51 protein-coding genes and 1 pseudogene (1 of these 52 running past the window's edge) are annotated in these 57,671 nt (G+C 37.0%); 30 read left to right on the top strand and 22 right to left on the bottom strand.

The window, feature by feature from the left end:
* The 6 genes from BUB91_RS13415 to BUB91_RS13390 form a co-directional block, all read right to left on the bottom strand.
* Positions 1-38, bottom strand: partial view of a methyltransferase domain-containing protein gene (locus tag BUB91_RS13415; protein ID WP_083557948.1) — the beginning only. It extends 664 nt beyond the left edge of the window; only the first 38 of its 702 coding nucleotides appear in the window; it begins with the start codon at positions 36-38; its stop codon lies beyond the left edge, outside the window.
* Positions 35-1,156 carry an NAD(P)/FAD-dependent oxidoreductase gene (locus tag BUB91_RS13410; protein ID WP_073099805.1) on the bottom strand — a complete coding sequence of 374 codons (1,122 nt, stop codon included), beginning with the start codon at positions 1,154-1,156 and terminating at the stop codon, positions 35-37. Before BUB91_RS13410 ends, BUB91_RS13415 begins: the two co-directional genes overlap by 4 nt.
* A gap of 102 nt (positions 1,157-1,258) precedes the next feature.
* Entirely contained in the window at positions 1,259-1,963 is a 705-nt protein-coding gene (locus tag BUB91_RS13405; protein WP_073099804.1) for a YiaD family glycine zipper/OmpA-like lipoprotein, read from the bottom strand.
* Between the two features lie 86 nt (positions 1,964-2,049).
* Positions 2,050-2,532: a lipocalin family protein gene (locus tag BUB91_RS13400; protein ID WP_073099803.1), complete on the bottom strand. Its 483-nt coding sequence runs from the start codon at positions 2,530-2,532 to the stop codon at positions 2,050-2,052.
* A 20-nt stretch (positions 2,533-2,552) separates the two neighbouring features.
* Entirely contained in the window at positions 2,553-2,711 is a 159-nt protein-coding gene (locus tag BUB91_RS13395) for a DUF1328 family protein (protein WP_073099802.1), read from the bottom strand.
* Positions 2,712-2,856: 145 nt separating this feature from the next.
* On the bottom strand, positions 2,857-4,866 hold the full coding sequence (locus tag BUB91_RS13390; RefSeq protein ID WP_073099801.1) for an alpha-ketoacid dehydrogenase subunit alpha/beta: 2,010 nt from the start codon (positions 4,864-4,866) through the stop codon (positions 2,857-2,859).
* 152 nt (positions 4,867-5,018) lie between these two features.
* On the opposite strand from BUB91_RS13390, the gene BUB91_RS13385 reads away from it, so the two are divergent.
* The 6 genes from BUB91_RS13385 to BUB91_RS13360 all read left to right on the top strand — a co-directional run bounded on the left by BUB91_RS13385 (position 5,019) and on the right by BUB91_RS13360 (position 11,075).
* Positions 5,019-5,969 carry an isopenicillin N synthase family dioxygenase gene (locus BUB91_RS13385; protein WP_073099882.1) on the top strand — a complete coding sequence of 317 codons (951 nt, stop codon included), beginning with the start codon at positions 5,019-5,021 and terminating at the stop codon, positions 5,967-5,969.
* A gap of 4 nt (positions 5,970-5,973) precedes the next feature.
* A complete protein-coding gene (locus BUB91_RS13380; protein ID WP_073099800.1) occupies positions 5,974-6,306 on the top strand; it encodes a translation initiation factor in 333 nt (110 codons plus the stop codon).
* A 15-nt stretch (positions 6,307-6,321) separates the two neighbouring features.
* On the top strand, positions 6,322-7,257 hold the full coding sequence (locus BUB91_RS13375; protein ID WP_073099799.1) for a DUF1835 domain-containing protein: 936 nt from the start codon (positions 6,322-6,324) through the stop codon (positions 7,255-7,257).
* A complete protein-coding gene (locus BUB91_RS13370; protein WP_073099798.1) occupies positions 7,258-8,130 on the top strand; it encodes a nucleoside phosphorylase in 873 nt (290 codons plus the stop codon).
* A 71-nt stretch (positions 8,131-8,201) separates the two neighbouring features.
* Entirely contained in the window at positions 8,202-10,250 is a 2,049-nt protein-coding gene (gene ppk1, locus BUB91_RS13365; RefSeq protein ID WP_073099797.1) for a polyphosphate kinase 1, read from the top strand.
* A 3-nt stretch (positions 10,251-10,253) separates the two neighbouring features.
* A complete protein-coding gene (locus BUB91_RS13360; RefSeq protein ID WP_073099796.1) occupies positions 10,254-11,075 on the top strand; it encodes a substrate-binding domain-containing protein in 822 nt (273 codons plus the stop codon).
* 343 nt (positions 11,076-11,418) lie between these two features.
* Here the strand turns inward: BUB91_RS13360 and ung are convergent, their stop codons facing one another.
* Complete coding sequence (gene ung / locus BUB91_RS13355; RefSeq protein ID WP_073099795.1) at positions 11,419-12,084, bottom strand: uracil-DNA glycosylase; 666 nt, start codon at positions 12,082-12,084, stop codon at positions 11,419-11,421.
* A 159-nt stretch (positions 12,085-12,243) separates the two neighbouring features.
* On the opposite strand from ung, the gene BUB91_RS13350 reads away from it, so the two are divergent.
* From BUB91_RS13350 to BUB91_RS13335, 5 genes and pseudogenes are all read left to right on the top strand, one after another.
* Positions 12,244-14,415: an endonuclease MutS2 gene (locus tag BUB91_RS13350; RefSeq protein ID WP_073099794.1), complete on the top strand. Its 2,172-nt coding sequence runs from the start codon at positions 12,244-12,246 to the stop codon at positions 14,413-14,415.
* On the top strand, positions 14,415-14,813 hold the full coding sequence (locus tag BUB91_RS13345) for a thiol-disulfide oxidoreductase DCC family protein (protein ID WP_073099793.1): 399 nt from the start codon (positions 14,415-14,417) through the stop codon (positions 14,811-14,813). Before BUB91_RS13350 ends, BUB91_RS13345 begins: the two co-directional genes overlap by 1 nt.
* A gap of 80 nt (positions 14,814-14,893) precedes the next feature.
* Positions 14,894-15,619 carry a DUF4140 domain-containing protein gene (locus tag BUB91_RS21320; RefSeq protein ID WP_241652616.1) on the top strand — a complete coding sequence of 242 codons (726 nt, stop codon included), beginning with the start codon at positions 14,894-14,896 and terminating at the stop codon, positions 15,617-15,619.
* A 12-nt stretch (positions 15,620-15,631) separates the two neighbouring features.
* Positions 15,632-16,789: pseudogene (locus tag BUB91_RS21315) on the top strand (mucoidy inhibitor MuiA family protein); the annotation flags it as partial.
* Between the two features lie 9 nt (positions 16,790-16,798).
* Complete coding sequence (locus tag BUB91_RS13335; RefSeq protein ID WP_073099792.1) at positions 16,799-17,461, top strand: haloacid dehalogenase type II; 663 nt, start codon at positions 16,799-16,801, stop codon at positions 17,459-17,461.
* Here the strand turns inward: BUB91_RS13335 and BUB91_RS13330 are convergent.
* The 3 genes from BUB91_RS13330 to aroC form a co-directional block, all read right to left on the bottom strand.
* Entirely contained in the window at positions 17,441-18,565 is a 1,125-nt protein-coding gene (locus tag BUB91_RS13330) for a lamin tail domain-containing protein (protein ID WP_073099791.1), read from the bottom strand. The genes BUB91_RS13335 and BUB91_RS13330 overlap by 21 nt on opposite strands.
* A 132-nt stretch (positions 18,566-18,697) precedes the next feature.
* Positions 18,698-20,146, bottom strand: coding sequence for a dicarboxylate/amino acid:cation symporter (locus tag BUB91_RS13325; protein ID WP_073099790.1), 1,449 nt, complete (start codon positions 20,144-20,146; stop codon positions 18,698-18,700).
* 268 nt (positions 20,147-20,414) lie between these two features.
* A complete protein-coding gene (aroC, locus tag BUB91_RS13320) occupies positions 20,415-21,479 on the bottom strand; it encodes a chorismate synthase (RefSeq protein WP_073099789.1) in 1,065 nt (354 codons plus the stop codon).
* A gap of 158 nt (positions 21,480-21,637) precedes the next feature.
* On the opposite strand from aroC, the gene BUB91_RS13315 reads away from it, so the two are divergent.
* Positions 21,638-22,462 carry a UDP-2,3-diacylglucosamine diphosphatase gene (locus BUB91_RS13315; protein WP_073099788.1) on the top strand — a complete coding sequence of 275 codons (825 nt, stop codon included), beginning with the start codon at positions 21,638-21,640 and terminating at the stop codon, positions 22,460-22,462.
* Between the two features lie 49 nt (positions 22,463-22,511).
* Here BUB91_RS13315 and BUB91_RS13310 read toward each other — a convergent pair whose 3' ends face one another.
* Positions 22,512-24,833 (bottom strand): ATP-dependent helicase, encoded by a 2,322-nt coding sequence (locus tag BUB91_RS13310; RefSeq protein WP_073099787.1) that lies wholly within the window; start codon positions 24,831-24,833, stop codon positions 22,512-22,514.
* 273 nt (positions 24,834-25,106) lie between these two features.
* On the opposite strand from BUB91_RS13310, the gene BUB91_RS13305 reads away from it, so the two are divergent.
* From BUB91_RS13305 to BUB91_RS13270, 8 genes are all read left to right on the top strand, one after another.
* The gene (locus BUB91_RS13305; protein ID WP_073099786.1) at positions 25,107-26,291 is read left to right on the top strand and encodes a vWA domain-containing protein; all 1,185 of its coding nucleotides are present in this window, start codon (positions 25,107-25,109) and stop codon (positions 26,289-26,291) included.
* 217 nt (positions 26,292-26,508) lie between these two features.
* On the top strand, positions 26,509-27,054 hold the full coding sequence (locus tag BUB91_RS13300) for a DsrE family protein (protein WP_073099785.1): 546 nt from the start codon (positions 26,509-26,511) through the stop codon (positions 27,052-27,054).
* 9 nt (positions 27,055-27,063) lie between these two features.
* Positions 27,064-28,347, top strand: a complete 1,284-nt coding sequence (locus BUB91_RS13295) for an amidohydrolase (RefSeq protein ID WP_073099784.1) — start codon at positions 27,064-27,066, stop codon at positions 28,345-28,347.
* A 266-nt stretch (positions 28,348-28,613) separates the two neighbouring features.
* A complete protein-coding gene (locus tag BUB91_RS13290; protein WP_073099881.1) occupies positions 28,614-30,233 on the top strand; it encodes an FMN-binding glutamate synthase family protein in 1,620 nt (539 codons plus the stop codon).
* 8 nt (positions 30,234-30,241) lie between these two features.
* Positions 30,242-30,760 (top strand): DUF7935 family protein, encoded by a 519-nt coding sequence (locus tag BUB91_RS13285; RefSeq protein WP_073099783.1) that lies wholly within the window; start codon positions 30,242-30,244, stop codon positions 30,758-30,760.
* 11 nt (positions 30,761-30,771) lie between these two features.
* Positions 30,772-31,281: a DUF3124 domain-containing protein gene (locus BUB91_RS13280; protein WP_073099782.1), complete on the top strand. Its 510-nt coding sequence runs from the start codon at positions 30,772-30,774 to the stop codon at positions 31,279-31,281.
* Positions 31,282-31,314: 33 nt separating this feature from the next.
* The gene (locus BUB91_RS13275; protein WP_073099781.1) at positions 31,315-32,772 is read left to right on the top strand and encodes a potassium/proton antiporter; all 1,458 of its coding nucleotides are present in this window, start codon (positions 31,315-31,317) and stop codon (positions 32,770-32,772) included.
* Between the two features lie 108 nt (positions 32,773-32,880).
* Entirely contained in the window at positions 32,881-33,291 is a 411-nt protein-coding gene (locus BUB91_RS13270) for a hypothetical protein (RefSeq protein ID WP_073099780.1), read from the top strand.
* Between the two features lie 7 nt (positions 33,292-33,298).
* Here the strand turns inward: BUB91_RS13270 and BUB91_RS13265 are convergent, their stop codons facing one another.
* Positions 33,299-34,222: a patatin-like phospholipase family protein gene (locus tag BUB91_RS13265; protein WP_073099779.1), complete on the bottom strand. Its 924-nt coding sequence runs from the start codon at positions 34,220-34,222 to the stop codon at positions 33,299-33,301.
* Complete coding sequence (locus BUB91_RS13260; protein ID WP_073099778.1) at positions 34,222-36,291, bottom strand: M1 family metallopeptidase; 2,070 nt, start codon at positions 36,289-36,291, stop codon at positions 34,222-34,224. The genes BUB91_RS13265 and BUB91_RS13260 overlap by 1 nt, the downstream gene beginning before the upstream one ends.
* 113 nt (positions 36,292-36,404) lie before the next feature.
* Between BUB91_RS13260 and recG the strand changes: the two genes are divergently transcribed.
* From recG to BUB91_RS13235, 5 genes are all read left to right on the top strand, one after another.
* Positions 36,405-38,510 carry an ATP-dependent DNA helicase RecG gene (recG, locus tag BUB91_RS13255; protein ID WP_073099777.1) on the top strand — a complete coding sequence of 702 codons (2,106 nt, stop codon included), beginning with the start codon at positions 36,405-36,407 and terminating at the stop codon, positions 38,508-38,510.
* A gap of 148 nt (positions 38,511-38,658) precedes the next feature.
* On the top strand, positions 38,659-41,085 hold the full coding sequence (pheT, locus tag BUB91_RS13250; RefSeq protein ID WP_073099776.1) for a phenylalanine--tRNA ligase subunit beta: 2,427 nt from the start codon (positions 38,659-38,661) through the stop codon (positions 41,083-41,085).
* 69 nt (positions 41,086-41,154) lie between these two features.
* The gene (locus BUB91_RS13245; RefSeq protein WP_073099775.1) at positions 41,155-41,877 is read left to right on the top strand and encodes a hypothetical protein; all 723 of its coding nucleotides are present in this window, start codon (positions 41,155-41,157) and stop codon (positions 41,875-41,877) included.
* The gene (locus tag BUB91_RS13240) at positions 41,874-42,392 is read left to right on the top strand and encodes a putative signal transducing protein (RefSeq protein ID WP_073099774.1); all 519 of its coding nucleotides are present in this window, start codon (positions 41,874-41,876) and stop codon (positions 42,390-42,392) included. The genes BUB91_RS13245 and BUB91_RS13240 overlap by 4 nt, the downstream gene beginning before the upstream one ends.
* Before the next feature lie 67 nt (positions 42,393-42,459).
* Positions 42,460-43,059 carry a hypothetical protein gene (locus tag BUB91_RS13235; protein ID WP_073099773.1) on the top strand — a complete coding sequence of 200 codons (600 nt, stop codon included), beginning with the start codon at positions 42,460-42,462 and terminating at the stop codon, positions 43,057-43,059.
* A gap of 79 nt (positions 43,060-43,138) precedes the next feature.
* On the opposite strand, the gene BUB91_RS13230 is transcribed toward BUB91_RS13235, so the two are convergent.
* Positions 43,139-44,764 (bottom strand): ABC-F family ATP-binding cassette domain-containing protein, encoded by a 1,626-nt coding sequence (locus BUB91_RS13230; RefSeq protein WP_073099772.1) that lies wholly within the window; start codon positions 44,762-44,764, stop codon positions 43,139-43,141.
* A 183-nt stretch (positions 44,765-44,947) separates the two neighbouring features.
* On the opposite strand from BUB91_RS13230, the gene BUB91_RS13225 reads away from it, so the two are divergent.
* The gene (locus tag BUB91_RS13225) at positions 44,948-46,366 is read left to right on the top strand and encodes a TlpA family protein disulfide reductase (RefSeq protein WP_073099771.1); all 1,419 of its coding nucleotides are present in this window, start codon (positions 44,948-44,950) and stop codon (positions 46,364-46,366) included.
* A 171-nt stretch (positions 46,367-46,537) separates the two neighbouring features.
* Here the strand turns inward: BUB91_RS13225 and fsa are convergent, their stop codons facing one another.
* The 8 genes from fsa to BUB91_RS13185 form a co-directional block, all read right to left on the bottom strand.
* On the bottom strand, positions 46,538-47,194 hold the full coding sequence (fsa, locus tag BUB91_RS13220; protein WP_073099770.1) for a fructose-6-phosphate aldolase: 657 nt from the start codon (positions 47,192-47,194) through the stop codon (positions 46,538-46,540).
* Positions 47,195-47,317: 123 nt separating this feature from the next.
* On the bottom strand, positions 47,318-48,124 hold the full coding sequence (locus tag BUB91_RS13215; protein WP_073099769.1) for an SDR family oxidoreductase: 807 nt from the start codon (positions 48,122-48,124) through the stop codon (positions 47,318-47,320).
* 419 nt (positions 48,125-48,543) lie between these two features.
* Positions 48,544-49,647 carry a Fic family protein gene (locus BUB91_RS13210; RefSeq protein WP_241652614.1) on the bottom strand — a complete coding sequence of 368 codons (1,104 nt, stop codon included), beginning with the start codon at positions 49,645-49,647 and terminating at the stop codon, positions 48,544-48,546.
* A 657-nt stretch (positions 49,648-50,304) separates the two neighbouring features.
* Positions 50,305-51,219 carry a helix-turn-helix domain-containing protein gene (locus BUB91_RS13205; protein WP_073099767.1) on the bottom strand — a complete coding sequence of 305 codons (915 nt, stop codon included), beginning with the start codon at positions 51,217-51,219 and terminating at the stop codon, positions 50,305-50,307.
* A gap of 18 nt (positions 51,220-51,237) precedes the next feature.
* Positions 51,238-51,975 (bottom strand): SDR family oxidoreductase, encoded by a 738-nt coding sequence (locus tag BUB91_RS13200; RefSeq protein WP_073099766.1) that lies wholly within the window; start codon positions 51,973-51,975, stop codon positions 51,238-51,240.
* Positions 51,976-51,986: 11 nt separating this feature from the next.
* Positions 51,987-52,964, bottom strand: a complete 978-nt coding sequence (locus BUB91_RS13195; RefSeq protein ID WP_073099765.1) for an aldo/keto reductase — start codon at positions 52,962-52,964, stop codon at positions 51,987-51,989.
* A gap of 117 nt (positions 52,965-53,081) precedes the next feature.
* Positions 53,082-53,885 (bottom strand): aldo/keto reductase, encoded by an 804-nt coding sequence (locus tag BUB91_RS13190; RefSeq protein WP_073099764.1) that lies wholly within the window; start codon positions 53,883-53,885, stop codon positions 53,082-53,084.
* Positions 53,886-54,124: 239 nt separating this feature from the next.
* Positions 54,125-54,532 (bottom strand): helix-turn-helix domain-containing protein, encoded by a 408-nt coding sequence (locus tag BUB91_RS13185; protein WP_073099763.1) that lies wholly within the window; start codon positions 54,530-54,532, stop codon positions 54,125-54,127.
* A 232-nt stretch (positions 54,533-54,764) separates the two neighbouring features.
* On the opposite strand from BUB91_RS13185, the gene BUB91_RS13180 reads away from it, so the two are divergent.
* The 4 genes from BUB91_RS13180 to BUB91_RS13165 are packed head-to-tail and all read left to right on the top strand — an operon-like array spanning position 54,765 to position 56,706.
* The gene (locus BUB91_RS13180; RefSeq protein ID WP_128759360.1) at positions 54,765-55,637 is read left to right on the top strand and encodes a hypothetical protein; all 873 of its coding nucleotides are present in this window, start codon (positions 54,765-54,767) and stop codon (positions 55,635-55,637) included.
* On the top strand, positions 55,627-56,037 hold the full coding sequence (locus tag BUB91_RS13175) for a hypothetical protein (protein WP_073099761.1): 411 nt from the start codon (positions 55,627-55,629) through the stop codon (positions 56,035-56,037). Before BUB91_RS13180 ends, BUB91_RS13175 begins: the two co-directional genes overlap by 11 nt.
* Positions 56,030-56,344 (top strand): hypothetical protein, encoded by a 315-nt coding sequence (locus BUB91_RS13170; RefSeq protein ID WP_128759359.1) that lies wholly within the window; start codon positions 56,030-56,032, stop codon positions 56,342-56,344. The genes BUB91_RS13175 and BUB91_RS13170 overlap by 8 nt, the downstream gene beginning before the upstream one ends.
* A gap of 32 nt (positions 56,345-56,376) precedes the next feature.
* Positions 56,377-56,706, top strand: coding sequence for a hypothetical protein (locus tag BUB91_RS13165; protein ID WP_073099759.1), 330 nt, complete (start codon positions 56,377-56,379; stop codon positions 56,704-56,706).
* The last annotated feature ends 965 nt before the right edge of the window (positions 56,707-57,671 follow it).

Genomic DNA, 57,671 nt, shown 5'->3' with positions numbered 1-57,671 from the left:
TCGTCCATCAACTCAGGGATAAGGCTTCTCGTTTTCAAAGGCTAACCGGTTTTCCGTGAGTAGATTCTATTAACTTATCCATCATAAACGGGAAACTTTGCAAAGCTTTTAAAGAATAGTTTGTTATTGTTTTATTTTGTAGAATACCTTGCAAGACCCTGCCAGTTCTAAGTCTGGAGGTAAATTCTGCATTCCATTTTTTAGAATAATTATTTTCGAGTTGATTTCTGTTTTGCTTAGCCTGCTCATATTCTATAATGCATTCTGAAAGAATCTTGGCGCCTACAACCGCCATTGCCATCCCGTTACCACAAAGTGGATGTATAAGTCCGGCACTGTCACCGCACATTAAAACGTGATTTTCTATGAGCTGTTTTTGCTGAAAAGAAACCTGACTGATGCTTAGCGGCTTTTCAAAAAGTGGGTTTGCGTCTGAAAAAAAAGCTTCTAAATATGGATTTTTTCTTAAAACTTGATATTGAAAATTCTCAAGGTTTCCCCATTTTTTAAAGGCATCCAAATGTGTGAGGTAACAAGCATTCACCCGGTTATCTTCAACCTGAGAAATGCCACAATAACCTCCTTCAAAATTATGAAGTTGTACAGTTCGCTTATCAATTTCAGCATTATAATGCATCTTAACGCCTAACCACGGACTTTTCTTTTGTATAAATTTCCGCGAAAGCGAAATATCAAGATTAGACCGTTTGCCATAAGTGCCTATAACCAGATCAGCTTTATACAGCGTATTATCCTGTGTTTTTATTGTGAAATATTCATCAAAATCAACAGACTCTACTGTTTTAAAAATGAATTGACAACCGACTTCCTTTGCAACTTCTGTCATTTTTGAATCTAACGTATATCTACTGATTCCAAAACCTCCAAGTGGCAATGCAGCTTTTATGTTTTTTCCTTCAGAAGTTGTAAAGTGAAGATCTGATATTGATACAGCTCCCCAATCACAAGGATTAACCTCCAGTTTTTGCCAATACGGGAGAATTTCATTAGATAGGTATTCCCCGCAAACCTTGTGTTTAGGACACCTTTCTTTCTCAAAAACCTGAATAGCATATCCGGCTTTTTTGAGATGTATGGCTGCGGTGAGTCCGGCGAGACCACCACCCAGTATTGCAATATTTAGGTTCTTTTTCAAAGCTGTTTGAAGATACTAAATAAAGCCCATAAAAAAACTCCTTACAATTGATATAGCAAGGAGTTTTCATCTCAATTAATCTTCCTAAAAAGAAAATTAAATTTATTGACCTTCACCAGCCTCTTGTTTAGCTTCGTTTACCATCTCTTGGTTAGGCACAATTGCTAAAGTTACACGACGGTTTTTAGAACGTCCTTCTGCTGTTTCGTTAGTATATTTTGGTTGTTCTTCACCATACCATTGTGTGGTAAATCTACCAGCCGAAATACCATGACTAGATAAATAATTTGTTACAGCCTGAGCTCTATTCTTAGAAAGCGTCATATTATATTCTGCAGAGCCAGTACTGTCTGTATGACCTACAACCAATACATTCGTCTGAGGATATTCAGCCATTACTTTTGCAAGACCATTCAACGTTTGTTGAGAGGCTGAATTCACATCATATTTATTAGTAGCAAAGTAAACACCACTATTCTCATCAAAATTCACGATAATTCCATCATCAACACGCTCAACTTCTGCACCTGGAATTTCTTCCTCGATACGTTGTGCCTGCTTATCCATTTTTTTACCGATAACATTACCGGCAACACCACCTACAACACCACCTATAACCGCACCTAGTTCACCACCATCGCCTTTTTTGCCAACGTTATTACCAATTACAGCTCCTAAAATCGCACCACCTGCAGCTCCTATTACAGAACCTTTTTGCTGATTGTTTGCATTTTTGGTCGCTTCACAACTGGTAAGTAATGTAATGGCTACAGCCAAAACAGAAACATTTTTAAGTATAGTTTTCATAATTGTCTTTTATTTAAATTTTAAAATTAAAATATGCTATCAAAATAAGCTCATAGACTTAAAACGAAAGCATATTTTAGTTTAAATTATTCTGAAATTTTAGAGAAATTCATTACGATTGTAAATGGTTTTCCATCAACCTGAACAGTTTGAGTAAACGTCAATTCATTGTCTGACAAATAATTGATATTTAGACGAAAGCCTGCATTATTCATTGTAGATTTCATCTTCTCGTTTGTTGGCTTTAAAAGAATATCGTAAGAAGTTGCATTCTCTTGATCAGGAATACTCCACACAAAATAACGCTTTCCTAAAGTACAACTACCGTCGGTGATCTCATAATTACCAAAATTATTATTTGGTATAAACCTCCAAGTACTACCTACAAGGCATTCTGAAGATGCATCTCCAAAAAGAGTAACATCATAAACACCGGGAGCATTATTATAATTGATATTATCTAAATTCCAATATCCTTTAAGAGTCTTTCTAGATTCTTTTACCACTTTACTGGTACCACAAGAAACTAAAAACACGCTTAATAAAAGTACGCTTAATATACGCTTCATAATTGATTTTAATTAAGTTATTATCTAAATAATCTTGAAAGAAGGCTGATCAAAAATAATACTATAAAGATGAAAAAAAGAATTTTTGCAATACTCTCTGCACCAGATGCAATTCCACCAAATCCGAAAATTGCTGCTATTATTGCAATAACGATAAATATAACAGTCCACTTTAACATAATTCTAAATTTTATTGGTTAGTAATGATTCAAAACTACTCAGAACCTACACTTGATTTTTTAGAATTAATAGTGTTTAACTCACCGCTGTTAAATACAGTTAACGAAAAACCTTGCCAAACCCTTTTTCAATAAAATTTTAACATTAATAAGCTAATAGATTTTTGAGTGCCTCTGCTAATTCGCCTTTAGCTAAGTACTGTTTCTCAAGGATTTGAGCAAAGGGAATAGGCGTATCTAAACTAGAAAGTCTTTTTACTGGTGCATCTAAATATTCAAAGTATTCCTCTGCGATATAAGCCGAAATATCAGCCATCACATTACCAAAACTAGAATCTTCAGTAAGCAATAAAACCTTTCCTGTTTTTATTACCGAAGCTCTTATAGCTTCATAATCTAAAGGACACAAAGTGCGTAAATCAATTAAGTCTACCTCCCATTCCGGATGTGATTTTAAAAGTTCCAAACACCAATGCACAGGTGCGCCGTAGGTAATAATTGAAGCTTTACTTCCACTCTTTAATAAAGCTGCTTTACCTAATGGAATCGTATAATAGAAATCTGGTACTTCTTCATAGATGGTTCTGTACAATGCTTTATGTTCAAAAAATAAAACAGGATTAGGATCTTCAATTGATGCAGCCAATAATCCTTTTGCATCTGAAGGAAAAGCAGGATAAACCACTTTTAATCCCGGAGTGTGCGTAAACCAGGCCTCGTTTGTCTGACTGTGAAAAGGACCTGCTCCTACTCCCGCACCACAAGGCATTCTGATTACAACATCGGCGTGCTGCCCCCAACGGTAATATGACTTTGCGAGATAGTTTACTATAGGATTAAAACCGCTACTTACAAAATCTGCAAACTGCATTTCTACAATAGCTTTAAACCCGTTTATTGAAAGTCCCATCGCCGTTTCAATAATTGCCGACTCACAAATAGGTGTATTACGTATACGCTCTTTACCGTATTTCTCTACAAAACCCTGAGTGATTTTAAAGACTCCGCCGTATTCAGCAACATCCTGTCCCATCAAAACCAGATTTTGGTGACGCTCAAAACTCAAATCCAACGCACTTGAGATCGCATCAATAAATCGAATATTTGTCTGTCGAGTATTTTCAGGATTTGCCAGCTTTAAATCAAAAGGAGCAAAAACATCTTTAAGTTCGCTTTCTAAGTTTGCTGCTATTTCAGGCTCTTCAGAGGTGGTTTTGTAAGCTAAATCAATTTCATCGTTTATACGTTGAATAATTGAATCGTGAGCATTTTCAGTTAAAATTCCTTGCTCTAATAAATAAGTTTTATAATTCTCAATAGGGTCTAATGCAGCCCAGTAGTTCATTAAATCTTCAGGCACATATTTAGTTCCGCTGGCTTCTTCATGACCCCGCATTCTAAACGTTTTTAATTCCACCAAAACCGGGCGGGGATTTTCACGCATAGAAGTTGCTAATCGTTTTATTTCTGAAAAAACCTCCAAAATATTGTTACCATCTATACTATGACTTTCTATTCCATAGGCCAGTCCACGGTCTGCTAGATTCTTACAGCGATACTGTTCTGAAGTAGGCGTCGAAAGTCCATAACCATTATTCTCAATACAAAAAAATACCGGTAAATCCCAAACCGAAGCTACATTTAATGCCTCATGAAAATCACCTTCACTCGTACCTCCTTCACCCGTAAAAACAGCTGTAATCTTCTTTTCTGAACGTAATTTATGAGCCAATGCTATTCCATCTGCAACACCTAGTTGAGGCCCCAAATGCGAAATCATACCAATAATTTTATACTGCTGCGTTCCGAAATGAAAACTGCGATCCCTACCTTTCGTAAAACCATTGGCTTTACCCTGCCACTGACTAAACAATCGAGCTAGCGGAACTCCCCTCGAAGTAAAAACCCCAAGATTGCGATGCATTGGCAGAATATATTCGTCTTCCTCTAAAGCTTGAGTTACTCCAACGGCAATAGCTTCTTGGCCTATACCGCTAAACCACTTTGATATTTTTCCTTGACGCAGCAAAATGAGCATTTTCTCTTCTATCAATCTAGGTTTCAATAAAGCTTCATATAAATTTAAAAGCTGCTTATCCTCTAAATCTCTTCGATTAAAATTGAGTTGCGAAATTCTAAAAGAATGGTTTGACATAATTTAAATTAGATAGATTAAATTTAGTTAAATTGATCTACCTGTTTATGAAGTATTCAATTTTCCGCATTATTTTTAGTACTCTTTAAAATAAGAAGCGGGTTAAATTTGATATATTTGATTACTTGAATAAAATTGAACCCTTAATTGTTATGAATACGATTCCCAGTGTAGATCTTTCAGATTTTTTAAGCGAAGACCCCGCACAAAAACAAAAATTTGTTGATGAAATAGGTAAAGCCTACGAAGAGATAGGTTTTGTTTCGCTAAAAAATCATTTTCTGAATGATGCTCTAGTTGACAATTTGTATACAGAAGTAAAAGCGTTTTTTGACCTTCCTGAAGACACTAAGCAAGCTTATGAGATAGAAGGCCTTGGCGGTCAGCGTGGTTATATTTCTTTTGGAAAAGAACATGCAAAAGGAAAAAAAGAAGGTGACTTAAAAGAGTTTTGGCATTTTGGTCAAGAGCCTGATGCAGACGCAAATCTAATTGAAGAATACCCTGAAAATGTTCAGATAAAAGAATTGAAGGATTTCAACTCAACGGGGATGGAAGCTTATAGAATGCTCGAAAAAACAGGTATTTATGTTTTAAGGGCCTTGTCTTTATATTTAGGTCTTGACGAATTTTACTTTGACAAATGGGCCAGAAATGGAAACAGTATTTTACGTCCCATTCATTACCCGCCAATTACTGAGGAGCCAAAAGGCGCTGTACGTGCCGGAGCTCATGGCGATATCAACCTGATTACGCTTCTTATGGGAGCATCTTCAGGAGGCTTGCAAGTTTTGCGTAATGATGGCGAGTGGATTGATGCTATTCCTAATGAAGACGAACTCGTAATAAACGTTGGCGATATGTTAGAGCGCCACACCAATAATAAACTAAGATCAACCATTCATCGGGTTGTAAATCCTCCTAAAGAAGAGTGGGACACACCGCGATACTCTATCCCATTCTTTATGCATCCGCGCAGCGAAATGCCGCTTAATTGCTTAGAAGAATGCATTGACGCCGATCATCCAAAAGCATATCCTGATATTACTGCAGGAGAATTTTTACACCAACGACTTGTTGAAATAGGCTTGATCAAAAAATAATTTAATGGACTTACAAGACCAGTTAAAAAACCTTTTTCCAGACCATGAACCTGAACCTTCTGAAAACACAGAAGATGCTAACGACCTTGGTATTTGGATGCAAGAAGATCCGCTTATCTGTAAGTATGAAAAACGCAAAGGAAAACCCATCACAATAATTGAAGGATATACCGGCGCAGATTCAGATTTTAAAATTCTGTCTAAAGAGCTTAAGAAAATGTTGGGTGTAGGGGGAAGTTTTAAAAAAGAAAAAATAATCATTCAAGGAGATTACCGCGATAAAATCATGTCTTTTCTAAAAGACAAAGGGTTTAAGGTAAAACGTGTAGGAGGATAATTTAAGCTCAAAATCATGGGGGATAATACGTTGCACATTACAAATGGTGATAGTCTTACCGAACGATTAGATTCTTTAGAACTAGATGGTGATCTCGTCATTTGGCGCGAAATGCTTTGTGAAGGCCCCACTCTAAAAGAAGTCGGTTCGCAAGCATTTATAGATGCTCGTAAAACGTTTTTTAAAGACACATATAATATCCCTGCAGACGATTATGAGAACAAGTTTGTTTCTGAGCTCAAAAAACTTTCAGAGCTAAATACTTATGATGAAGTTATACTTTGGTTTGAGTTTGATCTGTTTTGCCACATTAACATGCTTGCTGCGATAAGCTATCTTATACAGCAAAAAAACACAATGCCTATTTATATTGTTTGCAGCGGTTGGGTAAAAGGTGAAGCGCAGTTAAAAGCTTTATCAGAACTTACAGATGAGCAACTTGTAACACATTACGAGAAGAAAATTCAACTTGCTCCAGAAGATTTAAAAGTTGCATATCATATTTGGCAATTGTATTGTGATGAAAAACCTATTGAGCTTAAAGCTGAAATCAAAAAAAGCTCAAACTTTAAATATCTTTCGAGCTGTATCCGTGCTCATATTGAGCGATTCCCTAATAAAGACACAGGCTTAAACAGTTTGGAGACTAATATTTTAAAACTGATTGATTTATACGATATAAGCTCAGTTAAACAACTGTGTGGCTATGCGTTAAATCATCAAGGTTATTATGGATATGGCGATTTACAAGTCAACCGAATGATCAAAGCACTTAAACCGTTTTTTAGAATGAAAGGGGGCCAATTAGTACTCAATACAAAAGGTAAGAATGTGCTTGACGGTTCTGAAAATTACTACGATACTTTAAAAGATGATTCTTCGTACGGTGGCACACATAAATATTCCTTTTTATACAACCCTGCGAGTCACGAACTTATTAAACACAGCTAAATGACGCTGGCACCTTCTGAACTTATTCTCAATAAAGATAGAAGCATTTACCACCTTCATCTATTACCGGAACAAATTGCTGACACAATTATCACTGTAGGTGATCCTGATCGGGTTGAATCAGTAACAAAGCATTTTGATACCATTGAATTTTCAACTCAAAAAAGAGAGTTTAAAACGCAAACCGGATCATTTAAAGGAAAGCGGCTAACCGTAATTTCTACAGGAATTGGTACCGATAACATTGATATCGTTCTTAACGAATTAGATGCTTTAGCAAATATTGATTTTGAAACCCGAAGCATTAAAAAAGAATTGATATCTCTTAATATCATTAGACTAGGTACGAGCGGTTCTATTCAGCAGCAAATTCCTGTTGATTCTATTTTAATCAGTAAAAAAGCTTTGGGTTTTGATGCGCTTTTACACTTTTATAAGAATGAATCCCTAAGAGATCTTGCTTTTGAAAATGCATTTGTAGAGCATACAAATTGGAGTCCAGAAAAAAGCAAACCCTACTGTATTTCAGCTAATCAAGAGTTATTCAAACACTTTAAGGAAGAAAATATTTTCTCTGGAATAACTGCTACTAACATAGGATTTTACGGTCCACAAGGCAGAAAACTGCGTCTCAAAACACAAGACACTCAAATGAATAAAAAGCTGGAAAGCTTTTCTTATTCAGGCGAATCTATAACGAATCTCGAAATGGAAACTTCAGGGATTTATGGCTTAAGTCTTTTACTAGGCCATAAAGCAATCTCTATAAATGCAATTTTGGCAAACCGCACAAAAGAAACCTTCAGTAAAAACCCTTCAAAAATTGTTGAAGATATGATTGTGTGGGCACTAGATCGCATTGCTATTCTCTAATCTTCTTTTAACAAAAGCTTAATTCAGGCCGTTAAAGCCTTTCGTATTTTTGGGAAAAACCTAGACTACTTATGGAAATAGACTTGGCTGATAATTTAAAACACAGGGATTTAAACTGGCTTAGTTTTAATGCCCGTGTTTTACAAGAAGCGCAAGATAAAGAGCACAACCCGCTTTATGAGCGTATAAAATTTTTAGCCATTTATTCTTCTAATTTAGATGAATATTTTCGTGTTCGCGTAAGTCAGCTCAGACAGATGAAACGGGTAGAAAAAAGCATCCGTAAAAAATTAGCCCTTAGGCCTAATAAGACTGTCAAAGAAATTCTTGCCATAGTAAAAGAACAACAAGAAGAATTTGGCAGAATTTATAATGAAGAGATCATCCCTGAACTTGCTGAAAATAATATCGTGCTGGTTCCTTCAGAAAAGTATACTAATATTCAGGCGCAATTGGCTAACATTTGGTTTATTGCTCATATTAAAAATAATCTTGAAACAATAGTTGTTGATCTTTCTAAAGACAAAGAGATTTTCCTTGAAAATCAGGTACTGTATTTCTGTGTAACTTTCACAGATGCTAAGAAACTAGGTTTTGTAAAAATACCAACAGATACTAATGAACGCTTTGTAGATCTTGGCAAAGTTAAGGAGACTTATAACATCACTTTTTTAGATGATATTATTCGGTATGAAATCGATAATATTTTCAATTCTGAAACTATTGAAGGTGTTTACGAGATCAAACTATCTCGTGATGCAGAGCTTTATATTGATGATGAGCTAGACGGAATTCTTGCAGAACGTATTTACAAATCATTAGAGCAAAGACTAGAGGGCCAACCTACTCGCTTACTTTACGATGCATCTATGCCTAAACCGGCAGCGAAACGCTTGCGGAAATTATTGAATCTAGGAAAAATAGATATGATGCCCGGTGGAAGGTATCATAATTTTAATGACTTTTTTAAATTCCCTGATCCTACTAAAAATGAAGCTTTGCATTATGACAAAAAACCGTTTATCAAACATCGTGAGCTCGAAAAATCAACAAACTTTTTTGAAACTATTCAGCAGAAAGATCAGTTGGTGCACTTTCCATTCATGTCTTTCAACTATGTAGAACAATTGGTTGAGCAAGCTGCCAATGATGCCGCAGTAACGCAGATAAAAATCTCTTTATATCGCGTCGCAGATGAATCTATCTTAACCACATCTCTTTTAAAAGCAATAGAAAACGGAAAGCAAGTCACCATTTTTATTGAAGCTAAAGCTCGTTTTGACGAAGAAAATAATATTACCTGGGGTCGAAAATTTGAAGAAAAGGGTGCGCGTGTAATTTACAGTTATCCACGTATAAAAGTTCATTCAAAAATACTGATGATTGTACGTGAAGAAGGAAAATCAAGACGTTATGCTTATATAGGCACAGGAAACTTTAATGGAGAAACCTCTAAAATATATTGCGATCACGGATTATTTACGGCACATAAAAAAATTACTAAAGAACTTGAACGCGTTTTTAGAGTTTTGGAAGGCGAACTGATAATACCAAGAAATAAACATTTACTGATTTCACCATTTACTACCAGAAGATCATTTGAGAATCTCATTCATAATGAGATAGAAGCAGCACAGGCTGGTAAAAAAGCGCAAATCATTGCAAAGATGAACAGCCTGGAAGATCCAGACATGATTCAGTTGCTATACAAAGCCAGTCAGACCGGTGTAAAAATTCGTATGATTGTACGCGGTTTCACAAGCTTAATTCCCGGCGTTAAAGGCCTCAGTGACAACATTTATATGACTTCTATAATAGATAGGTATTTGGAGCACGGTCGTATTTATTTATTTCATAACAGTGGCGATGAGCAAATGTATATAGGCTCAGCAGACTGGATGACCCGTAATTTAGACCGTCGTATTGAGGTGCTTACTCCCATTTATGATCAAGATTTATTTTCAGAATTAAAAGAAATTTTAGAACTACAACTAGCAGATAATACTAAAGCTCGCATACAAGATGAGGCTGAATCAAACAATTATATAGAAAAAGAGCCTGGAGAAAAAGCTATTCGTTCACAATATGCTATTTATGAGTATTTAAAATCTAAAAATTAAAGTATGACCACATTAAGAATAGGCGGTGTGCCAGAGCATTTTAACCTACCTATCCATTTATGTATAGAAGAAGGGCTTTTTGCTGAAAAAGGCATTCACGTAGAATGGGTAGAATTTCCCGGGGGAACCGGAGCTATGAATGCTGCTTTGCGTAGCGATGAAATTGACCTTGCGGTCATCTTAACAGAAGGAATCATCAAAGATATCGACAACGGTAATCCATCTAGCATAGTGCAAAACTATGTATCCAGTTCTTTAATTTGGGGAGTTCATGTAGCTCAAAATAGTAGTTTTCAAACCATTGAAGACCTAAAAAACAGTAGACCTGCAATTAGCAGGTATGGTTCAGGAAGTCATACTATGGCTTACATTCAAGCCGAACAACTAGGATGGAACACTTCAGAAATTGAATGCGTAGTTGTAAATAATATAGATACTGCTGTTGAAGCACTTACTGCCGGAGAAGCAGAGTATTTTATGTGGGAACATTTCACAACCAAACCATTAGTCGATAAAAAAATCTTTAGACGTGTAAGTGATTTTCCTACACCTTGGTCAAGTTTTGTAATTGCAGCAACCGACAAATACAAAGCGAATCACTCCACAACTATCAATAAATTTCTCGAAGTATTGAATGAAAAAACAAAGAACTTTAAGCTTCTTAACCGCATTGAACACTTACTTTCTGAGCGGTATGAACAAAAGCTAGAAGACATAAAAAAATGGTTGTTATTAACTACTTGGTCACAAGAACAATTACCTCAAGAAGAAATTAATTTGGTAAAAAAACACCTGTCTAAACTCAAATCTATCGATAAAAAGTAGTTTTATTTTATTTATTTAACTCACAATTAATGAAAGATTTACAAATATTTTGGCATTTACATCAAAAAAAATGTTCAATTTTACCCCAAATTAATCAAACAATCAAAATTATTGAACAATGGTTACATTTTTTAGTATTTTGGGCGTCTTGTTAATCATTAATTTTTTGTTATTTAAATTTAGTGTTGCAGGTGGACCCGTGACTGAAAAGTCACAAAAGCATGTAACCCCTAAACAATCAACCTTGACTCGGCAAATAGCTTTTAACAAAGCTTCTTAAGTCGACCTCAAATCAAACCTAACAAAAGCGACTCTACCCTTAAATAGAGTCGCTTTTTTATTGTTACCAGTCGATGGTTTTCTCCCCTAAATCTTCCAGATATTTATTTGCCTCACTAAAATGCTTATTACCGAACCAATAACCTCTATTAGCACTTAAGGGCGAAGGGTGACCGCTAGTCAAAATAAGGTGCTTAGCAGTGTCTATCTTTTTAATTTTCTTTTTAGCATAACCGCCCCAGAGCATAAACACCACACCCTCTCGTTTTTCAGAAACCAGCTCTATAACCCGGTCTGTAAAAATTTCCCACCCCTTATGCTGATGAGAACCGGCCTCGTGAGCTCTAACTGTAAGCGTCGCGTTCAGTAATAAAACGCCTTGCTTTGCCCAACGTTCTAAATTACCAGAATCTGGATTAGGCTTCTCTAAATCAGCTTCTATTTCTTTAAAAATGTTCACTAAAGAAGGCGGCGTTTTAATTCCTTCAGGTACCGAAAAACACAAACCGTGAGCTTGACCGGGACCATGGTAGGGGTCTTGTCCTAAAATCACCACTTTTACAGCTTCAAAAGTGCAAAGATCAAAGGCTTTAAAAATGTCTTTCCCTTTAGGATAACACCTAAAAGATGTGTACTCTTCTTTAACAAATTGTATTAGTGATTTAAAATACGGTTTATCAAATTCTTCGGTTAATACAGCTTTCCAGCTGGGATCTATGTCAACGTTCATGAATGTCTTAAATTTGCTTTTCTTTAAAAATATGGAGAACTATTATAAAGATCAAAATAGCATTTTGTAAACTGTTATTTTAATTTCTTTATCTAAAATTTCACAAATCAATTTAAAACTAAAGAACCTTAGTTTTCGCCTTAAAACAGGCAACCCACTATGATAAAAATTCACCCTAAAACATTATCTGATCTAGAATTTCATACCGTTTGCGCACAGCTTAGTGAATTGTGCATAACAGATATGGGAAAGGTAAAAGCTTTAAAACTGGCTCCTAAAAGCAGCTACAAGAAAACGCTTTTTGCTCTTGACCAAACTCAGGAATATATCAACTCTGATACGCACGAAACACCTATTCCCAATCACGGGTTTGACGCACTTGATCACGAACTAAAAATGCTAGGGATTGAAGACACGATTCTTGAAGTGGGAAGTTTTAGAAAAATAGGAAGTCTTTCTGAAACTGTTAATAGTCATTTGCGCTATTTTAGAAAATTTCAGGAAGTGTACCCGGTGCTTTATCAAACAGTAAGAGAAACTGAATACACCACTATTCTTACCGATGAGATAAATACCATTGTAGATAAATACGGTGAGATTAAAGATGATGCTTCTCCCCTTTTACAGCAAACACGCCGTGCAATCAATCAAGTGAAAGGAAAGATAAACAGTAGTTTTGCATCTGCCTTATCAAGCTATTCATCTTATGGGTATTTAGATGAAATAAGAGAATCTATTGTAGACAATGTGCGCGTTCTTGCTGTTTCAGCGATGCATCGTCGCAAGGTAAAAGGTTTAATTTTAGGGAATTCTAAGACCGGAAGTATTGTTTATATTCAGCCGGAAGCCACACAGTCGCATCAGCGCGAACTCAATAATCTTCAATACGATGAACAGGAAGAAGTTAAGCGTATTTTAAAAGCTTTGACTGATTTTGTACGCCCTTTTATACCGCTGCTTAAAGATTATCAAAAGCTCTTGAGCACTATAGATGTTATTTCAGCGAAAGCCAAATATGCAAAAAAATTAGATGCTGTCTTACCAAAAATAACACAGGATCGGGAGTTAGAAATCAAAGAAGCCTACCATCCATTGCTACTGCTTAACAACAGAAAACGCGGTGAAAAAACCTTTCCACAAGACATTACTTTAGATGAGCAAAATCGCATTATTGTGATTAGCGGTCCTAACGCAGGTGGAAAAAGTATTACTCTAAAAACAGTAGGCCTCTTACAGGTAATGCTACAAAGTGGTTTACTTATTCCTGTTCACGAATATTCAAGATTTTGTTTTTTTGAAAAAATTCTCACTGATATTGGTGACAATCAAAGTATAGAAAATCATCTGAGTACATATAGTTACCGCCTGAAGAACATGAACTATTTTCTTCGGAAATGTGACGATAAAACGTTGTTTTTAATTGATGAATTTGGTACAGGTAGTGATCCTGAATTGGGTGGAGCTCTTGCCGAAACCTTTCTCGAAGTATTCTACGAGCGTAACAGCTATGGCATAATTACTACCCATTACGCCAATCTAAAAATGATGGCAAATGAGACGGAAGCCATTACCAATGCTAATATGCTTTTTGATTCCAGAACCTTAGAACCGATTTATAAACTCTTTGTTGGTGAAGCCGGAAGCTCTTTTACTTTTGAGGTTGCACAAAAAAATGGTATTCCGTACTCACTAATAAATCGTTCTAAAAAGAAAGTAGAACGTGGTAAAATACGTTTTGACAAGAGTATTGCAGATCTTCAAAAAGAGCGTAGTAAACTAGCAAAAACTACAACCTCACTAAAAACCAAAGAACAAGAAGCGCTTAAGCAAAAGCAAGAACTCAATAAGACCAATGCGCGTATTCAGGAAAAGTTAGAAAGCTATCAGGAATTATACGACAGTAACCAACGCCTGATTTATTTAGGTCAAAAGCTAGATGATATAAGTGATAAGTTTTTTACCAATAAGAATAAAAAACTACTACTTGACGAATTGTATAAAGTGGTACAGATTGAAAATTCTAAGCGGGAAAAACTCAATGCCAAGCAAAAACGTGCTCAAAAAGCTAAAGAAAGAAAGGTAAAGCAAGAGGCTGAAAAAAAAGTTGAAGTCATTAGAGAGAAGAAAAAAGTAGAGAAGCAGAAAGAAATTCAAATTGAAAAAGAGAAGCTAAAAGTAACACTCAAAATTGGTGATCGCGTGCGCTTACCAGATGGTAGAGCTGTGGGAACCATAGATAAAATTGAAAAAGGAAAAGCTACTGTTGATTATGGCATGTTCACAACTAATGTGGATGTAGATACTTTAGAACTGGTACAACGCAAAAAATAATGGAAACCAAAATCATTCTTTTTGACGGAGTTTGTAATCTGTGTAATGGTGCGATTAATTTCATTATCAAACACGATCCTAAATCGATCTTTAGCTTTGCTTCTTTACAGGGAGAAACTGGTCAGCATTTACTTAAAAAACATCAAATCAATCCCGCAGAAACAGACTCTATAGTTCTTATTGACGGTGATAAGGTGTCGGTTAAATCTTCTGCTGCTTTGCATATTGCGAAGTATTTAGACAAGGGCTACCCATTGCTTTTTGGATTTATGATTGTTCCTAAATTCATTAGAAATACAGTTTATGACTATATAGCCAAAAACCGTTACAAATGGTTTGGCAAAAAAGAAAGCTGTATGATTCCCACTCCAGAACTTAAGTCCAGATTTTTAGATTAATAAATCACTATCATTCGCGTAAAAGTATTCTAAAACTAAACTTTTCGTTTATTTTTAAGGAAAATATATTTTCCATGCGAATGCTATCACTTCTCTTATTTTACCTTTTTTTTAGCAACCCAAAATCGATTGCTTCGGAAAAACCTCTTGCTCAAAATTCAAAAATTGAAAAAGTCACGGTCTTTTTACAAGGGGCTACTGTAGAACGTTCTTCATCTGTAAGTATACAATCAGGAGTTAACGAATTGGTTTTTGACAATCTTTCTCCAGATATTTTAGAAAACAGTATTCAGTTGCGAGGGCTTGATGACGCAAGTATTCTTTCAATTACATTCAACTTAGATTATCTAGATAAAAAAACTGTTTCCGCCGAATATGAGAGTCTAAAAACAGATTTAGACCAACTTCTTTACGAAAAGAATTCTATTCAAAACACCATTGAAGGTTATGAACGTGAACTTAAATTACTCAGTGAAAACCAACGCATAAATAGTGACAATACCGATCTTTCTTTGGAAAAAGTAAAACAAATAAGTGCGTATTACCGCCAGCGCAGCACCGAAATTCAAAACATCATCTACAAGCAAAAACGTGAAGTGCAAGACTTAGATCGAAAGATCAATGATTACCGTCAGCAAATGAATAATCTTGATGATTCTCGAAAAGAAACACGCGGTGAAATTACTGTAAAACTACAAAGTGAACGTGCTACCAACCTCAACTTAGAACTGTCGTATATCATTCAGAATGCAGGGTGGTTTCCGCTATACGATATTCGCGCAGAAAGTACCGCAAGCCCTATCTAACTAAACTATAAAGCCAATGTGTATCAACAAAGCGGCATAGATTGGGACAATGTGAAGTTGGTTCTCTCAACCGGAGATCCCAACACCAATAATTTTAAACCTGACTTGCAACCTAAATATCTCAATTTTGTAAACACTTATTATAGAAAAACCAGTGCCGTAAACCGAACGAATTATAAATACAACCCAACTATACGAAGTGTTTCTGGTATTGTTACTGACGACTCTGGCGCACCATTACCGGGAACTAATGTCGCTCAAACAGGAACCACAAATGGTACTACAACAGATTTTGATGGGAAATACCGTATTTCGGTAAGCAATAATGGCGGTAGCGAGCTACAATATTCTTATGTGGGTTTTAATACAGAATCTATACCCATTCACGGCTCTATGATGAATGTTCAAATGGAATCTAACAACGAGTCGCTGGATGAAGTTGTACTTGTAGGTTATGGTACACAAGAAAAAGAATCAGTAGTAGGTGCTTTAGCAGGAAGAGCTGCAGGAGTTACTATTAATTCAGAATCCTACAACGAGAATGTTGAAGCCAAACAGGAAAGCCTGACAAATACCCGTTTTGAGATTAAAAAACGCTATACGATTGTTTCAAATGCAGACATCACCACTATAGAAATTGACAAATTTAATTTGCCTGCAAGCTACCAGCATTATGCAGCTCCAGAGCTTAATGAAAATGTATTTCTCACCGCAACAGTTACAGACTGGGAACGCTATGATTTACTGCAAGGCGAAGCCAATATTTATTTTGAAGGAAGCTACGCAGGCAAGACAGCTATAAATCCGCTTGCGACTACAGACAGTTTAGAAATCTCTTTAGGAATTGATCCTAACATCATTGTAAAACGTGAGAAGAAAGATAACTTTAAAAGCAAATCATTCTTAGGCGGAACTCGTGTAGTGGCAAAGGCTTATGAAATTTCAGTTAGGAATAATAAAAGTTCTGTGATTAATATGGTTTTAGAAGATCGTATTCCGGTTTCTCAAAACAAAGATATCAAAGTTTCTGATCAGGAAACCGCAGATGCTGCGTATGACGAGAAAACCGGTATCTTAAAATGGAAACTAGAACTCACTCCAAAAGCTTCGGTTACTAAAAACTTCTCGTATGAAGTGCGTTATCCTAAAAGTCAAAACATCAATCTTTAATTCAAGTTTTTGAAACCAAAACTCATCCTATTTGACGTAAACGAGACCTTACTCGATTTAAAACCTCTGGCACGACGTATAAATGTTTTGTTAAGCAATGAGCAAGCCTTTGACATTTGGTTCAGCAGTTTACTCCATTACTCTTTGGTTGAAACGGTAACTGGAAACCACAAAGACTTTAGCAAGATTGCTCAGGCTACTTTTGAAATGACTGCTGCTAAATTCAAAAAAATAATACCTGAAGACGAAATTATCAATGTTTTGCATCTTATCAGAAAACTACCTGCACATACAGATAGTGCACAAGCGTTAAAAGCATTAAAAAGTCAGGGGTTTCAATTAGTCGCTTTGACAAACGGAAATCTTGGCGTAGCTATGGAGCAATTAGCCTTTGCTGAATTAGATATTTATTTTGAGAGGGTTTTTAGTGTGGATGAAGCAGGTGCTTTTAAACCAAGCCCGAAACCTTATGATTTTGTTTTAAACGAAATGAATACTCACGCTTCTGAAAGTTTACTAGTGGCCGCTCACGGCTGGGACATTACCGGCGCTCAACGAGCCGGATTCCAAACAGCATTCATCTCACGAGACGGAAAGTACAAATATCCGCTTGCTGCAAAACCTACTTACGACTGTAAAAATTTAATTGAGTTAGTTGAACGTTTGACCTGAATTGATTTCATCAATGGTATCTGGTAATATATCCCAGATAAAATCTTCATATGAATTTCCGGCCCCTGTAAGTTGCATAGAGAAACCTATAGATGGCTCTGGGTCTTGATCAATGGGTAATAGTGTAGCAGTCATTCCAGATGCCGGGCCCTCGGTAGCTGTTACTTCACCTTCATAACTTAAAAATTGAATAACATTTCCTGATGGATCAACCAAGGCAATTGCGTCAGGTCCGTTTTGTAAACTACTAAAATTAATATTTTTTACTCCAAGGCCATTACTGATTTCTACAATAATTCCAGAGATAAATTTTGTTGAAATTATCGTCCCTCCAGAACCGTTATAATGAACCAACCTATAACCCGTTAAATCAATACCTGCAGAGCCTCCGATTTCAATTCGTTCATTAACATCACCACCTACATTATCGTAATGAATTTCATTAATCCAAACGCTTACATCATTATCCACCACTGTTAAATCAAACACAGAATCCACACCAATAGTCGGTGCTCCTGAGCCACCGCTAGCGTTAGTGATTGAAAAAACAATATGCTCGTTCCCTTCAACTTCTGTGTCATCAATTAAAGAAAAAATACTAATAGCTTTAAAAACCTGCCTGTCTGGTGGTATTGTTATGACTTGGGCAACACTTTCAACCAGATCATTATACGATGAAGCAGCGACTGTAATGGTCAATCCATTACTTGCAGATGGATTAGTAATATTAAATTCTAAGTCAATCCCAGCGTCACTTTCGCTTTGGGAAGTTTCAGTTAGTGTAAAGGAAACTTCTGTGGGTTGTAATGAACTTTGAAGTAAATAGATATTTTCCCAAAAAGTACCATTCCAGACTTGAAGCCCAAAGATTGTAGCATCAAGATCGTTTACAAAAACCATCAAACCCGTATCATCTTCTGTAGCATCAATCAAATCACGCTGAGCCACTGTAACACGGGGAGGCATCAAACCTTTAAAGTTTCCGTCTGATGACTTGCTGCTAATCTCTAGCATAGAAGCAGCACTAGGGTTTGTCGTACCAATACCAACCTGAGCTGATACTTGTAAAATTCCGATAAAAAAGAAAAGTAAAAAATGCTTCATACTTACGCATTTAAGTTTATAAATGGTAAGTCAAGTAGTCGTGTAGGGCCAACTATAATAGATTGGGTCTTTCGAAATTAATAATTATTTCGAAAAAACAAAACATTAATCACTAATAATCAGATTTTTTAATTATTTCTCATCGATATCAAAGGCTGCCTCGGGTTCTTTATTAGGATTATAATTGAATAATCCTTCCCCTTTTGCTATCACTGAAGACACCGTTGCATCTCCGGTAACATTCACTACTGTTCGGCACATATCTAAAATACGATCTACCGGAAAAATAATACCAATCCATGCGGGATTTAAGCCTACAGATTCTAATACAATAATGAGCATTACAAGACCGGCACTAGGTACTGCAGCAGAACCTATAGACGCTAAAGTCGCTGTTAGCACAATAGTAAGCTGCTGACCGATAGTTAGGTCTATCATATGTAATTGAGCCAAGAAAACAACCGCTACAGCTTGATACAGACATGTACCATCCATATTTACAGTAGCTCCTATAGGCAGTACAAAACTGGTTACTTTTTTATCTACGCCCAGATTATCTTCTACACATTCCATCGTAACCGGAAGCGTCGCTGCACTACTTGATGTTGAAAAGGCTAAAGTTTGAGCAGGTCCCATTGCTTTAAAGAAACCAAAATAAGATACTTTGCGCACAAAAAATTTAAAAATAAGTGGATAAATACCGAATACCATCAGAGCCAGACCACCTACTACCGTAAGAGAATACCAACTCAAGCCTTTAAATATTTCAACCACTTTACCGATGTCATTACCGGCCATTTGACTAACAACACCGGCTAATAATGCAAAAACAAAAAACGGAGCAGCCTGCATTGTGAGGTCTACCATTTTTAGAAAGATCTCCATTATTCCATCTACTGCACGGGTTACAGGAGCTGATTTTTTAGGGTCTATAAACAACATGCTTATTCCAAAAAACAAACCGAAGAATATCACTTGTAGCATTAAACCATTATCTGCTAGAGATCTAAAAAAGTTATCCGGCACTATATCTACTAAAGGCTGTAGCGGACCCGCTTTTTTCGCAGCATCAGCAGTTTTCATCTTGTCGTTTACCGAAGCATCTTTGAGTTCGCTTCTGGATAAATCTGAAATTTCACGAGCACGATCCATAAACTTAGGATCCTGAAGGTAGTTTACCCCATCTTTGATCTCATAGCCTTCATCTGCAGCCCAAATCTCATAACTGATACGGTTATCTATTCGGCTTTGCTCATCTACAAGCTTACCCGGACCTATTAAGTTCACAAGCAACAAACCTACTCCCACGGCTAAAACGGTAGTAACCAGATAAGCCAAAAGCGTCTTACCTCCCATTCTCCCTAAACTTGCAGGGTCTCCTAAGTTTGCCACACCACTTATTATAGAAAACAACACCAGCGGAACCGCAATAAGTTTTAAAAGATTGATAAATATTTTACCGAATGGAGCAATCCAATCTATCGTAAACTGACTCCATCCTAACTGACTGGAAATTAAAGCCCAAATTATACCTAAAACCAGACCTATAATTATTTTCCAGTGCAATGCTATTTTCTTCATAAAAGGTGTTTTCTTTTCGATTATCGAGATTTAGCTGTTCAATTATTGCTAGGAAAGCAAAAATGTACATTTTAATACCCTTACGGTTTACTCGAAGATTTTTCTATGACGTGAAAGATAAACAAATTCCTTATTTAGATTAAGCCTAAGACTTCTTTTGATACATAATTGTTAGTAAAACGTAGATTTTGTAGAAAAATAAATAAGTCGTAAAACAAAAAAGCTTCCGGAAAAATCCGGAAGCTTTTTTGTTTTACTAAAGATTCAATTAAATCTTAGAACCTTTGTTTATCAAAAGGAAATCTGCAAGAACTAAAGCAGCCATTGCTTCAACAATAGGTACCGCTCTGGGAACCACACAAGGATCGTGACGGCCTTTACCTTGCATTTCGGTTTCATTACCTTCTTTATCAATTGTGGGTTGGTTTTGCATTATGGTAGCAACCGGCTTAAAGGCTACACGGAAATAAATATCCATTCCATTACTTATTCCACCTTGAATACCGCCGCTTAAATTGGTTTGGGTGCTTCCATCTTTGTTGAAAAGATCATTGTGTTCACTTCCTAGCATTGAAGCTCCATGGAAACCGCTTCCGTATTCAAAACCTTTTACAGCGTTGATAGAAAGCATCGCTTTTCCTAATTCAGCGTGCAATTTATCAAAAACGGGTTCTCCTAGACCTACCGGCACATTCTGAATCACACACATCACCGTACCGCCAATAGTATCTCCAGCTTTTCGAATCTCTTTAATCCTATCAATCATTTTTTCGGCGAAAGCCTCATCTGGGCAACGCACGATATTTGTTTCAGTTTTATCAAAATCAAGTTCCTGATACGGCGTTGTCATACGTATCTCTCCAACTTGATCTACAAACGCATTTATTTTCACATCCTTTAAAACCTGCTTTGCTATGGCTCCTGCAGCAACACGGCTAGCAGTTTCTCTAGCTGACGAGCGACCACCTCCACGGTAATCACGTATACCATATTTCTGATCATAAGTATAATCTGCGTGTGAAGGACGATAGGTATCTTTGATATGACTGTAATCATGAGACTTCTGATTGGTATTCACGATATTGAAACCAATAGGAGTTCCTGTGGTTTTTCCTTCAAAAATCCCGGAAAAGAAATTTACAGAATCTGGCTCTTTACGCTGGGTAACAATCTTAGACTGACCCGGTTTGCGACGTTCCATATCGCGGTAAACCAAATCCAAATCAATAGCAACCCCCGCAGGGCATCCATCTATAATTCCACCTATAGCTTCACCGTGAGATTCACCAAAAGTGGTTAGCGTAAATAATTTTCCAAATGTATTACCTGCCATAACAAAAGTTTGAGCGGCGAAATTAAAATGTTTTATGCTAAAAGCCTTGTCATTACGCAGCTAATTCATTGCAAAAAAGTGGAAAGACTTAAATAATTTAATAATGAGTTAAAACTAGGATAACAGACATGGTTGTAATTTGTTAAAAATCATTTTCTTTGAAACGAAAAGTAGAACTTGTTATCCTTTCTGATGTTCATCTAGGTACATACGGAGCTCACGCAAAAGAACTGGTTAATTACCTACAAAGCATCAAGCCTAAAACTCTGGTGCTCAACGGAGATATTATAGATATCTGGCAGTTTAGAAAACGGTATTTCCCAAAATCACATCTTCAGGTTATTAAAAAAATCATTTCGCTCGCCGCGAAAGGGACTAAGGTGTATTACATCACCGGTAATCATGACGAAAAGCTGCGTAAGTTCAGTCCGGTGGAATTGGGTAATATTTCTGTGATTGATAAACTGGTATTGAATCTAGACGGAAAAAAAGCGTGGATTTTTCACGGGGATGTTTTTGATGCTTCTATACAACATACCAAATGGATTGCCAAGCTAGGCGGTTGGGGTTACGATTTTCTTATTGTACTCAACAGTTTTATCAATTGGTGTCTGGTAAGCTTAGGAAGACCGAAATATTCACTTTCTAAAAAGATCAAAAACAGTGTAAAAAAAGCGATAAGTTTTATTACTGATTTTGAAGAAACTGCTGCCGAACTCGCTATTGAAAATAAGTTTGATTACGTGATTTGTGGGCACATACATCAACCGCAAATGCGAAAGGTAGAAAATGCAAACGGGAGTTGCTTATATCTCAACAGCGGGGACTGGATTGAAAACTTAACCGCTCTCGAATACCATAAAAAAACTTGGTCTCTAATGGAATACGAAAAGCAAAATCTTCCTATTTCAAAGGATGACGAATCTGTTAACACTGAAATTGATCCTATTGCCTTAATGGCTTCGATTAAGATGTTTAGTTGATAAATCAACAATAAAATACAATCTTCCATCTAGACGATTAGAAACTATTTTAATCCAATATCTTCAGCTTCGCAAAGCGCAACAACAGCTTTTTAATACCTCCGGTTTGAAAGTTTATTTCTGCTTTTTGATCCTGCCCTATTCCTTCTATACCCAATACTTCACCGTGACCAAAACGACTGTGCTCTACATGCATTCCTTTAGAAAGATTTCCGTTGAGATCATCGGTTGGAATTTCTGAAGCGGTTTGTGGTCTCAACTTGCGTAATTTTCGAAGTTGATCTTCAGTAGGCTTACCCACTGTAGGAGCGCTTCCGCTTACGGGCTTTTTCAATCGCAGTTTACTCTTATCCGGTTCACCAAAAATATCGGTATCAATCATCGGCTTGTAGCGATAATTATCCATTGGCGTCTGGATGTCTAAGTATTGCTGATCTATTTCTTCAATAAAACGACTCGGTTCTGCATCTATTAATTTCCCCCAGCGATAGCGAGACTCGGTATAAGTAAGATAGGCTTGCTTTTCTGCACGGGTAAGTGCCACGTAAAACAAGCGCCGCTCTTCTTCCAGTTCGCTACGGGTGTTCATACTCATTCCACTCGGGAACAAATCTTCTTCAAGCCCCACGATATACACATACGGGAACTCCAGACCTTTTGCCAGGTGAATGGTCATCAACGACACGCGGTCCACATCATCAATGTCTTTATCCATATCGGTAGCGAGGGCTACATCTTCCAGAAACTCAGAAAGGCTTCCGGTAGCATCTGCAATTTCTTTTTGACCTTCAACAAAGTCACGCATCCCGTTAAGCAATTCCTCGATGTTTTCAATACGCGCAATACCTTCAGGTGTTCCGTCTTTTTTCAATTCTTGTAACAAGCCAGTTTTACGAGCAACAGTTTCAGCAACGGTAAAAGCATCTGCATTTTCGCTCAAAATCTTAAAACTGTGAATCATATTCACAAAATTATAGAGCTTATTTTTTGTGCTCGAATTGATCTTAATATCCAGATGCTCAATATTTTCCATCACTTCAAATATAGAGCGATCGTACTGCTTCGCAGCGATAACGAGACGATCTAAGGTCGTAGCACCAATACCTCTTGCCGGATAATTGATCACTCGTTTTAAGGCCTCCTCGTCATTAGGATTTGTCAAAATGCGCAGGTAAGCTAACACGTCTTTAATCTCTTTCCGCTGATAGAATGAAAGTCCTCCATAGATTCTATACGGAATCTCCCGTTTTCTAAGCGCATCTTCCATCGCCCGTGACTGGGCGTTTGTTCGGTATAAAATAGCAAAATCACTGTGCTGCAACTGGTTGTTCATCTTTGTTTCAAAGATGTTGCTGGCAACGTAGCGGCCTTCCTCACCATCGGTAAGTGAGCGATGTACGATAATTTTAGGTCCGTCATCATTAGCGGTCCACACCACTTTATCCAATTTGGTTTTATTATGCTCTATAACTGAGTTTGCGGCTTCAACAATATTTTTTGAGGAACGGTAATTTTGTTCCAAACGATAGACTTTTACATCATCATAATCACGCTGATAGTTCAAAATATTATTAATATTTGCCCCACGGAACGCGTAAATACTCTGGGAGTCATCACCCACCACACAAATATTCTGATAGCGGTCTGCAAGTGCTTTCACTATAAGGTATTGTGAGTGATTCGTATCCTGGTACTCATCAACCAAAATGTATTGAAAACGCTTCTGATATTTGGCGAGTACTTCAGGAAAACGCGCTAATAATTCGTTTGTACGCAACAATAAATCATCAAAATCCATTGCTCCCGCTTTAAAACAACGGTCTACGTATTCCTTATAAATATTACCTATACGTGGCTTTTTGGCCATCGCATCAGCTTCCATCAACTCAGGATTCTGAAAATAAGCTTTAACCGTAATCAAACTGTTTTTAAAAGAAGAGATACGGCTATGAACCTGCTTGTACTTGTAAATATCTTTATCAAGCCCCATCTCTTTGATAATCGCAGAAATAAGTCTTTGAGAATCCTGCGAATCATAAATCGTAAAATTGGGAGGAAATCCCAAGTGATGTCCTTCAATCCGTAAGATCTTTGCAAAAACCGAGTGAAAGGTTCCCATCCACAGGTTTTTTGCCTCGCTATTACCCACAATGGTACCGATACGCGTTTTCATCTCCCGTGCCGCTTTATTGGTAAATGTGAGTGATAATATATTAAACGCATCAACTCCCTGTTGCATCAGGTAAGCAATACGCATGGTAAGTACTCTGGTTTTCCCAGAGCCTGCACCGGCAATCACCATCATTGCACCGTCTTTTTGCAAAACCGGCGCACGTTGTGCTTCATTCAATCCTTCTAAAAGTGCCTCCAAAACAATCTGATTTTTTACTGAAACTAAACTTCCTGAGCTAAATAATACCGCTATTTAGTAAGAGGGCGAAAATTAAGGAAACTTATTTTTTTATCAGAACACTATGGTATTTAGTTATCAAGAAAATTACGCCTACTCAAGATTTTAAAACGTTCAGGTTTGAACACGAAATTCTTTAGTCAAAAAGTAACTAAAAAATTTAACATGCTCACAAGCAACCTTTTAATCAAATAACATCTACTTTATAAATCAATCAAAAAAATCAACAACCTTATGAAAAAATCTTACGCTTTTCTCATTCTCCTATTTTTTGCTCTTTTTTTATCGTGTACTGAAGACGCTGCGCTACCGGAAGAAGACGAGTTATCAAACGGTGCTTTTTCTTCTGAATCGGGTGGTTCTGCTGGTGCAGGAGGATCAGGTAATGGGGATTCTGACAATGCCGGAATCATCACCGCAGGAGAATGGAATGATTTGCAAAACTGGAGTTTCTGGCAAAACTTACTCAATCAGGAAGTGGCAGATCAACTTACCACAAACTGGGAATTCAACACAGCAAACCGCTTTTCATTTGAATTGAAAGATGAAAATAATTTACCGGTGGTAGATGCTGTTTTAACTATTAAAAAAGGTACAGATGTAGTCTGGGCAGCAAAAACAGACAATCTAGGTACTGCAGAATTGTGGATCGATCTCAAAAGCGACAAGCAGAAAACCACCGAAATTACAAATTATAGTTTTTATCTGGGTGATCAAAAATTAAGCAACGTAAAATCTTATTCTGAAGAAATCAACACCATAAAAATAAACAATTCTGCACCGGTGTACAGCAATGTTGACCTCTGTTTTATTGTAGATGCCACAGGTTCTATGAGTGATGAAATGGATTTTCTAAAAGATGATCTCAAACAAGTTATTCAGAAAGTAAAAGCCGCAAATTCTAATCTTCAGATTTCTACAGGAACTGTTTTCTATAGAGATGTTGACGATGAATATTTAGTTAAAAAATCAGATTTCACCTTAAATCTAGAGAACACGCTAACTTATATTAATGCACAGACCGCTGATGGTGGCGGAGATTTCCCCGAAGCTGTACATACTGCTCTTAAGACCAGTATAGATGATTTGCAATGGGCTACAACTGCAAAAACCCGCATTGCATTCTTGTTATTAGATGCACCGCCACACGATGAAGCACAAGTAATGGATGACCTGCATGAATCAATTAAAAAAGCTGCTCAAAAAGGAATTAAGATCATTCCTATAGTCGCAAGTGGCATCAACAAAAAGACTGAATTTTTGATGCGAAATTTCAGCATAACAACAAACGGAACCTATGTATTTATCACAAATGATAGCGGCGTGGGCGACGACCATCTTGAGCCTACAATAGGAGATTATGAAGTAGAAATTCTTCAGGAATTATTAATACGACTCATTAAAAAGTACACTAGCTAGAATCGCTAGGACTCATTTATTAAAAAAGTAAAAATGAAAAAGCATGTCTCAAATTCGATTGAAGGCATGCTTTTATTTTGCTTATAATTCATTAAAATCGCTTCTCAATATCAATTTTGCATCATTATAAATCAAAATCTAGATACTAATAAATCACAAACTTCCAGTTTTAGCTTCTCTAGCTTTTCTATATCTTTAGTTTTCTGAATTTCATTTTATGAACTTAAAACGTTTGGGCATTAGCTTATTTATTTTTTTCGCATTCGCGAAAATAAGTATTGCACAAGAAGAACTAACAGGACCGCTGATTGAAGATTTTGGCAATACCATTTCTGTGCCCAATCCTGATCTTGCAATAAATCTAGATGAAGATTATCAAGTGGTTTTTGACATCGCTAAAGCTCCAGACGATCCTACTTCTCTAAATTCGCATTTTAATACTGCAGCGCGCTTTCTAAATATGCACGTCGCCGCAGGAGTTGATAAAAATCGATTAAAACCTATACTTATTGTGCACGGCAGTGCTGCTTTTGGATTGCTTAAAAATGAGTATTACAAGGAGAAATTTGGTATTGATAATCCCAATTTAGCCTTACTCAACAAACTTCACTCCTTAGATATACCTGTGATTTTATGTGGGCAAACTGCCGGCACACGTGGTATTTCAGCAAAAAAACGCTGGGAGCATACAATCCTTGCTTTATCTGCAATGACTGCATTAATACACTATCAGAATTTAGACTACGCATTAATTTCCTTTTAAATAACATACATGAAAAAACTAAACACATTAGCATTCTTAACACTTGGAGCTGCTGCTTTTGCACAAACTCCAGATCCTGAAATCACAGCTGCTGCGGAAGCTATAGAAGATCAGGTCATTGAATGGCGTCATGATATTCATGAGCATCCGGAATTGAGTAATCGTGAATTTGAAACGGCTGCTAAAATTGCCGAGCACCTCAAATCATTAGGAATAGAAGTAGAAACCAAAGTTGCAAAAACCGGCGTTGTAGGGATCCTTAAAGGAGATTATCCCGGTAAAGTTGTAGCGCTACGTGCAGATATAGATGCGCTACCTGTGACTGAGCGTAATGATTTACCTTTTAAAAGTGAAGTTGTTTCGACTTTTATGGGCGAAGAGACCGGCGTAATGCACGCATGTGGTCACGATACACACATTGCGATTCTTATGGGTACAGCTCAGATACTAGCAGAAAATACAGATAAAATACACGGTACGGTAAAATTTATATTTCAGCCTGCTGAAGAAGGTGCGCCTCCGGGAGAAGAAGGTGGCGCGGCTTTAATGATTAAAGAAGGAGTTTTAAAAAGTCCGGATGTAGATGCTATTTTTGGACTACATATTAACAGTGCTACTCCGGTAGGAACCATCGCCTATAAACCGGGTGGAACAATGGCTGCCGTAGAGCGTTTTGTTGTTAAGATACAAGGAAAACAAACCCACGGTTCTCAACCTTGGGGCGGTGTTGATCCCATATACATCGCTGCTAAGATTATTGACGGATTTCAATCGATTATCAGTAGAGAATCTAACCTATTAGTAGAACCTGCAGTTATAACAGTAGGTAAAATTTCTGGTGGCGTTCGCTTTAATATTATTCCTGAAACTGCAGAATTAGTAGGTACTGTACGTACGTTAGATCCTGATATGCGGGAATTAATTATACGTCGTATGACTGAAATGAGTGAAGGTCTGGCTAAAGCTTACGGCGGAAGCGCAACGATAGAATTTCAGAGCAATACTGCTATTACGTATAACGACCTCGCACTTACTGAACAAATGCTTCCTACTCTCAAAAATGTTGCAGGCGAAGATCACGTAAAACTGGTTAAAGCAACTACCGGAGGTGAAGATTTCAGTTATTATCAAGAGGAGGTTCCCGGGTTATTCTTCTTTTTAGGAGGAATGGCTCCGGGAAATACCGAAGCTTACCCACATCACACTCCTGATTTTCAGATTGATGATGACGGACTTTTACTGGGCGTAAAAACAATGAGCCAATTAACGCTTGATTACTTAAACGCAAAGTAAATCACCTTGAGATAACCCCACAAGGCATTCAAAGAAAACAGCTTTTGACTTCGAGGCAAGCCTAGGAGCATTTAAATCTCGATTATCGAGTAAATCTACTCTTTTCTAAAAAAAGCGAACGTACGATTACGTTTGCTTTTTTATGTCTCAATTTATTACTCTTAAGGATCTATTAAAGGGTTAATAATTCTTAAATTCTCAATTTAGAGCCTTTCAAAAACATAGTGAAACACTAAGTTTGAAGATTGAATTTTTTAAACCCGGTTATGAACGAATTTCTAACATTTTTAGGCAATATTCCATGGTGGTTCTGGCTTTTAGTTGTGCTTGTAATCATTGGTATTCGCGATGTATTTTTCAATAAAAAACACATCATCACACACAACTTTCCGGTGGTGGGACATATTCGGTATATGTTAGAAAGTATTGGTCCGGAATTACGCCAATATATCGTTGCAAATAACCGCGAAGAACTTCCGTTTAATCGAATCGAGCGTGGCTGGATTTATGCTTCCGCTAAAAACCAGAACAACTATGAAGGTTTTGGTACAGATCAAAATATCTATGAGGCTAATTACATTTTTATAAATAATGCGATGATGGGATTCAAAGTTCCATCAGAACATCCCAATGCCAAAAACCCCTATTTTTTACCATGTGCCAAGGTAATGGGTTCTTATAATAATCGCCGTAAACCTTACAGACCAGCTTCTGCGATAAATGTATCAGCTATGAGTTTTGGTTCGCTTTCTGCACGAGCTATTGAATCGCTAAATAAAGGTTGTAAACTGGCGCATGCATACCACAACTGTGGTGAGGGTGGCCTTTCTTCTTATCATAAAAAAGGAGCTGACGTGATTTACCAGATCGGTACCGGTTATTTTGGAGTAAGAGATGAGCACGGAAATTTTTCGATGGAAAAAATGATTGCTTTAGTCAAAGCTAATCCAGAAATCAAAGCGATTGAAGTTAAGTTGTCACAAGGTGCAAAACCGGGTAAAGGGGGAGTGCTTCCGGCTTCAAAAATAACACAGGAAATTTCTGAAATACGTCACGTACCTATGGGTAAAGATGTGATTTCACCTGCAACCCACTCGGCTTTTGAAGGCGTAGATGGACTTCTAGAATTTGTAGAACAGATTGCTGAAGCCACCGGACTTCCGGTTGGGATTAAAGCTGCAATAGGTAAGTTGCAGGATTGGGAAAAACTAGCCCAACTGATGGTTAAAACCAATAAAGGACCCGATTTTATTCAGGTTGACGGTGGTGAAGGTGGTACAGGAGCGGCACCGCCCAGCTTTGCTGATCACGTCTCTTTGCCTTGGGTTTATGCCTTTAGTGATTTATATAAAATCTTTAAAAAACATCATCTCACAGAACGTATTGTTTTTATTGGTAGTGGTAAATTAGGTTTACCGGCAAAAGGTGCGATGGCTTTCGCAATGGGTGCAGATGTGATCAATGTTGCCAGAGAAGCGATGCTTTCTATTGGCTGTATACAGGCAAAAGCTTGTCACAATAATACCTGCCCTAGTGGCGTTGCTACTCAAAACAAGTGGTTGCAAGCCGGTATTGATATTGAAGATAAAGCAGTACGAACCAATTTTTACTTTAAAAATTTCAGAAAAGAGTTACTTGAAATCACACACGCCTGTGGTTATGAGCATCCTTGTCAGCTAACTACTGAAGATGTTGATCTAACTCTAGGAGATAAAAATCTAAGTCAAACTTTAGCCGCTTGCTTCAGTTATCACAAAGTGGATGTGCCTTTTGAGGGAATGTCTTCTTTATTGAATTGTGAACATCTAGGCGGAGAATACGATAAAGAAACCGTTAAGCGTGAAAACAGTAAAATAAAGCAATTTGAAGACGCTGTAAGATACTAATTAGGATTATGGACGATATATTAGATATTTTAATTTCAGTAGGACCCGCAATTGTTGTGGCTCTACTCGCCTATTATTTCTTTGATTCTTTTATGAAAAACGAAGAAAAAAGAAGACGTTTTCTGCTTCATAAACAAAGTCAAAAAGACACGTTACCATTACGTTTGCAGGCTTTTGAACGTCTTACACTTTTTCTGGAAAGAATAAGCCCAAACCAACTTCTAATTCGAATAAAGCCTGCATCTGATGATAAAAAATCTTATGTAGACTTATTAATCGCAACCATAGAGCAAGAATTTGAACACAATCTCACGCAACAGATTTATATTTCTGATGAATGCTGGCGCGTAATCAAATCATCAAAAAATGCCTTGATTCAGCAACTTCGAAAAGGAGTTGCAAATACAGAGTTGAATACAGCTCATGACATCAGAACATATATTTTAACAAATTTTGATGAGTCACCAAACCCTACTTTACTTGGTTTAGATTATCTTAAGACTGAGGTTCAGGAATTATTTGATTAAAAACTAAGCGTATGCGTAACTTTTTACTTTTTGTAGCCGGTATTTTTCTACTTATCTCTTGTGACGAAAAAAAGCCTATGAGCTCTATAAACCCTATAAACTGGGAAAAGAGACGTGCAGAAATACCCAAAAATGATTCGTTGCAAGTAGCCAAAACGTATTTGGGTATTTATTCAGAAATTTACAGTACTTCTGAGCATCTCACCCACGATCTAACGGTTACCGTAAGCCTTAGAAATACCAGCGAGACAGACCCTATTCTACTCACTAAAGGAGCGTATTATGATACCAGCGGAAAACCCATACGTACCTATTTTGATTTCCCAATAATGCTTAGACCTCTAGAAACTGTTGAAATCATTATCGAAGAAGGCGATAAAACCGGTGGTACAGGGGGTAATTTTATTTTTGACTGGCTTGACGATTCGGCAGTTACAGATCCTATTTTTGAAGGCATCATGATTTCTACCCGTGGCACACAAGGCTTATCTTTTACTTCTATAGGAAAACGTATAAAATAAGCTAATACAAATCACAACTAACAGTAAAAGGGTATGAACCTTACTATTGAAAACATCGTCCTTGTTGGCTCTGTTTTACTTCTCATAAGTATTGTGGTAGGTAAAACCTCTTACAAATTTGGTGTTCCTACCTTATTGTTATTCTTAGGAATTGGGATGCTTGCCGGTTCTGATGGAATTGGCGGTATTAAGTTTGACGATCCACAAATCGCTCAATTCATTGGGATTGTATCGCTTAATTTCATTCTATTTTCCGGAGGTTTAGACACCAACTGGTCTTCAGTTAAACCTATTCTCAGAGAAGGGCTCGCACTTTCTACTTTAGGCGTTTTACTCACTGCTGTCACTTTAGGAGGCTTTATTTTTTATGTAACCGATTTTACAATTTACGAAAGCCTTCTACTAGGCTCTATTGTTTCTTCAACAGATGCGGCGGCGGTTTTTTCGATTCTTCGTTCTAAAAGTTTAGCACTAAAAACCAATCTGCGCCCGACACTGGAGCTAGAAAGCGGAAGTAACGACCCAATGGCTTATGTACTTACTATTGCTTTTTTAACGCTGGTAATTAATCAAGACAAAGGTTTGGCATCTGTAATACCGATGCTGTTGACGCAAATGATTGTAGGTGGTGTTGCCGGTTTCATTTTTGGAAGACTGAGTAAACTCACTATAAATAAAATTCAATTAGGTTTTGAAGGCCTCTACCCGGTTCTTGTAATTGCATTGATGTTTATCACCTTTTCAGCCACAGAGTTTATAGGAGGTAATGGCTTCTTGGCTATTTATATTTGTGCGGTTTATCTGGGTAATCAAGACTTGATACACAAGCAGACCATTCTCAAAATGTTTGACGGTCTTGCCTGGTTGATGCAGATTGTTTTGTTCTTAACTCTTGGCTTATTGGTTTTCCCTACACAGGTTATTCCGTTTATAGGCATTGGTCTTTTGATTTCTTTATTCTTGATATTTATTGCAAGACCTGTTGGCGTGTTTATCAGTCTTGCTTTTTTTAAAATGAAAATGCGGCGACGCTTTTACATCTCGTGGGTGGGTTTACGAGGCGCTGTGCCCATCGTGTTTGCTACTTATCCGTTGCTGGCTGGTATTGAAAAAGCTCATATGATTTTTAATATTGTTTTCTTTATCTCGCTTACTTCAGTATTGATTCAAGGAACAACACTTTCTGTTGTTGCAAAATGGCTTAACGTAGGTTTGCCGGAAGAAGCTAAACCTAAAAATATGGCCGGTATGATTTCAGAAATACCCAAAACGGCTATGAAAGAAATTGTAATTACCCCACATTGCAACGCTATAAATAAGAAAATCGTAGAACTTGGCTTTCCTAAAAATGCCATAATCGCAATGATTAAGCGAAATGATAAATTTCTCACACCAAAGGGCTCTACTATAATTAATGATGGCGATACGCTGGTTGTACTTTCTGAGGATGAAGAAGGTCTTGATGATGTTGTACGATGTCTTAACAGCTAAAATGAGGTTCTGAATATTCCCTTATTTCTGAATAAAAATTTGGATAGTATTTAAGGCTGAAATCACGCAACCAAATGAAACAATAAACATCTCATTAAAAAACATATTATGAAGATTAAAAATCTGCTTTTTATACTTTCGGCTTTTGTTGTATTTAGCTGTGATTCTGTTTCAAAAACTACTGATCATACAGATTCTGAAGAGTGTACTAAAATTCAATCAGCTTATGTTTCTGAAGTTACAGGGGAACAACAAGTTGAAGCTGGGAGCACTCTTGACTTAACAGTTTCCTTTCCGGTAATGAGTGGTTGTGGACAATTCAACGAATTTAAAGAGACTGCTACAGGCAAAACCATTACTGTAGAAGTTGAAGCTATTTACAAAGGTTGTATATGTACGATGGATATCCCAACCCGTACTGCAACCTACACTTTTAATCCTTCAAAAAGAGGAAGCTACACATTGAAGTTTAAAAGCTCTGACACCGATTATATCGAAAAAACAATCAGAGTCAACTAAACCTGAATCATTCAGTCTCAGAAATTTCACGGAGTTTATTATCTTGTGCGTGTTTTGCTTTCGCAGCAGCGTAATCCCATCCTTGCTGCCACCATTCTGACATTAATCTTTTATTGAATATCAGACTGTTTTCTGTGAGCTTTGAAGGTGTATAATATAGATTCAACGGCACATCTTTATTAATAGCTGCAAGCTTGCCCACAATCACATCATGGTACTCTACCTGATCCATCAGAAAGCCAAAAAGGTTTACCATCAAAGAGAACGGGTTTTTACCCAGCACTTTGTTGTACTCCATATTTTCTGACTCCAGAATGATGGCGTCGACTTCTGTCGCTCCGCGGCGTATCGCTTCCCGAATAGGAACGATACAGCCAAAACCACCGTCTGCGTATTCAAACCCGTTTTTATTCACAAGACTCATAAACGGCACATAGTTACAGCTAATCCACACCCACTCACAAAAATCATCATAGTCCCAATTCTTGATCGATTTGTATTCTACTGTGTTTTTAGTAAGGTTCGAGACTGTCACAACCACATCTGCAGTCTGATGTTTTATAGTTTCAAACTCTGCTTTAGGAAGGTTTTTCTTGATATTCTTGAGCAGGTTTTTGCTTTCACCAAATGTCCGTTTGCGTCTTATAAATTGCCAAACCGTGTTCCAGTAATTAATAGATACATATTCCCGGTTTCCTTTCTTTTTAATATTGAAAGGATTTACGTCAAAAATGGTATTCTGGTTTACTTGCGTATAAACTTCGTACGCCCGTTGTATATTGTTATTCGCCAATTGAGATATTAAAAGACTTCCGGTAGAAGTTCCTAAAAACAAATCATACTTATGACCTTGTTCTTGCATAAGATGTTGTGCTACGCCGCCGGCATAAGCTCCTTTACTTCCTCCTCCCGAAATTACTAATGCCCGCATCAGCTCAATTTTTCTGCTAAAAAGTTTTTTTGCCTTTCGTCTTTTATATTGAGCTTTTTGAGCTCCTTGCGATAATCCCCATTCTTAAGAACCTCATCTAAAATCTGCTTACAGGTTTGTGAAAATCGCCAGTTATGATGAAAACAGGCTTCTACTAAATTTTCTAAACTCTTAGGTTCAAAAAGCTGAAGTTGGTACAATTTGGTAAACGCCTGCTCTCGAGTTTCAAAAGAATATCTATCACCTGTAAAACGCGTCAAACGGAAGAAATGATCGCGTATATAAGCTTCTTCATAATCAAGAGTAGAAATGGCAAGAGCCAGCCATACGATCTCTACATTATGATTAGCAAACCCTTGAAGGCCTTTCATCTTATCTAAATATTTATGACGATCTCCCGGAAAAGAAGACCATAAATTCATAAAAGCCAGTTCGCGCGTGATATACGAATCATCATTAAGCAAACGCTCATAATTGGTCTTCATTGAAGCCGGAACTTTACTCACCGTTTGTGCTATAGCCTGACGCACCCAAGGATTATTGGTATAAAACGCGCGCTCGTAAATACGAGCTGCTGCTCCCGGAGAAACGTCTGCCAACTGATAAATAGCCTCAGGACCAGAATATTTGTCCGGCAAGGCTAAAAGGTCAAATAATTTTTGAGATTTCTGGCTAAAAGACAACTTACGCAAACCAACCGTTCTTTTATAACGCTGAATCACCGGGTAATCTTCAAGCGTGGCAATAGCTTCCTCATATCTAAAATCCGGACTCTTCAACCAGTTTTCTTCAAATTCTAATAAATCCTGACCGCTGGCTGCACGAGCTTCAATTAAGAAATCTTCAGTCTCTACATTGCTGAATTTATGTTTTTCTAAATAGTTTTTAACTGCTGTTCTAAACGCCTCATCATCTATTTGTAATCGCAACATATGCAAAGCCCAAGCTCCTTTTTGGTAAAACGTAAGTGAGCTCGCTTTAGGATTGAGCAATGCCTCACCGTTACCTTTATCTGTAAGTTCTTTAAGCTGCATCGCAGACTGAAAAAGCTTCCACGCATAGATTTCTTTACCCATTGCATCAGCTTCTGCTAATAGCGCATAATACGTAGCAAAACCTTCCTGCAGCCAGTGATGCGTTCCTGAAGTTTCGGTCACATAATCACCAAACCACTGATGCGCGAGTTCGTGAGCATTTACATTCACATAATTACGATCTGTAAAACCACTCCGGTCAACCATATACTGATCGCTAAAAACAGTCGCCGTTGTATTTTCCATACCGGCATATAAAAAGTCTTTTACAGGAACCTGCTTGTAATCTGGCCAAGGATACGGCACGCCAATTTCTTCCTCTAAAAAATCAAACATATCATCACTATAGCGATATGTTGTCATTACTTTAAGTGAATCTTCAGGATAATAATATAGGTAAATAGGCACACCAGAATCTGATCTGCGTTTTTGTTTGCGATAATCTCCTAAAACAACCGCTACCAGATAACTAGACATAGGTTCTGACATCTCATAATGCCAAATGAATTTATCGTCACTTTCTTCTTTTTCTTTTAAAACTCCGTTTGCAATAACTTCCTGACCAGGATAAGCAATAACTGAAAGATCAAACTCGATTTTATCATTCATATCATCAATACTAGGCAACCAGTTTGAAGTATATTTCCCCTGGCCTTGCGTCCAGATTTGTTGAAAACCGCCATTGTTTACAAAGTAAAGCGCTTTGTTAGGCTTTGCAGTATATTTGAGGTTGAGGTTGTAAGTTTCCCCTGCTGCAAAACTTTGGGTAAAAATAATTCGACCTTCATCGGTATGGGTGCTAATCAACTTACCGTTGAGAAGCGACTCGTATTTGGTGATATTTTTAGCATCGAGATACACAAAATCGGCATCACTTTTCATAGTAAATTTAACCTCCATATCACCGGTTACGGTGCCTTCTGCAAAGTTAAAATCGAGTAATGCATATATGCGTTCAAAATCTACCGTTTCGGTCTGTTGGGCGTATGTCGTGCTTATCAAAAATGCAACGATAAGCGAAAAAATCAATCTCATAAAATCAAACTAATGAATAGGCTGCCAAATTAAGGATTTGATTTTAAAACCGCTTGTTTTAAATGCAGAGAAAACAAGAATAAAATAACAGGGTTTTATATCTTCGTTTTTTGATGAGCAGCAGTAAACTTCAGACTCCTATAGATTACCTAAAAGGCGTGGGACCTAATCGGGCAAATCTGCTGCGTTCTGAACTGAGCATTCATACCTATCAAGATCTGCTCAATTTATTTCCTAACCGATATATTGATAAAACGCAATATTATACGGTAAATCAATTACAGCCTACCAGTGCAGATGTGCAGATCATTGGTAAAGTAACGCATTTAAAAACGGTAGGTGAAGGCCGATCAAAAAGGCTCGTTGCCAGTTTTATAGATCAAACCGGTGCTATGGAACTGGTTTGGTTTAGGGGCTTGAAATGGATTCGCGAAGGATTGAAAATCAATGTTCCCTATGTGGTTTTTGGAAAAGTGCAACGCTTTGGCAGCACCTACTCCATCGCGCATCCTGATATGGAATTGCTTGAGGAACACGAGAAAAGTATACGCGTCGCCATGCAACCGGTTTACCCTTCTACGGAAAAACTGAGCAACAAAGGCATCACAAATCGAGTGATGAACGGGCTGATGCAAACGCTATTTCAAGAGGTTCATAAGAATATTGAAGAGTCGCTTTCCCAAGACATACTAACCGCTTTAAAATTAATCCCGAAACGAGAAGCCTATCTCAATATTCATTTTCCGCAGAAACAGGAAAAGTTGGCGCTGGCGCAGTTTCGATTGAAATTTGAAGAACTTTTTTACATTCAGTTGCAGTTACTGGTTAAAAACAAACTGCATAAGCAAAAAATAAAAGGCTATCCGTTTGAAAATATAGGCGAAAAATTCACCACTTTTTACAGCAAACACCTTCCCTTTGAATTAACCGGAGCTCAAAAACGCGTACTTAAAGAAATACGTAACGATCTGGGGAAACCGGCTCAAATGAACCGACTACTACAAGGTGATGTAGGTAGCGGTAAAACAATTGTCGCGCTCATGACGATGCTCATCGCGCTGGATAATGGCTTTCAGGCTTGTTTGATGGCTCCTACAGAAATTCTTGCAATACAGCATTTTCAAGGAATTAGCGAGTTATGCGAACACTTGGATATCAAGATCGCTTTGCTTACCGGATCTTCTAAAGCCAAAGAACGCCGCACCATTCACGAAAGTCTCGAAGACGATTCGCTACACATTTTAATAGGTACACATGCGCTGCTTGAAGATAAGGTGAAATTTAAAAACCTGGGCTTAGCGGTGATTGACGAGCAACACCGTTTTGGGGTCGCGCAACGCAGCAAACTCTGGCATAAAAATGAGCTACCTCCTCATGTCTTGATTATGACGGCAACACCTATTCCGCGTACTTTGGCAATGAGTGTTTATGGAGATCTAGATGTTTCGGTGATAGACGAGTTACCACCGGGTAGAAAAGCGATCAAGACGGTGCATCGTTTTGATAATAACAGACTGAAAGTTTTTGGTTTTATCAGAGATGAAATCAAAAAAGGCAGACAGATTTATGTGGTTTATCCATTAATTCAGGAAAGTGAAGCATTAGATTATAAAGATCTAATGGATGGTTATGAAAGTATCGCCAGAGAATTCCCAATGCCAGACTATCAAATCTCTATCGTTCACGGACAGATGAAACCCGCCGATAAAGATTTTGAGATGAATCGTTTTGTGAACGGCGAAACCCAGATTATGGTGGCGACTACGGTAATTGAAGTTGGTGTTAATGTGCCGAATGCTTCGGTGATGATTATTGAAAGTGCAGAACGTTTTGGGCTATCGCAATTACACCAGTTACGCGGTCGTGTAGGTCGCGGTGCAGATCAGAGTTATTGTATTTTAATGACCGGACACAAATTATCTGAAGATTCAAAAACACGTTTGCAAACAATGACCAGCACAAACGATGGTTTTGAGATTGCTGAAGTAGATCTCAAACTTCGTGGTCCCGGTGATCTGATGGGCACTCAGCAAAGTGGTGTACTCAATCTTAAAATTGCTGATATCGTTAAGGATAATGAGATTATGAAAATCTCCAGAAATTATGCTTCCGCTTTGCTGAAAAATGACCCCCAACTTGCAAAACCTGACAATCTTCCTATTAGAAAAACCTATGCAGAGGTTATGAAGTTTAAAAATATCTGGAACTATATCAGTTAAATAAACCTTCTATTTTCAAGATTACTACTTCAATAATTAAGCTTCCTTTTTTCTTCTAAAAAAGTATTATTTCCGTAATTGATTAAACCCGACTTATTGAGTAAAAAAGCACGGTAAATGTTATATTTGCCCTTTCAAAAATAAAGGAATGCAAATAAGCTACAACTGGTTAAAACAGTTTATTAATATTGATTGGGATGCCGAAAAAACCGGCAATTTATTGACAGACCTGGGTCTTGAAGTTGAAGGTATTGAGAGCTTTCAAAGTGTAAAAGGTGGTCTTAAAGGTATTGTAGTAGGTCATGTACTTACTTGCATAAAGCACCCTAACGCAGATCGTCTTAAGATAACTACAGTTGATCTTGGTGATGGTGATCCGGTACAAATTGTTTGTGGCGCACCTAACGTAGATGCGGGTCAAAAAGTCCCTGTAGCTACCGTAGGCACGACACTTTATGATGATAAAGGAGATGCCTGGAAGATTAAAAAAGGGAAGATCCGCGGTGAGGTAAGTAACGGTATGATTTGCGCTGAAGACGAATTGGGCCTTGGCGAAAGTCACGACGGAATTATGATTCTGGAAGATGATCTAAAGCCCGGAACTCCGCTAGCTGAAGTTTTTGAAATTGAAGACGACATTGTTTTTGAAATAGGCTTAACACCTAATCGCGCTGACGCGATGAGCCACATGGGCACAGCTCGTGATTTACGCGCCGGTCTTATACAATCTGGTGTTACTCCAGAATTTATAACACCTTCTACAAGTTCATTTAGAATAGATAACCGCACTCAAAAAATCAGTGTAGAAGTGCTCAACAATGAGCGTGCTCCAAGATATTGTGGTATTACACTTGGTGGTCTTACTATCAAAGAATCTCCAGTGTGGATTCAAAATAGATTAAAGGCTATTGGACTTACGCCAAAAAACAATGTGGTCGATATTACCAATTATGTCCTTCATGAATTGGGACAGCCTTTACACGCTTTTGATTTGGCTAAAATTGCCGGAAAACAAGTGAATGTAAAGACCGTTGCTGCAGGTACCAAGTTCACCACTCTAGATGGTATTGAACGTGAATTGCACCAAGAGGATCTAATGATTTGTGATGCTGAAAAACCGATGTGTATCGCAGGAGTTTTTGGTGGAGAAAACAGCGGTGTGACTGAAGGTACAACCTCTATATTTTTAGAGAGTGCGTTCTTCGACCCTGTTAGTGTTAGAAAAACCGCTAAAAGACACGGTTTGAATACAGATGCTTCTTTTAGATTTGAGCGTGGTATAGATCCTAATTTAACCGAATACGCACTCATTAGAGCTGTTCTGCTTATACAAGAATGTGCAGGTGGTGAAGTAACCAGCGATGTGGTTGATATTTACCCTAAAAAGATTGAAGATCACCAAGTATTTTTAAGCTTTGATCGCGCCGAAAAATTGATTGGTGAAGCTATTCCTAAAGAAACAATCAAGTCTATACTTTCATCTTTAGATATTAAAATAAATAACATCACTGAGTCTGGAATTGGGATGACCATACCGGCTTACCGTAACGATGTTACCCGCGAAGTAGATGTTGTCGAAGAAATTTTACGTGTTTACGGGTACAATAAAATTCAGTTTAAATCAAAACTGAATGCTTCAGTATCAAAAAGTAGCCGCTTTGCAGATCATAAAATTCAGCAAATTACCGGAAGCCTTTTAGCTTCTTTAGGCTTTAATGAGATCTTAAATAATTCATTGACAAGTCCAATGTATGCTTCCTTGAACGATGCGTTCAAAGAAGATTATAACGTAAAAATGCTCAATCCATTGAGTACAGATCTTTCGGTAATGCGACAGTCTTTACTTTTTTCAGGGTTAGAAGTAGTCGCTTTTAACAGCAACCGCCGTCAGCCTGATCTCAAACTTTTTGAATTCGGAAAAAGCTATCATAACTTCCCCGGAGGTCGTGAAGAACACAAGCATTTAACGCTTTTAATGAGTGGGAAGCAAAATTCAGAAAACTGGTTTCAAGCACAACAAAGCAGCAGTTTTTTCAATTTAAAAGGAAGCGTTGAAGCTATTTTAAACCGTTTAGGCATTAGTAATTGGACTGTAAAACCAGTAAAAGATGCTCAATTTTCTGAAGGATTAACCTATACCACTCAGAAAAAATCATTAGTAAGTTTAGGACTGGTTCCTAAGATAATTCGCAATCATTTTGATCTTGATCAAGAAGTCTTATTTGCTGATTTTAATTGGGACACCATTTTAGATCTCGTAAAACAAACTAGAATAAGTTTTACGTCTATCCCTAAGAATCCTGCGGTTCGCCGTGATTTTGCTTTACTTCTAGATAAAGAAGTGAGTTTTGACCAAATCTATCAGGAAGCTTATAATGTAGAGAAAAAAATGCTTAAAAATGTTGCGCTTTTTGATGTTTACGAGGGTAAAAACCTACCGGAAGACAAAAAGAGTTATGCAGTAAGTTTTACGCTTCAAGATGAAAACAAAACACTTACAGACAAAGAAATAGACAAAATCATGAATAAGTTGCAAAATCATTTTGAACAGCAACTTAACGCGGTATTGCGTTAATACTTTAGCATTTAGAGTATTGTGCGTTCGTGATCAATTGGTTAACTTTAAGATTCTAAAAAAAGAAAAATGCTTTTAAAAAGAACCAATATTCACGATAAATTGCTTCGTGAGCAACATCGCGCAACTAGTGAGGCCGCTGTTTTAAAATGGGTAACTAATTTTATTAGAAAAACACCGTCGAGTAATCAACGAATATTAGACAACCTCTCTAAAAATGCTGAAGCAGATATTACAGATTTTGATTTTAACCTGTTAGATACTAAACGTATTTTTAACGAAAACAGTATTAAAAAAATCTGCGTGAATTACCGGTTACGTTTTTTAGATACCTGCTTCTTTAAAGGAACATTTCCACAAGAAGCTCTAAATGAAATTAAAGATCTCGAGGAAGAGCATCAAACTATTTTAAAAGGATTTAAAATAATGGCGCCATCTAAGATGTTTGTTTTAAACAAAACAGATGATCCGCTATTATTTGCTCCTATGGGTAATGGTCATTATTATTTAATTCACAAATGGGGGGATGATTTGCATCCACTACGTAAATTAACGATGTGGCCGTTTAAAAGGCTTGAAAACATCATTGTAGCTATATTACTCTCTAGCCTTATCGCTACAGCATTGATTCCAGATGGTTTGTTTGCCCCAGAGCAATCATTCAGTCAGGATGTGATGGTTTTCTTTTTTATGTTTAAATCTATCGCTGCAATTGTACTATTTTACGGTTTTGCACTAGGTAAAAATTTTAATACCGCTATCTGGAAGTGTCAATACGATAAAGCACAATGATCAAAGATTCTAGTTATGAGCGCGTTTATACAGGCTCTGAAATAAATGTGAATTTCTTAAAAAATAAATTAGATGAAGCTGGTATTAGCAGCGTCATCCGCAATGATCAAGACAGTGCGTTAAGAGCTGGCTTTGGCCCTCTGAGTGATTACGGAAGTCAGGCTTTACTTTCCGTTAAAAAAGAAGATTTAGTACGCGCTAAATACATTACAGAAAAAACATTCTCAGAATCCAATCTTACTGATACAGAATTAGAACAACAAGCTAAAGACAGTCGTTTAGAAGATCATACTACAGAATTAAAAGCTGCACGACCACTTATCTCAAAAGAAGAAAAGCCGAAGCGTTCCTTTTTTAATATAGCTTTAAATGTAGGTTTGTTGATGTATTCTTTATGGAGACTCTACCCATTACTTGAAGGGCAACAACTTCCCACCTATCGAATTCTCTTGAGTAGTTTTATCGCATTGTTCTGTACCGTAACGCTGGTAAGACATTTTACAAAAACTAGATAGCCAGACGCAACTAATTACAAAAACCTTCATCTACGTTGTAGTTATAAACCAATATAAATTACAACTAATGAAATTTTCGAACTTTTTACTTTTAAGCTTAACCGGATTAATCATCTCTTGTTCAGACACTGATGATTATATAGAACCTATTTACAATCCTTTTGATGTTTCTGATTTGATAACTATCCCTGAAGCTCAAGAGACGTATTCACTCAATGACACACTGTATATTGACTTAACAGTACCCACAACTCTAGTAAGTGATCAAGATGAAGATATTAGTCTAGCAGAATTAGTGCCTAATGCTCAATTTGCAGAAACTTATTTTTTCAGATATGAGACAGAAGATACTGAGCAAGATACCCCTATCGCATTTAATACAGATGATGTATTTATTGTTGAACAGAATGGTACTGGTGAAATCATACCTGAGCTTAAAGGCTTAGCTATTGCAGGGCTCAAAAATGGAAATGCCTATACTGCTCGTTTAGGTATTAAATTGACCGAAGCTGGAAGTTTTTACCTATCACCTTATAGCGAAGCTGTTGATGATGCATTTTACGTTATACTACGAGATAGACAAACAACAGATATCGTAGAATTAAAAACGACTATTGAAGGGCAAGATCCTGCAAACCGTTTTTCCTATACTGTTGCAGCTGAATAAGTAAATTACATACATAAAAAAAGTCCGCGATTAAAAAATTGCGGACTTTTTTTATATAAGATATTAAAGTCGTATACTATTATGCTTCTACAGCATACATCTGCTCGCGTTGCTCTTTTATTTTAGGATCATTCATATAATCATCAAAAGTAAGATAACGATCAATTGATCCACCCGGAGTTAACTCTACAATACGATTACCTACGGTTTGTGCAAACTCGTGATCGCTTGTTGTAAGAAGAATGGTTCCTTTAAAGTTCTTCAAACTGTTGTTTATCGCAGTAATAGACTCCAAATCTAAGTGGTTTGTAGGCTCATCAAACATCAACACATTAGCGCGCTGCATCATCATTCTACTCAACATACAACGCACTTTCTCTCCCCCAGATAATACATTAGAAGTTTTTAAAGCTTCCTCTCCTGAAAAGATCATCTTCCCTAAGAAACCACGTAAATACACTTCTTCACGTTCCTGTTCAGTTTTAGCATATTGACGTAACCAATCAACCAAAGTCAAATCGTTTTCAAAGTATTCTTGATTATCAACGGGTAAATAAGATTGATTCGTAGTTACACCCCACTCATACTTTCCTTCTAATGCTTTTTGCTTTCCATTTATAATTTCATAAAAAGCACTGGTAGCTCTACTATCTTTAGAATAAATAACAACCTTATCTCCTTTAGCCAGATTAAGATTCACATTTTTAAACAGAATCTCCCCATCTATTGAAGATGATAATTTTTCAACATTTAAGATCTGATCTCCTGCTTCACGCTCACGCTCAAAAATGATTGCCGGATATCTTCTGCTTGAAGGCTTAATATCGTTTACATTAAGCTTTTCAATCATCTTTTTACGCGAAGTAGCTTGTTTACTCTTAGCTACGTTTGCACTAAAACGACGAATGAATTCTTCTAGTTCTTTCTTCTTTTCTTCAGCTTTCTTATTCTGTTGAGCTCGTTGACGCGCTGCTAATTGAGAAGACTCATACCAGAACATATAGTTACCGCTGAAGTGTGAAATTTTACCAAAATCTATATCTGAAATATGGGTACAAACTGCATCTAAAAAGTGACGGTCGTGAGATACAACAATTACACAGTTATCATAATTTGCTAAAAAGTTTTCTAACCAACTTATAGTCTCGTAATCCAAGTCGTTAGTTGGCTCATCCATAATCAAAACATCCGGATTTCCAAAAAGTGCCTGAGCTAATAAAACCCGCACCTTTTGCTTACTGTCAAGATCTTTTACCAGACTGTAGTGTAAATCTTCGGGTATACCCAAACTAGACAATAATGCAGCGGCATCACTATCTGCGTTCCAACCGTTCATCTCCTCAAATTCTACTTGTAATTCACCTATACGATCTGCATTTTCATCAGAATAATCTGCATATAAAGCATCTATTTCAGTTTTTATTTTAAATAATGGTTTATTACCTATTAAAACCGTTTCTAGAACCGTATGCTCATCATAAGCATAATGATCCTGCTCTAAAACAGACATACGCTTACCGGGTTCAAGATGTACATGACCACTTGTAGCGTCTTCTTTTCCTGAAATTATTTTTAAAAAAGTAGATTTTCCTGCACCATTTGCGCCAATAATCCCGTAGCAGTTCCCTTGAGTAAAAGAAACATTTACTTCGTCAAATAAGACGCGTTTTCCAAACTGTACAGATAAATTTGATACTGATAACATAAGCTTAAGCCCTGATTTTATAATGATTTGCAAAAATACAGCTAATAAGCTAAAAGAAGAAATATTAACTTTTATATTCTATGTTTTAACGCACAATTAACAGCAGAGTTAACGTGTCACAATTACATTTGATGCATTTAACCAATATTCATTTTTATTGCAATATTTCTATCTCAATATTTTATGAGCGCTAAGCTACTTGTAGCCATCTGTATATCCCTGATACTTTTAATAGGTTGCTCAAAAGAAACGCAAAAAACAGAATCCGGCACATATATAGGTGGTCAAATAATCAATCCTACTTCTAACTTTTTACTTCTTAAAAAGGATGATAAACTTATAGATAGTATTAAGCTGGATCAAAACAACCGTTTCCTCTATAAATTTTCAGATTTTAAACAGGGACTTTATCAGGTTTTTCATAATGAAGGACAAGTCATTTATGTTGAACCTAATGACAGCTTACTTCTTAGGGTAAATACTTTTGAATTTGACGAAACTCTCACTTTTACAGGCTATGGTGCTGTAAAAAACAACCTGATGATAGAACTCTATCTTCAAAATGAGCAGGAAAATGACTTGATGCTTCAGCAAGAAGTTTATCAACAAGATCCTGAAACTTTTACAAGAAGTATTATTAAAATGAAAGAAAACCGGGAAGCTATTGTTTCTCGCTTTTTTCAAAAATACGATGCTAGTGTTTCCTTTCAAAAAATAATTCACGCTATTGTTGACTACGATTTTTATGCGCGTCAAGAGGTATATCCTATGTCACACTTTGGTGTAGATCGAATAAAGTTCTTAGAAAGCTTTCCGAAATCTTTTTACAACTATAGAGAGCAAGCAGACTTTAATGACTCTGGATTATTAGATCTCTACAGCTATCAACGCTTCTTAATCAACTATTTTAACCAGGCAGCTTTTAAAGATTATTACAAAGAAGAACCTTACAACCCACTATCATTCACACACAACCTACATAAACTAAGAATTATCAACTCTAAAATATCTAATGATTCTGTAGAAAGTTTTTTACTCACTCGAACTATTAAAGATTACTTAGCAAACAGCAATGATAAAAAAGGAGGCCAAACGCTCTACGATATGTATATGGAACGTATTACCTCTGAACAAGACAGAATTCTTATTCAAGAATTATATGAGGCTAATAAGAAGATTGAAACCGGAAAACACATTCCTAACGAGAAGCTTATAAACTCTGATAGTGATACACTCACTCTTGATCAAATTATAAAAAGACCAACTTTTGTATTCTTCTGGTCTTCTGCACGAAAATCTCACGCGCTTCGTGCTCAAAAATTAGCTAAAACGCTAATCCAAAAATATCCTGAGTATACCTATATCGCTATTAATGTGAATGATGATTTCGATAAATGGCAAAGAACAATCAACCGCTACCAATTTGATATAGCGAAGCAATATTTCATTAAAGACAGCTTTGACGAACTTTCGCAAGACCTAGCCTTAAACTCGCTTCTTAAAACATTTATTTTAGATCGTAACGGCATCATTATTAATGCACACGCAAATATATTCAGTAGCAATTTTGAGAATGAATTGCTTCAGGGATTGAATAAGTAATTCTGAAACCTGCTTAATTAGAAAGTGTATACTATAAAAGCTTACAAGTTAGCTAATGATTGAAACCACAAGTATTCCTGATACTGAATTAATTAAGGCCTCAACCCAAATTATCACACATAAAAAAAACCCGCTAAAAGCGAGTTTTAATTTATATATCAAAGAGAGCTATTAGCTATTTCCCTTATTGTAATCTGCTAAGAATTTCTCTAAACCGATATCAGTTAATGGGTGTTTTAACAAACCTTCAATAGAGCTTAATGGTCCGGTCATAACGTCTGAACCTAATTTAGCACAGTCAATAACATGCATTGTGTGACGTATAGAAGCTGCTAAGATTTCAGTTTCAAAAGCATAGTTATCATATACTAAACGAATATCAGCTATAAGTTGTAAACCATCTGTAGAGATGTCATCAAGACGACCTAAGAATGGAGAAACATAACTAGCACCTGCTTTTGCAGCTAATAATGCCTGACCTACAGAAAATACTAAAGTACAATTTGTACGGATACCTTTATCGCTAAAATATTTTAACGCTTTGATACCGTCTTTAATCATAGGTATTTTTACAACGATTTGTTCGTGAAGTGCAGCAAGCTCCTCACCTTCTTTAACCATTCCGTCAAAATCTGTAGCGATTACCTCAGCACTTACATCACCATCAACAAGATTGCAAATAGCTACGTAATGTTTTAATATATTTTCTCTCCCACTGATGCCCTCTTTAGCCATCAAAGATGGATTTGTAGTTACACCATCAAGAACACCTAGTTCTTGAGCTTCTTTAATTTGGTCTAGATTTGCTGTATCAATAAAAAATTTCATATGAAGAATTTAGATTATCAAAAATATTGAGTTTCAAAATTACGCAATATAATCGTTAATTTTTAAGAAGATAGCATTTAAAAAAAATATAAGTGTTTAACTTACACTAAACTAACTTGTAGACTATAATTTATAATGTTTAAGCAGCAAACGCTCATACATTTTGCCAGGAAGAACTCCTTTTAAAAACACAGAAATTTTCTGCATAAATGCCCCTACTTTATAATGTACTTTAGGTTCTTTAGTACTAATAATAGCATAAACTGCTTCACCCATTTTTTGAGGATCTTCACCATGATCTACATGCTCATCCATCAAAGAGAGTGATTTACCATAATTCTCAGCGTAAGGAGAACCTTCTAATAAAGGTGCGTGATAACGACCAGAAGCTATATTAGTAGCAAAATCACCTGGAGCTACATTAGTGAGTTTTATGTTAAACTCCTTCAACTCCATACGCAAAGCTTCGGTGGTTAAACCTAAAGCTCCTTTTGTAGCAGAATAAGCACTACGATACGGTAAGCCCATATACCCGGCTATTGAAGTCACATTAATAATAAGTCCACTTGCTTGCTTGCGCATGGTTGGTAAAACAGCTTTTATCACCCGTAGCGGTCCAAAATAATTGGTTTCAAAAATAGATTTGAGTTCGTCTTCCGGGATTTCTTCTAGCGGGCCGGTAATTCCCTTTCCGGCATTATTAATAAGAATATCCAATCGACCTTCAACTTTTAGAATTTGATCAACCGCAGTAGAAACTGTTTTTTCTTGGGTTACATCAAGTGCTAAAAATTGAACCCCATTTTCTGAATGCTGCTTAGGCTTTCGGCTGGTGCCATAAACCTTAAATCCTTTAGTAACTAAAAATTCTGCTATTGATTTTCCTATTCCGGAAGAGGCTCCTGTGATCAAAACTACTTGAGACGACATACTGTAAATTTAGAGCGGGGAAATTACGTAAATTACCTCAAGTCGAAGTAACAAGTCTGCAAAATGAGAACAAATAGATTGACTTTGAAAAAAATCCTGATCCCAAAAAGGACACCTTTAAATATACCTACAATCAGATAAAAAAAATCAGTAAAAATTTAATTTTACTAGTTTTCATAGAATTAGATATAAAACAATATATGTTAAATACTTATTTCATCGGGGTGCAGGTAATTTGGAAACCACCTCTCCCCCTATATTTCCTGTATCTTACAGCTGAATTACTCGATCTATTCACCGAATAATTCACTTCATTTAAAAGAACATTAAGACTGATGGTATTTGATACTATAAAGGTATAAAAAATAATCTAAGTCTTTAACGAGAAAAGGGTTACAATCAAATACACTCAAAAAGCTTTAGTCCTCAAAGTTGATTTCATAGCGTGTACTACGTCCCTCCCCACTAGGTATAAATAGCTTTTTAGCTGCCAAATCCTGAAGGTCACGCGTTGCTGTTGCTTTTGATGTTTTGGTAAGGGCAATGTACTTTTTTGCCGTCATCCCCCCTTTAAACCCTTCCGGTTCTTCATCAAGCATTCGATTGACGACCTTTAATTGGCGGTCATTCAGGGAATTTCTATGGCGATCAAAAAAACGGGCTTTTCTCAAAGTAAAAGAAACAAGCTCTTCCGCCTGAGATTGAGCTTCTAACACAGTATTGACGAAGTAGATAATCCAATCGGTTATTTCATTGGACTGCTGCGTGTTTTTTAGAGCCTTATAATAGGCTTGTTTATCGTGCTCTATTGCTTTTGAAAGACTGAGCAGAATAGGGCGGTTTAAGTCTTGAGATAGCGCCTTTTCAGATAGTGCCCTTCCTATTCTTCCATTTCCATCTTCAAAAGGGTGAATGCTCTCAAAATACAGATGTGCAATCGCTGAACGGATAAGTGGTTTTTTAATAGGGTTGGCTCCTTCTGGATGAGATTCATTAAACCACTTTATAAAAGCTTGCATTTCATTCGGAAGCAAATGGGAAGGCGGAGCTTCAAAATGGATCTTCTCCTTGGCCCAGGTACCGGACACGATCTGCATAGGTTCACTGTGCTTACGCCATTGCCCGGTGTTAATGCGTCTAGCACTCGCTAATAGCGTTCTGTGCCATTCAAATAATACCAGGTCTGTCAAAGGTTCTGCAAAATTTTGCCTAACCCGCACCATTAAATCTCCCACACCCCGCGCCATTGGGTCTTTGACCGCTTTAGGTGTACAATAACCCATATGGTTTCGTATAGAAGACATCACATCTTCCCGACTCAGGTATTCTCCCTCTATTTCTGAAGTTTTCACAGCCTCAGCAACCATTAGCGATAAGATAGCTTCCATTTGCATCGTTTCTGAAAGCCCTTCTAATATACCATTAACGCGACCGGCTCTTTGGCTGAATTCAAAGAGCTTCTCTTCGATTGCAGTTGTAGTATACTTAAAATTAGGCCAGTCTTCGTGTTGCCAATTATACATGATGAGCCGATTAACTATTTAATTGGCTCAAATATAATCAAAAAATGAGCCGATTAGCACCTCTAATCGGCTCAAAGATACATTATGGATTGTCTATTTATAAGAACCCGCTTATAATTTTATCTATTTCAGTATCAGAATAAAATTTTATAAAGTTATTTCAGAACGATCAAAAACACACCTTCGACGGGGCAACTCCCAGGCAAAGCCTAGGCATCCCCTAGGATAGTGTATGAAGAGTGTATGAAAACGGGTTTTGAAAAGTCGAAATTTAAGAGTTTGTTAACAATGCGGGTGGTCAATTGCCTAATCGGCTAATTGAAGCGTACTTCAAGGGCAGGAACCCAATAAATCCGTACCGTATATTTCCTGAATCTTAGAGATGATATACTCCGACCTATTGCTAAACTAAAAAGAGCATTTAGATTAATGGTATTTGACCGTCTTTGATAGTATGGAAAATATTAATTAAGTAAACTGCTCACCTTTAAACTGTTTAAAATAATACTATAGTAACTATTTTAAACAGAACTTTCTAACTCTTTTTCGAAAGAAAACGAAGTTAAAGAAACAGACTTTCATCTTACTAAAAATCAGTTATTTAATTATATTTTATTTGCAGCAATAGCTTTCAGTCGTTCGCTTTTAAAGCTTCTTTTAGTTAAACGATTGTCTGAACTCCAAGGGCGAAATTTTTGCTTTTGTTTTAAAGAGCTTGCTGAATGATTGTGGATGTTCAAAACCTAATTCATAAGCAATTTCTGAAACGGAAAGATTGGTGGTTGATAATTTTTCTTTGGCTCTTTCTATGATTGCGTTCTGAATATATTGTTGTGTGTTCAGTCCTGTAAGTGAACGCAGCATATCGCTTAAATAGCGTTGCGATAATTTTAATTCGGTGCAGATATATTTCACGGACGGTAAGCCATCTTTCAAACTATTTTCTTCTTCAAAATAGTTGTTTAAAAGTTTGTCCAAAGAAGTTATGATGTCGTGATTGATTGCCTTCCTGGTAATAAATTGCCTATTGTAAAAACGATTGCTGTAATTCAGCAGTAATTCTATTTGAGACACCAATACATCTTGGCTAAAATTGTCAATATTGTTATCTAATTCGTTGGCTATTGTAGTAAATAAATTAGCTATAATTTCTTTTTCTTTTGCCGATAAAAACAAGGCTTCGGTAACATCATAAGAGAAAAAACCATATTGATTTATTGTTTTCCCTAAGGGATAATTTCGTATAAAGTCGGGATGGAAATACAAAGCAATCCCTTCATAGCTTTCTGTTTCTTCAGGTGAAAAAACAATCTGTTTAGGCTTCAAAAATGCCAATCCGCCTTCTTCAAAATCGTAATATTCTTGTCCGTATTTTATGTGTCCTGTGAAGCTAGGCTTAAAGGAAATTTTGTAAAAATCAAGACTTACTTTCTGTCCTCTTGGAAACATTTCAATCGGAACATTGCGGTAATCAACCAAAGAAACCAGTGGGTGCAATGGCGCAGGAAGTCCTAATATCCGCGAAAGTTGCGATATACTTTTAATAGGATTGATATTCGATTGTTGTTGCATAAGCGTTTATGAATTTAATCAATTTTGTTTTGACGGACGAATCACAATATAACCAATTTCAACGTCATCAGGTTGACTTACTGCATAAATTACAGCATTGGCAATTGCTATGGGGTCTATGGCCATTTGTTCCATTCCTTTTTGAATAGCTGTTTTTACTTCTTCATTTTTTATGTTGTTCGCAAAATCTGTTTTCACAAATCCGGGCGAAATGCCTGTTATGCGTATGTTTCCGTTGGACTCTTGCCGAAACGCTTCTGCAATAGTGCGGATGGCGTTTTTAGTTCCTGCATAAACGCCTTGCATTGGGACAATCTTTATTCCTGAAGTTGAAATGATATTGACGATATGTCCCGATTCTTGATTTTTGAAAACAGGAATTGCAGCCGCCATTCCATACAAAACGCCTTTGAGGTTAATGTCAATCATTTCTTCCCAACCGTCAATATCCAATTCGTCAATGCGGCTTAACTGACTGACACCTGCATTGTTTACAATGACATCTAATTTTCCGTATTGCGCAACTGCGGTATTGGCCAGCCGAACTAGATCGGATTTATGCTTCACATCAGTTTGAACAAAGGTGGCTACACCACCTTTGTTTTTTATTTCTTCCACAACTTGTTGCAATTGTTCTGTTCGTCTTGCACCTAAAACAACCTTTGCACAATTTTTTGCTAATTCTATGGCGATGGCTTTACCCATTCCACTGCTTGCTCCTGTAATAGCAACTACTTTTCCTTTTATATTTTGCATTGCTATGAGTTTTATTTATCTATTTGTTTTTCTAAAAATTCAGGATAGCGGTTACCCACAAGTGTAATTCCATTGACTGTTGTGTTAATTCTTTCAAGTTCATCATTGGTCAATACAATAGTTGTACTTGCAATGTTTTCCTCTAAACGGTGCAATTTTGTGGTCGCTGGTATTGGTGCTATCCAAGGCTTTTGAGCTAATAGCCAAGACAATGCTAATTGTGCAGTCGTAATATTTTTCTGTTGCGCAATTTCAGAAAGTGCATCTACTAAAACCATATTGGCCTTTATATTTTCTTCGCTGAAACGAGGAATAATATTTCTGCGGTCAACATCTTCTAATTTCTTATTTATTCTACCTGTAAGAAATCCTTTCCCTAAAGGACTGAACGGAACGAAACCAATTCCTAATTCTTCTAAAGTTGGTATGATTTCATTTTCAGGTTCACGCCAAAACAAAGAGTATTCACTTTGTAATGCGGATACAGGTTGAATTGAATGTGCTTTTCTGATAGTGCTGGTACTTGCTTCCGATAAACCGAAATATTTTACTTTGCCCTCTTGTATCAGATCTTTTACTGTTCCTGCAACATCTTCTATGGGAACATTAGGGTCTACTCTGTGTTGATAAAGCAAATCAATATAATCTGTTTGTAATCTTTTTAAAGATGCTTCGGTTACCGCTCTGATCGTTTCGGGTCTACTGTCTAAACCTACTGCTGGGCTAGCATCTTTGCATCCAAATTTTGTGGAAATCACGACATCGTTTCTGTAAGGCTCTAAGGCCTCGCCAACAATTTCTTCATTGGTGTAAGGTCCGTAGGCTTCTGCGGTATCAAAAAACGTAACACCTCGTTCAACTGCGTTGCGCACTAGACTTACAGCATCTTTTTTATCTAGACCTTTACCGTCTAAAAAGTTTAAACTCATACAGCCAAAGCCTAATGCGGAAACTTCTAATCCACTGTTTCCTAATTTTCTCTTTTGCATAATTCTTTTTTTAATTGTTTATAATACTGAATAAATTTCAGGTGTAAAATTCCTGATTGTTGTTGTATAAAAAGTAGTCGGATTGGTAATTGTTGTAGTCAGGTTTTCAAACGCTTTTTAAACACTATAAATCAGTGCACTACCTTGATCTAATGATGTAATGGTTACCATATCATCTGCTGACAACTCAAAGTCAAATACATTGAAATTTTCGTTTATCCTTTCCATATTTGCTGATTTAGGAATAACTACAACTTCCCTTTGAATTAACCATCGTAGCACCACTTGGGCAATGCTCTTATTATATTTGCTTGAAAGCGCTTTTAACAGTTCATTGCTAAAAAGATTGTTTTTACCCTGAGCAAAGGGTGCCCAAGACTCCAACTGTATGCTTTGAGATTTCAAAGTTTTCTGCATCTGTGTTCTTTGAGAAAATGGATGGGTCTCCACCTGATTGACTGCCGGTACTACAGTATGCTTCTTAAGTAAATTCTGAATCTGATCCTTATTGAAATTACTTACACCGATCGCCCTTATTTTACCTTCTTTGTATAATTCTTCCATTGATTTCCAAGAAGAATTCACGTCTCCCTGCGGAAGATGAATTAAGTAGAGATCGATATAATCAAGCTGCATTTTTTTTAACGATGCTTCAAAAGCGCGCTTTGTATTTTCATAGCCGGGAGCCTCTGGCAAAAACTTTGTGGTAACAAAAATTTCTTCCCGCTTGACATTACTTTTTTTAATTGCTTTGCCTACTGATTCCTCATTATGATATGCAGCAGCTGTGTCTATCAGTCTATAACCAATATTTAAAGCATTAAGCACAGACTTCTCGCACTCTGAACCGTTTCGAAGCAAGTAGGTGCCAAAACCAAGCAGTGGCATCTTTACGCCATTATTTAATGTTACATTTTTCATTTTTGAATTGACTTAAATTTCAAGTACAAAATTCTTAAAAGTCATTCTATGAAATGTATCCGAGTTGGTAGTTGTTGTAGTGAAATTGTAAGGGCGTAAGACGGGTCATCCCCAACTCAAAGCCTACCCAAAGCCCAGGATAATGTATGAAATACATATTTTATAAATATAAATTTCACCCATAAAATAACCTCAAACTATTAAGCTTGAGGTTCAATCTAATTATTATGAAACGTAGTTTATTTCTTCTTAAGCAACGCTTCCAAATAGTTCACCTTATCTTGCTCTGCCTGAACCAAACGTTCATAAAGTTTCTTGTTTTCCTCGTAGGCTTCTACTAATTTATCAAGAGGATTAAAAGTTGGCTGGTATGCAAAAAGAGAAGAATTATCGTGGTTAGTGACTGTGTTACCTATAATATTAAAAACAGCCTCTTCTGAAAAATTCTCAATTCCCTCTTTAGTCACTCCTAAAACCTGCGCTACCCGTTCCAGTTTTTTAGCATCCACCGTTTCACTTTTTTCAAGGGTTGACACACTTTGCTGGCTAATTCCTAATTCTTCGGCAAGGGTTTCCTGTTTCATCCCACGCAGTTCTCGGATGCGGGCAATTTTACGGCCTATATGATTGGGTTTGGTGGTAGTCATCTGCATTATTTTTAGTTAGTAAAACTTAAGTTCTGCCTTTTGGTGCTAGTAAAATACAAGTTCATACAGGTATTTCACAAGCCGAGTTGGTAGGGTACGCGTCATGTCCGCTATACTTTTAAAGGACAACAAAGACCTGAAACGCTCACAGCTAATCAAAAGTAAGGCTTTTCTTTTAAAAGTTTTAGCAAACGTGATTCAGCTTGAGTTATGATCATCTAATAGCTATCCTATGAGAACGCCGCCAAGCATCAGTCCAGAAATCCATAAAGTACTACCTATCATCCGTAGCTTAATCGGCATTCATACTGTTTATTTGATCGGGCAGCAGAAAATAACGAGGGATTGCTTGTATTCCTCTTCTTTAAACAGAACCAGAAAACCGCATTCCAGCTACGTAGCCACTATGCTTATCATAAGTCATGATCAGGTAGCTGACCCCAAAATTTTTATGAATGAGGTCTTCAACAAGACTCAGGAACAGGTTACCCTCTACTCTGTTCACTTTACCCTTAATGAAGCCAATAATAGGATTAACTACGGCTCCAATTTCTTAAACCGCGTTTTAGAAGTTGGCACCTTGCTTTACAGCGAAGACAACCGGCTTAAACAACTTGGTTCCTACCTCTATCACCCTGAGGTATTTCTCAGAATCCAAAAGCATTGGAATAAACGGTTGAGACACGCGTGCTACTTTGAAGAAAAATCTACAATCTGCGAGGATAACCCGAGTAATCAGGGCAGATACCTACTCTTACAACAATCCATTCAACAAGCCTGCCTGGGGTTGATCTATGTTTTCTGGGAATATCAGCCCTCCTATTACTCCCTACCCTATCTCTTGCACCTCTGTGAGCAGTTCTCCGAAGTCCCAAAGATTATCTACCCAAAAAGATCCTTTCGATCTCAACTGATGTATTCCCGTCTTTGCCACGCGCAGTATAACCTAAACGAAAAGATTCACGAAGATCTTACAGAGTCAGACTCCCTAAAAGCGGAACACCTTGCCTATAAATTTATTCAGGCCGCTCGCAAAGAGGCCAATAAAAAACTTGAAGAGCTGAAAGAACTCCATAATCTAAAAGAAGAACAGTATGAAAAGTAGAAAGATCAATACTCAAAAATTTAGAAGTATACGTAAGATAGCTAATTACCCTTACGGCTTACAAAAGAAACAAGTTGGCCGGCATACGTTCAGGACTGCGAATCTTCTTTTTGACGATCATACCGCTTACCTTTCAATGGCAACTGCTTTACTTGAAGTATGCGTTCTTGCATTAGACGGTCAGGGAAGTTTCCACGCTAAAACACTCAGTAATCAAAGCCTCGATACCAGTGTCAAACTGGTATTAGAATTGGCTATCGAAATGATGCCTCACGATGATATGTTTAAATACCAGCAAATCATGGCTATTCTGGAAGAAGATGTGGAAGGTCACTGCTTTCCAAAAAAATTAAAAAACCTACTAAAAGCGAATGCTTATGAAAAAGAAAAAAATGCTTAAACGTTTAAACCAGATTGGAGAAGAACACCTGAGAAAGCTGGTACCTCATCCCCACATTAAGAATAATTATCAAATAAGCTTCCCGGTTCAAAACCATCTACATCTTATGTTTTTGATTGAAGATATCATTAAAGTGAGTGTCATGGCACTCAATGGCATTGAACGTGGAGGTGATCGACCTATAAAAGAACCCGAACGCAGTATTTCAGAAGTTCTAAAACACGCGCTCGACCTTCTTCCCCTCGAAGAAGCAGAATTTATTGATAAAATCACCGAAATACTAAATCAGCAAGAAACCAAGGATTAGTTCCGGACATGTTACTACTTAAATCACGAACCATGAAAACCAAGAAACTTTTAAATCAGCTAATGGAGCTTAAAGAAACACATATTGAATTGATCAATGACTCCCGAAACAGAAACCAAACCTGTGGTCTGGCTTCCAATTACTCGGAACTAATACATAGGATTGCAGATCTACTTAAAACTTCAAAAAAAGCTTTGGAAGGTATGCATTGCCTGCCGGAAACCAACCCTACGAAAATCGAATACAATGTAGCCGATGTTATTGGGATAGCTATTAAACTGCTTCCGTTCTCCGAAATGCAGTTTATAGATAAAACAATGGAGTTGTTAAGTGAAGAATCATCAATGAATACAGAACACTAAACCATTTACTTATTTCATCTTGAGCAAATCCTTTTTTGCTCAACTGAAATAGTATTGTAGATCAAAACGCATACGGGGTTTTGGTGTTTCACTTACTTCCTCCAGAGCCGTCGCAATACCTTTTTTGATAGTTTTTACCTTCGGGATTTTAAATTAGATGAGGGCTATAAATAGGAAAGCATAGCCGACCGGTTTATGCGCCCGACTAATTTAGAATCCTGTATTTTTTCTATCAAAAAAGGTTTGCTGTTGGGAGTGTCTTAAAAATAATTAAATCACGAAAGTAAAAGATTGCCCATTTCAAGTTAGAATGCCCAGCGAACTCAGGTCAAAAATGGCTAACAAGATTTTAATACTATCAAATTGACATTTTTGGCCTGTGTTCAAGACCTTTTGGACGAACCTCTTTCCCCGAAGCCCAGTGGAGGGGAATGTGGTGAGGACTACCTGAATTACCCTTCTTTACTTCTATTTAAATAGAATTTGTCGCAAAAATCTGCCTGTTTACAGGGCTTAAAAGCACATTTGTCGCAAAATACTCAAAATCAAGCTGAAAAATAAACTATAAATTCCTGAAATAAAATGAGTTACACACCTGTAACATCGCGCAGCGTGTTACCCTCTTGCTATCCCCCTTAGTTTTGCGAACGCACTTTATTTAGGGATTATTTATATGTTAGTGAGTTTCCGTAATTGTTAACTTTCTATCGGGGAATAGCCCCAATAATAATAAACTGTGACCAAACTGATGGGGGCGAATTATACGCTACTCAAAGCTGTGGGCTTATACTTTATTTGATAAAAGCCCCCGTCAGTTATCTCCAGAACGGCATCAGATGGAAATTCAGGTTTTTAGACCTATTATCAGGGGTTCGATGGTTATCTGGATACTGGTTAGTTATCTAAAATCCTATCTATTATGAACAGACAGAACTTCTGCTACTTTATCGGTATCGACATATCGA

Origin of the sequence: Leeuwenhoekiella marinoflava DSM 3653 (assembly GCF_900129005.1) — a bacterium.
Classification (GTDB): domain Bacteria; phylum Bacteroidota; class Bacteroidia; order Flavobacteriales; family Flavobacteriaceae; genus Leeuwenhoekiella; species Leeuwenhoekiella marinoflava.
This window is presented reverse-complemented; position numbering and strand designations above follow the sequence as displayed.

Excerpts from the sequence above, each read along its gene's own strand:
- BUB91_RS13185 (WP_073099763.1), bottom strand. The coding sequence starts at position 54,532 with ATGACTACCACCAAACCCAATCATATAGGCCGTAAAATTGCCCGCATC.
- BUB91_RS13245 (WP_073099775.1), top strand. The coding sequence starts at position 41,155 with ATGCTTTTAAAAAGAACCAATATTCACGATAAATTGCTTCGTGAGCAA.
- BUB91_RS13275 (WP_073099781.1), top strand. The coding sequence starts at position 31,315 with ATGAACCTTACTATTGAAAACATCGTCCTTGTTGGCTCTGTTTTACTT.
- BUB91_RS13225 (WP_073099771.1), top strand. The coding sequence starts at position 44,948 with ATGAGCGCTAAGCTACTTGTAGCCATCTGTATATCCCTGATACTTTTA.
- BUB91_RS13400 (WP_073099803.1), bottom strand. The coding sequence starts at position 2,532 with ATGAAGCGTATATTAAGCGTACTTTTATTAAGCGTGTTTTTAGTTTCT.
- recG (WP_073099777.1), top strand. The coding sequence starts at position 36,405 with ATGAGCAGCAGTAAACTTCAGACTCCTATAGATTACCTAAAAGGCGTG.
- BUB91_RS13230 (WP_073099772.1), bottom strand. The coding sequence starts at position 44,764 with ATGTTATCAGTATCAAATTTATCTGTACAGTTTGGAAAACGCGTCTTA.
- BUB91_RS13180 (WP_128759360.1), top strand. The coding sequence starts at position 54,765 with ATGAGAACGCCGCCAAGCATCAGTCCAGAAATCCATAAAGTACTACCT.
- BUB91_RS13305 (WP_073099786.1), top strand. The coding sequence starts at position 25,107 with ATGAAAAAATCTTACGCTTTTCTCATTCTCCTATTTTTTGCTCTTTTT.
- BUB91_RS13380 (WP_073099800.1), top strand. The coding sequence starts at position 5,974 with ATGGACTTACAAGACCAGTTAAAAAACCTTTTTCCAGACCATGAACCT.
- BUB91_RS13200 (WP_073099766.1), bottom strand. The coding sequence starts at position 51,975 with ATGCAAAATATAAAAGGAAAAGTAGTTGCTATTACAGGAGCAAGCAGT.
- BUB91_RS13190 (WP_073099764.1), bottom strand. The coding sequence starts at position 53,885 with ATGAAAAATGTAACATTAAATAATGGCGTAAAGATGCCACTGCTTGGT.
- BUB91_RS13285 (WP_073099783.1), top strand. The coding sequence starts at position 30,242 with ATGGACGATATATTAGATATTTTAATTTCAGTAGGACCCGCAATTGTT.
- BUB91_RS13270 (WP_073099780.1), top strand. The coding sequence starts at position 32,881 with ATGAAGATTAAAAATCTGCTTTTTATACTTTCGGCTTTTGTTGTATTT.
- BUB91_RS13195 (WP_073099765.1), bottom strand. The coding sequence starts at position 52,964 with ATGCAAAAGAGAAAATTAGGAAACAGTGGATTAGAAGTTTCCGCATTA.
- BUB91_RS13265 (WP_073099779.1), bottom strand. The coding sequence starts at position 34,222 with ATGCGGGCATTAGTAATTTCGGGAGGAGGAAGTAAAGGAGCTTATGCC.
- BUB91_RS13280 (WP_073099782.1), top strand. The coding sequence starts at position 30,772 with ATGCGTAACTTTTTACTTTTTGTAGCCGGTATTTTTCTACTTATCTCT.
- BUB91_RS13235 (WP_073099773.1), top strand. The coding sequence starts at position 42,460 with ATGAAATTTTCGAACTTTTTACTTTTAAGCTTAACCGGATTAATCATC.
- BUB91_RS13345 (WP_073099793.1), top strand. The coding sequence starts at position 14,415 with ATGGAAACCAAAATCATTCTTTTTGACGGAGTTTGTAATCTGTGTAAT.
- BUB91_RS13170 (WP_128759359.1), top strand. The coding sequence starts at position 56,030 with ATGCTTAAACGTTTAAACCAGATTGGAGAAGAACACCTGAGAAAGCTG.
- BUB91_RS13385 (WP_073099882.1), top strand. The coding sequence starts at position 5,019 with ATGAATACGATTCCCAGTGTAGATCTTTCAGATTTTTTAAGCGAAGAC.
- BUB91_RS13360 (WP_073099796.1), top strand. The coding sequence starts at position 10,254 with ATGACCACATTAAGAATAGGCGGTGTGCCAGAGCATTTTAACCTACCT.
- BUB91_RS13300 (WP_073099785.1), top strand. The coding sequence starts at position 26,509 with ATGAACTTAAAACGTTTGGGCATTAGCTTATTTATTTTTTTCGCATTC.
- BUB91_RS13330 (WP_073099791.1), bottom strand. The coding sequence starts at position 18,565 with ATGAAGCATTTTTTACTTTTCTTTTTTATCGGAATTTTACAAGTATCA.
- BUB91_RS13260 (WP_073099778.1), bottom strand. The coding sequence starts at position 36,291 with ATGAGATTGATTTTTTCGCTTATCGTTGCATTTTTGATAAGCACGACA.
- BUB91_RS13205 (WP_073099767.1), bottom strand. The coding sequence starts at position 51,219 with ATGCAACAACAATCGAATATCAATCCTATTAAAAGTATATCGCAACTT.
- BUB91_RS13165 (WP_073099759.1), top strand. The coding sequence starts at position 56,377 with ATGAAAACCAAGAAACTTTTAAATCAGCTAATGGAGCTTAAAGAAACA.
- ppk1 (WP_073099797.1), top strand. The coding sequence starts at position 8,202 with ATGGAAATAGACTTGGCTGATAATTTAAAACACAGGGATTTAAACTGG.
- BUB91_RS13240 (WP_073099774.1), top strand. The coding sequence starts at position 41,874 with ATGATCAAAGATTCTAGTTATGAGCGCGTTTATACAGGCTCTGAAATA.
- BUB91_RS13370 (WP_073099798.1), top strand. The coding sequence starts at position 7,258 with ATGACGCTGGCACCTTCTGAACTTATTCTCAATAAAGATAGAAGCATT.
- BUB91_RS13390 (WP_073099801.1), bottom strand. The coding sequence starts at position 4,866 with ATGTCAAACCATTCTTTTAGAATTTCGCAACTCAATTTTAATCGAAGA.
- BUB91_RS13295 (WP_073099784.1), top strand. The coding sequence starts at position 27,064 with ATGAAAAAACTAAACACATTAGCATTCTTAACACTTGGAGCTGCTGCT.
- BUB91_RS13325 (WP_073099790.1), bottom strand. The coding sequence starts at position 20,146 with ATGAAGAAAATAGCATTGCACTGGAAAATAATTATAGGTCTGGTTTTA.
- aroC (WP_073099789.1), bottom strand. The coding sequence starts at position 21,479 with ATGGCAGGTAATACATTTGGAAAATTATTTACGCTAACCACTTTTGGT.
- BUB91_RS13350 (WP_073099794.1), top strand. The coding sequence starts at position 12,244 with ATGATAAAAATTCACCCTAAAACATTATCTGATCTAGAATTTCATACC.
- BUB91_RS13290 (WP_073099881.1), top strand. The coding sequence starts at position 28,614 with ATGAACGAATTTCTAACATTTTTAGGCAATATTCCATGGTGGTTCTGG.
- ung (WP_073099795.1), bottom strand. The coding sequence starts at position 12,084 with ATGAACGTTGACATAGATCCCAGCTGGAAAGCTGTATTAACCGAAGAA.
- BUB91_RS13175 (WP_073099761.1), top strand. The coding sequence starts at position 55,627 with ATGAAAAGTAGAAAGATCAATACTCAAAAATTTAGAAGTATACGTAAG.
- BUB91_RS13210 (WP_241652614.1), bottom strand. The coding sequence starts at position 49,647 with ATGTATAATTGGCAACACGAAGACTGGCCTAATTTTAAGTATACTACA.
- BUB91_RS13215 (WP_073099769.1), bottom strand. The coding sequence starts at position 48,124 with ATGTCGTCTCAAGTAGTTTTGATCACAGGAGCCTCTTCCGGAATAGGA.
- BUB91_RS13375 (WP_073099799.1), top strand. The coding sequence starts at position 6,322 with ATGGGGGATAATACGTTGCACATTACAAATGGTGATAGTCTTACCGAA.
- pheT (WP_073099776.1), top strand. The coding sequence starts at position 38,659 with ATGCAAATAAGCTACAACTGGTTAAAACAGTTTATTAATATTGATTGG.
- fsa (WP_073099770.1), bottom strand. The coding sequence starts at position 47,194 with ATGAAATTTTTTATTGATACAGCAAATCTAGACCAAATTAAAGAAGCT.
- BUB91_RS13395 (WP_073099802.1), bottom strand. The coding sequence starts at position 2,711 with ATGTTAAAGTGGACTGTTATATTTATCGTTATTGCAATAATAGCAGCA.
- BUB91_RS13405 (WP_073099804.1), bottom strand. The coding sequence starts at position 1,963 with ATGAAAACTATACTTAAAAATGTTTCTGTTTTGGCTGTAGCCATTACA.
- BUB91_RS21320 (WP_241652616.1), top strand. The coding sequence starts at position 14,894 with ATGCTATCACTTCTCTTATTTTACCTTTTTTTTAGCAACCCAAAATCG.